The sequence below is a fragment of the Paenibacillus sp. FSL K6-4396 genome (assembly GCF_038002525.1).
Taxonomy (GTDB): domain Bacteria; phylum Bacillota; class Bacilli; order Paenibacillales; family Paenibacillaceae; genus Paenibacillus; species Paenibacillus amylolyticus_B.
The window spans coordinates 3748653-3806323 of the sequence record NZ_JBBOCR010000001.1; the positions used below are offsets into that span (position 1 = coordinate 3748653).

Consider the following 57671-nt stretch of genomic DNA (forward strand, 5'->3'; position numbering starts at 1 on the left):
TTTCTTCCTGAGATCGTCGCGGAATCTGAAGTTGAACGTGGAGAACTTGTTGTCCTCCCCTGGCAAATTCCGGACTTGCAGGTATATACACAGATGTTGTGGCATAAAGACAAATGGATTTCACCAATGATGTTATCTTTTATAAAAGCAACCAGGGAAGTTTTTGGTTCACAGAGTGAGAATAAAACCGTATAGCTTATGTACCAGACATCAAACTGTTGAGCACAGTAAAACGCTGTTGAAAGTGGGGAAATATTATTTATGATTCCATTAGTATATGACCAGATTAACCATTGGGGAAAAGACGATGAATTTTTCCTTGCATTGTTAAAGAGACAAAAAGTAGAATTTATAGCTGACCTGGGCTGTGGAACAGGAAGATGGACTACTCATCTTGTTCAGTGCGGTTATAAAATTACCGCTATAGATCCCAATGAAGAAGCGATTGAAATGGCGCGAAGTAAAGATAATTCTGGAAATGTGAATTGGATTATAGGCGATAGTGCGGATTTACAAACCAATACCTATGATGCGGTGATTATGACAGCCAATGTTGCACAGGTATTTCTTACAGATGATAGTTGGAAGCGAGTGATCTCAGACATATTCCGATCCCTAAAAATGGGGGGGCACTTTATTTTTGATACAAGAAACCCTTTGGTAAAAGTATGGGAAGAATGGGAGAAGGACAAAACTCCTGACTTCGCTAAAGATAGACTAAGCGGAGATCCTTTAGAAATTCATACAGAATATGAAGGGTTTGAGGGAGATATTTACACTTTTTATGAAATTGTAAAAAATACTAAAACAGACAAAGTGTTAGTTCATGAAAAAATGCAGCTGAGGTTTCGAAATCAAGAAGAATTCAATGAGTCGCTGAAACAAATCGGTTTTTCAAAAATCAAAACATATGGTGATTGGGAATTTAAACAAGCAAATTCTGAGAATAGATCGTTTATTTTTCATTGTGTAAAATAGCAGTTAGTGAAGAAAATATTGAGGGACAAGTACCCATTGAACACAATTCTTATTCCTAAAATAACTACAGACAAATTTCATTCAAATCCATTCAATGGAATTTGTTCATATATGATGAACTGGAGTATGATGGGGGAAGGCGATGCTGATAATTATCATATAATCAATACCAAGTATAGCGTGTAATTTTATATAGGTCTAAAGCTTTTGGACCCGGCTACACAACACCATACTTCCTTGAAGGGGGACATCTGTTTTGGATGAGCAGTTTCTAGATTTATTGGCCGAGAAATATGATACGGAAGAAAAAATCATAACAGAGATCATCAACCTTGAAGCGATCTCCAATCTCCCGAAGGGAACCGAGCATTTTGTCAGTGATTTGCATGGGGAGTTTCAGGCTTTTCAGCATGTACTACGAAACGGTTCGGGTACCGTCAAAGAGAAGATCAAAGAATTATTCCGGGAAGCTTGGACGGATCAAGAAATCCATGATTTTGCGGCATTGGTTTATTACCCGGAAGAAAAAATACAGCTGGTTATAGGGGAACTGAGCAATAAACAGGCTTTGAACCAGTGGTATAGACTAACAATTGAACACATGCTTAAGCTTATTTCTTATGCCTCTTCCAAGTATACACGCTCAAAATTGCGTAAAGCTCTGCCGGAGCAATATGTATATATTGTAGAAGAGCTTTTATACAAGACGGATTCGACCAACAATAAGGATCCTTATTACGAGGAAATATATCGGCAAATTATATCCTTGGGCCAGGCGGACAATCTCATTATCGGCCTTGCTTATACGACACAACGCCTGGTGGTTGACCATCTTCATGTGGTTGGAGATATCTATGACCGGGGGCCGTACCCCGATAAAATTATGGATACGTTGATCAACTATCATTCTGTAGACATACAGTGGGGGAACCATGATGTCCTCTGGATCGGAGCCTACGCAGGTTCTCTGGTCTGCCTTGCGAATATTATTCGGATCTGCGCCAGATATGACAATCTGGACATCATTGAAGATGTATACGGAATCAATCTGCGCCCACTGCTAAATCTGGCGGAGAAATATTATGAAGACAATCCGTCCTTCAGACCTAAGTTACAGGCTGGCCATAATGTATCGGAGCAGGAAATTCTGCAGATCACCAAAATTCACCAAGCCATTGCCATGATTCAGTTTAAACTTGAAATTCCGATTATCAAGAGACGCCCATACTTTAATATGTCTGAAAGACTTTTGCTGGAGCAGATTGATTACGACAACAATGAAATCAACATCTGCGGAAAAACGTACCTGCTGGAAAACACCTGTTTTACCACTGTTAATCCGCAGAAGCCTGAAGAATTGCTGGAGGAAGAACGCCAGGTGATGGAAAAACTGCTGTTCTCCGTTCAGCATTCCGAAAAGATGGCCAGACATATGAATTTCCTCATGAAAAAGGGTAGTCTTTATTTAAAATACAATGGGAATTTGTTAATCCACGGCTGTATTCCTTTGGATGAAGAAGGAAATATGGAAGAATTGCAGATTGAAGACAAGACATATGCGGGCCGTCAATTGCTTGATGTTTTTGAGGATTATTTACGTTACGCCTTTGCACATCCGGAAGAAACAGAAGATCTGGCGACGGATATGGTATGGTACATCTGGACAGGGGAATGTTCCTCACTCTTTGGCAAGAGAGAAATGACCACTTTTGAACGTTATTTTATTCAAGAAAAAGAAGCACATAAGGAGAAAAAAAATCCTTACTACCATTTACGTGAAAATGAAGAGATCTGTCGAAGAATCTTGCAGGAGTTTGATTTGAATCCGGATCATGGACATGTCATTAACGGGCACACGCCAGTCAAAGAAATAAGTGGAGAGAGCCCTGTTAAAGCAAACGGAAAAATGATCGTGATTGACGGCGGTTTTTCCAAAGCCTATCAATCCACCACAGGCATTGCCGGATATACCTTGCTGTACAATTCTTTTGGCATGCAGCTCGTCGCCCACCAGAAATTTAAATCAAAAGAAGATGTGTTATGCAACGGAACGGACGTATTGTCTGTGAAAAGACTGGTGGACAAAGAACTGGAACGGAAACTGGTGAAGGAAACCAATGTTGGGGAGAAGCTGCTGCAGAAAATCTCGAATTTGAAGGACCTTCTGGAGTATCGTAACCCTGTTCAATAGGAATTGCGGTTAGATCGTTAAAATCACTTTCAAGCATATGTTATAGCATGTACTTGAAAGTGATTAATTTTCTAATCGACATCAGATATTATTAATTTCATTGTATGAACAATCAATTCAATACGAGTAAATTTTGGATTGGTGGTATCCTTTGAAAGGAAGTTAGTGTACTTTAAATATCTCTTAAAGGTTGACAAATTGAATCATATCACACAAAATACATGCTATAGCATATATTAATCCTATATGTACAACTTAATGAAAGAAGGATAGCTATGTTCATTTTTATTACCGTTTTACAGATTCTTTTAGGTCTCTTTTTCCTATTCACAGGAAGCAAAATTATTTCGGGTAAAATGGCCGACGAATTCAAACGATTTGGATTGCCCTCTTACTTTAATGTTCTGACCGGTTCGTTTGAGATTGTGGGAGCCATTGGTATGATCATTGGCATATGGATACCTATTTTTGCACTTTTGGCGGGTGTGCTTCTAGGTGGAACGATGCTTGCTGGGGCGTTTACCTTGATTGTTTTAGCCAAAGACCCCATACAAAAGGCCATTCCTGCACTCATTTTGTTTGTTCTTAGCTTGATGGTGTCGATGTATCATTTCTTTTAAACGACTTATTTAAGCATGATGGCGATATAAAGTAGTTTGTAACAATCGTTCAGATCACCTATAATTGGTGTAAGAACATGATGAATGAGGGTACAACAATGGACTTATACGATGTGACTGGTTTTTTAATTCACCGTACTGATCTTAAGCTTACAAATTATTTTATCAAACAATTGAAACCTTATAAGGTCACGCCTGAACAATGGAGTATTATTTTTTATATGGATATTGATAAAGCTACGACTCAAAAAGAGCTGGCAGAGGCAATCGATCGGGATCAAACAACTGTCGTGAGGATGATACATTCGTTAGAACGTAAAGAAATGGTTCGACGTATGATTAATGATCAAGATAAGCGTTCACATCATTTATATTTGTCTCCTAAAGGAGAAGAAGTAAAGCAACAGTTGTTGTTAACGGTCAAAGACGCTCATAATTACGTCACACGAGGGTTAGAGCCGGAGGAACTAAAACAGTTAAAAGTAATATTAGAAAAACTGTACATGAATGTGCAAGAGGATTAACCGAATTGACACGCTAGGTATTAAAGCCCCCCAAATACATGCTGTAGCATATATTTGGGGGGCTTTAAGCGACTCTGCTTTCTTCTTGCAATTTGCAAAGTAGGTGCAGTCCTGGGAACTTGAAGAAAATGAACAGGCGAATGTTAGGTGAATATCTAATTGAATTTACTTTCAGGCTCTTCACCATTTTCTACACGTTTTATATTATTTATAAAGAAATCATATCTTATTTTATGAAATTTCCGACCATCAGGCATTCCGGCTGTATGGGAATGCATTTTTGTTGATGAGCTGCTTGATTTGCTGATTCAAGGGAATATGTACACTGACGATGTCCGATGTGCTTATAAGTGTATCGAAATCCGTCATTTTCACCACGTCCTCAGATTGTACAACAGCTTTTCTTGCATAAGCCTGCACATTCATATCAAAAACCCTGCAAAACGAAGCCACTTCTTGCCCAATAGCGCCCAAACCGATAATCCCAATCGTTTTCCCCTTTAACTCACTCCCTGTATAGTCCAATTGATTCTCATCCATCAATCAATGCCAACGTTCCAGTCTTGCGGAAAATACGCTGTAATATTTGATTTTGCAGTTTCGTTAAAATAACCAACGATGAGAATTTTCATATCTATACCACCTTTCATAATCTATCCCATGCTAATCGTATGGAAAAGATTCTAGAATAACAATATAGCTCCTGATTTCAGTGAGTGGGGGAGTATGTCAATGTTTGATTACTCTAATAGTGGAGCTAAAGCCAAGAAAATATTAATGGATTAAATTTACGAATAGACTTGATTCTAGAAGTTACACCTGAGACTGAAGTTCTTCTACGTACTGCTGATGTATCAGATAAGCAAGCTGTTCAAAAATATGTAGATGATACGGTTCAAAAGACGTTTTGGTAAACCTGAAGAAGTAGGCTGTCTTGTTGCCTTCCTGTTATCTTAGGCAATGTCCTGATGAGGATACCTACAATGAAGAAAAAGAGCAGGTCATCCAGAAGATGGCTTGCTCTTTTCTTGCGCTGATTTTTTGATATCTACACTTCACTTCTAACGCGATCGCTCCTACTTACCTCGACTCTGGATAATCTCCACCATCTGTTTAAGCGCCTTTTTGGCTTCGGGTATAGGAAAAACGGGGAAGACATGATTCATTTTGGGATACTCGAAATAGTTGATATCAACCGATTGCCGGATAGCTTTTTCTTTGAATTTTCGGGCATCCGGAAGGAATAATTCATGTGTTCCTATAAACAGTGAAATTTTACCCAAATTTTTAATTTCCCCATGAATCGGACTGAGCAAGTAGTGTGAGCGAGGAGTTTCACCTGCATACCTTCTCCCAGACTCAACCAGCATGTCCCAGTTCAACATCGGCTCTTTATCCATCATGGCGATTACTTCAGGGTTGCTTAATGTAATATCAAGCCATGGAGACAGCAGAATAATGTCCTTGGGCTGTGGCAATCCTTGTTCTAATAAATATTGTGCAAAAGCCAAGGAAAGACCACCACCAGCAGAATCGCCCATTATGACGATGTTTTCCGGTTCAGTTATTTTTAATACATGCTTATATACCCTAAGAACACTCTCAATTGCATCCATGTACTGGTAATTCGGTGCTTTCGGGTAAATTGGCGCATATACCGTGCAATGTAGTTGCTCCGTTAAGTTGTGTAAAAAATGCCAGTGCCATGTCAGTGGTTGCTCAACATATCCTCCACCAGGCAAATACAGAACAACTCGTTCGTCCGAACGAGATTTGGATTTCAACATATACGTGTCTACCGGGAGACTGTGTGCTTGGGTAATATTATACTTCTGCTTAAGTTTGGCAGGTAATTCATAGGGCATGCTGTTACTCTTTTCGCGTTCCTCCATAAACTCATTCACATCAAGCTTCTTTTTGGTCATTCTCAGCAACAATTCGACTAAGAAACTTCGTATACTCCGCATCATATCGACCTCCTATATAAAGAATACTTGAATACAATCATAAAATATATTTAAATATAATTTAGTATCATAAATATTATTTTAAGGATAAGAGGGATGAAATGAATATTTCACAGTTGCAATATTTATTATCTGCTGCACAGTGGGGTTCATTCACGAAGGCCGCGAGCGTGCATCATCTCACCGTGCCAACGATTAGTCAGTCCGTCAAACAATTGGAAGAAGAGATGGATACCGTTATTTTTTACCGTACTAAAAAAGGAGTCGTACCAACAGCAGAAGGAGAACTTATTCTGCAGCATGCGGCAGCCGTCCTCAAAAATATTGAACACATGCAGAGTGCATTGCTCAGTTTCAAGGAAGAATCCTCAGTGTGCATCACGATTTCCACCATTCCTGGATTTGTTCCTCAAGTGGTGCAGACCATGTTGGAACTGATGAATACATATCCGACACTCAAAGTTCAGATGATCGAAGGAGATACACTAACGGTGATGAAACATGTTCAAGAGGGTTATGCGCACATGGGATTACTCTCATATAATAAAAGCCAACAGGACGATTTGTTCAAATGGGTTCCTATCGTTGAAGGCAACGCAGTGTTGATCATGAACAACCGGTCGTCATTACGCTTTTTTAAAACAATATCACCTGAAGACTTGCACAATGAAGTATTTGTTTTATACAAAGATGAACATATTGAAAATATCGCTCATACGTTAATTTCCACTAATCTTACCAACCGTATCGCCTTGATCACGAATAACATCGATGCATTGTGCCAAATGATTGTTTACGGCAATGCTATAACGATTGCTCCAGATTTTATATTAAATGCGTTGTCTTCCACCTATCGTGAACAATTCGTAACAGTTCCTTTACAACAATTCAGCTCTGAGAAAGCCATCTTGGGGAGAATCACACGAACAGATGAACCACTTTCTAACATGGTCGAAGAATTTACAACCAAGCTGGCTAACCTCGTGCAAAACCCAAAAGGCTCTTCGTTGGATCACCCGTAGTTCTTGAAGCTGGAGGAGATATCCCCGATGCGATTTCTAAGTAATAACGGTAGTAGACATTCTGATGCAGCATAGTTTATGACGCTCTACATAGCAGATGATAACATTTTGTTTTTTTGAAGATGGTACACTTCAGGGATGGACTGCACGGGTTGGTGCGGAAAACCTCACAGTAACAGAAAAGGAAGCACATGAAGGGAAGTCAAGCATGTTGGTTACCAACCGTGAACGCTCCTATCATGGACCCATGTTCTCGATGAAAGAGCTGCTTCAGCTGCCGAAAGCTGGAATTCGATCGGCAGCTTGCAGATCCCTAAAGCGCAATGGAATACTTGGCATAAGGTCACTGGAACATTCCAGTACAGCGATGACCCTGCTGAGCTGAAACTATTCATTGAAACGCCTTACATCTCTGAGGATAGCGTATGGCATTCTCTCTTTTGTAGGAAAAGACAAACATTAAATCTTCGTTAGTTATCACTGTAAAGTCAGAACCCTCGTACTTGTGGAGAGAACGATCCATATGTACGGGGGTTCTTTTCGTGCAAACAACAAGTCATATTAACAATTTGTTATCGAAGCTATGGTTTTATCATGTTGACTTGGAGGGAGCCAATCTATACTTAAACCTACGGAGATTAAACAGAACCTTGGCTGACGTCTCTGAAACCAATAGAGAAAGAGGGGGAGCACACGAATGAGTAATGCCAAAGCCACCACACCCACCCAAGTCGATGTGATTCGTCCGAGTCCCCGGCGTACCAAACGCAATAAAGGCTCCAGGCGAACGCTGGCACTGGATCTGATGTTATTGCCAGCAGTTATTTTGACGTTCATATTTGCGTACATACCGATGGGCGGATTGGTCATTGCTTTTCAGGATTATAAGCCCTGGCTCGGGTTTGCAAAGTCTTCCTGGATCGGACTGGAGCATTTCCAATTCCTGTTCAGTATGCCGGAGAATGTGCAGGTGATCTGGAACACCCTGATTATTGCAGGTTTGAAACTGATTGGAGGTCTGATTGCACCGCTGATCTTTGCCTTACTCCTTAACGAAGTACGAAAGGAAACCTTCAAGAAGAGTATACAAACGTTCGTTTATCTGCCGCACTTTCTGTCATGGGTCATACTAGGCGGAATTTTGCTGGACATGCTTGCAACGAAAGGTATGATCAATCAGTTTCTTGGGGCGTTGTTTGGTCTTGAACCGATCTTTTTCCTTGGGGATGGCACTTGGTTTAGAATTGTCGTTGTTACAAGTGATATTTGGAAGGAATTCGGCTTTGGTGCCATTATCTTTCTTGCCTCGCTGGCAGGCATTAATCCAGCACTGTACGAGGCAGCTGAGGTGGACGGAGCAAGTCGCTGGCAGCAGACCTGGTCCATTACGATTCCGGCTCTCATTCCCATCATGATTGTTGTAGGAACGTTGTCCCTCGGTAATATCCTGAACGGAGGATTCGATCAGATTTTCAATCTGTATAATCCCGTTGATTCACATTCTCGCAGTCTCCTTCAGCGGTAAAGCAGCTGCCAATGCGAATCTGGTTGGACTCTTTCCGGTGGAATTTACACTTGATGCTTATGAGAAAACATTGGCCAATGAGAACTTCCTTCGTTCCCTATGGATTGCAATACAGCGAACCGTGCTGGGTACAATCCTGAGTATGGTTATTGTCACGCTGGCGGCCTACCCTTTATCCCGGGAGAATCGCAGCTTCAAACGACGTAACATCTACACCTGGTATTTTGTATTTACGATGCTGTTCAGCGGAGGATTAATTCCATTCTACATTCTTATCCAGAAACTCAATTTACTCAACACGATGTGGGTGCTTATCCTTCCTGGAGCGGTATCTGTCTGGAACATGATTCTTTTATTGAATTTCTTCCGCAACGTTCCCAAAGAGCTGGAGGAGGCTGCCTTCATCGATGGTGCGGGTTACTTTCGAACATTGATCTCTGTCTTTTTGCCCGTGTCGATGCCAGCCATCGCTACACTCTCCCTGTTCTCCATGGTAGGGCACTGGAACGCCTGGTTCGATGGGTTGATTTTCCTGACGGATCACGAAAAGTATCCATTAGCCACCTTCCTCCAGACGATCATCGTACAGCAGGACTTCAGTAAAGTTTCCGTGCGGCCCGAAGACCTGGAGAACATCTCACAACGGACGATCAAGGCAGCTCAGATATTCATTGGCATGGCACCGATTTTGGTTGTATACCCCTTACTGCAACGCTTTTTTGTTAAAGGGATTGTACTTGGTGCTGTTAAAGAGTAAGACGGATTGAGATCTAACCAATTTAGAATGATATGGGGGAGACAACATGTTTAAAACATGGCAAAAACCGCTTCGCATATTGATGGCTGCCACAATGTTATCTGGTGTGCTCGCAGCGTGCAGCAATGAATCGACATCAGAGAACAAGCCTAGCGACAGTAATGAATTTTATTCCGCTCCGTTTGAAAATGGTAAATATGTTGAACCGGTTACCATTTCGACTGTATTTCCGATCACCAGCAGCTTGAAGTTCAAAAATGGGGAAAACATTGAAAATAACGTTCATACGAAGTGGGCTCACGATACACTGGGGATCGATATTAAATACTTATGGACGGTGAGTGAACAAAATAATGCGTACCAGACCAAACTTCGTCTCATGTTAACCTCGGGTCAGAAAATGCCGGATATTATCTCTTTCCGTGGTGACTCTACGCTAATCAGTGATTTGATCGAATCGGGTCAATTCACGGATGCGGGGGAATTATTTGATAAATATGCCTCCGATGTATACAAAAAAGCGATGGCGGAAGATCCAAACGTATGGAACCCGTATATGCGTGATGGCAAACGTATGGCTATTCCTATTCTGGAGAACGCTTACAATAATGATCCCGTCATGTACATTCGGGAAGATTGGCTCAAGAAGTTAAACTTGAAAGCACCAACCAATTTAGCCGAGTTGGAAACGGTAATGGATGCCTTCGTCAATCAAGATCCGGATGGCAACGGCAAGAAGGATACGATGGCTCTGTCTGTAGGTTTCAAGAATGATCTGAACACCTGGATGTCGGAATCCGGCTGGATTTTTGGCATGTTTGGAGCGATGCCTAATCAGTGGAACAAAGCCGCAGACGGTTCACTTGCCTACGGCTCCATCCAGCCAGAGATGAAACCCGCACTGACGAAAATGAAAGAATGGATGGAAAAAGGATACATTGATAAGGAAGCGGGACTTTATGATGAGCCCAAAGCAACGGAGGCGTTTACTGCAGGCAAGTCCGGTATAATCGTTGGCCCTTACTGGATGACAGGCTGGCCGCTCCCGGATCTGCAAAAAAACGTGCCTGATGCTGAGTATAAAGCATATCCACTTCCGGCCGGCCCTGACGGGAAGATGGGACGACATGGAACGCCAATAAGTACAGGAGCCGTTCTCATTAATAAGGATATGGAACATAAAGATGCATTCTTTGTATATCAGAACTATTTGTTTGATCACTGGGCTAATCCGGACAGCACAACGTTCGTGCACGGATTTGCTAAAGGTTATGATTATGACATCGCTCCAGACGGAACCGTCTATAAAGAACTGCAAAGCGACAAAATTCCTGGCGGCTGGATTGATGCGATCCGTTATACGTTGACGTTTGACGGCGCGATTATCCCTAACCTGATGATGAATACCCTGGCAGAACTTGCAGGGGGCAAAGAACCAACCACTCAGTATGAGAAAAACCTGGCAGACCGTATCCCTGAACAGATTAAGGCCGTCAAGATTGTCATTGACCAAAAAGATATTATCATGCCTGAGATGTTCACGAGTGTACCCACGAAAACACAAGTTTCCCGAGGCGATATGCTGAGCAAGCTGGAAAAAGAAGTGTTGAATAAAATCATTTATGGCCAAGCACCCATTGATGATTTTGATGCATTTGTGCAACAGTACATGTCTTCTGGCGGTAAACAGATCACGGAAGAAGTAAACGCATGGTATGACACGATAAAATAAAAAACGAACCGCACTTCATGTACAAGGAGTTTCATTTACCTGTGTACGTGAAGTGCGGTTTTTTAACTTTATTGCTCACGGTAATCCTGGGGCGTCATACCGAATTTATCGCGAAACACCTTGATGAAGTATTGGGAGTTGGCGTAGCCCAGTTTATCGGAAATCTCATATACCTTATCCTGCGAATGATTAAGCAGGTAGAGGGCAAGATCCATCTTGACACTTAGAATGTACTCACTCAAGCTGATGCCTTGAATTTGTTTGAACAGCTTGGAGACATAAACCGGATGCAAGGATACATGATCCGCGATCGATTGGAGACTGAGGGAGTGCAGATTGGCAGAAACAAACGTCTTGATCTGATGTATGACATCATGTTGCTCATCTAAAGACTGTTCCTCCAGCTTCGTTCGCAGCCGATCAAGCATGTTTTCAGCCCAATCTGTAAGTTGGGATACAGACCGAAAAGGCATACGCGGAACCCATTCGTTTCCGACCAAATCGGATAACAGCGCATGATTTTTGTGGGCAATGTAATGAAAAGCCGATAACAATATAATCTGAATCTCATCCAGATGTTCTTCAGTTTGTTCAGGCAGCGTGCTATACCCAGTCTCAATTCGGTGGAGACGTTCTTTGAATACTTCCCATTGTCCCGTTTCAAGCAAATAATTGAAGGTTGGTGGTTCATATAATATATGCAAGGAACGAATGGACACAGGACGATAGCTTTCCTGAAGGGAAAGGAAGTACCCTGTACCGTTACCTACCTGCTTTTTCAGAGCGGACTGGGCTTGCTCATACATGTCCCGGATATCATGCTGGAGTTTACCCTTCTGGCTCAGGATGACGGAAATGCCACCTTTCAGATATTCATTGACATTATGATGCAGCTGTAGGGAGGAGATATGCGTGAGACCCTGATTCTGATCCTCCAGCTGATCCTGCTCCGGCAATTGCTTACTGTGACTTAACTTTAACAAGAAAACCAGATAATCGTAATGATCACGACAATGCCAGGTATGAAAAGCTGTGTTGTATAACTCACATGCGATGTTGGTCACGGCATACTCAAACAACTGCAAGCTGCTCGTTGTATGCCTGGTAAAATGTTCTTCCAGGCGTACCAGAACGAGTTGAACTTCATCTTCGGCATGGAAGGGCAGATGATAGTGTGCCAACTTGTCGTTCAAAGCATCTTCTGCATAACGATTACCTTCAATCAACTGATTCAGCAGCCTGTCCTTCAACGAAGGCAGGTGCTCGCGAAACGAGTTCATCGCCTGTTCATAGGACAAGGCTCTACGGATTTGCTGCTCAATGGACAGCACCGTCTTTTCCAGACATGCCGCCAGTTTTTCGACATCAAGCGGTTTTAGCAAATATTCAACAACCCCGTGTCTGGTCGCTTCTTTCGCATACTCGAACTCGGCATAACCGGTGAGCAAAATACAGGGCAGGTTGGGTTTAGCCGCCTTGATCTGCCGAATCAGCTCAAGTCCGTTCATCACCGGCATTGAAATATCGGTAATCACGATATCTACGGTCTGTTCATCCAGAATGGATAAAGCCTGCATTCCGGAATATGCTTTGTGAATACGCTCGATCCGATATTCATCCCATGGAAATGAGATCTCAAGATCGTCAATCACATAGGATTCATCGTCAACTAACAGAATCTGATGCATCTGCAATATCCTCCTTATGTATAGTAATGATGCACAGGGTACCTTCATATAAGCTGGATTGAACGGACAAGCCCGATCGTTTACCATATGTGAGTCTGATTCGCTGATTGACATTTCGAACTCCTGTTCCGATCTGTTCCTCTGGGCGGGTTAGTTCATTCATGTGTTTGCAGCTCAGTGACAGTCGCTCTTCCGGCATGCCCACACCATTATCTGCAACGATGATACGGATGACCTCATGGTCCTGCTCCGCGCGAATCGTAATTTTCCCTGAACCCATGGAGGGTTCAATCCCATGTTTGACCCCATTTTCAACGAGTGGCTGCAAAATCATACGAGGGATACGGACCGAGAGAAGCTCTTTGGGTACATCGATATCAAAAGTGATCGTTTTTTTTCGCATATGAATAATGGACATGTAATGATTCACAAAACGAAGCTCTTCACCCAGCGTCGAATCCATATCTTCAATACGATGAATATAACGGCAGTAGGAAGCCAGCTCCAAGGTCATGGCTGTGACCGATTCATAATCCTTTACACTCGATTTGCTCTGGATATAGTTGAGACAGTTGTATAGGAAATGGGGATTGATCTGAGCCTGATACTGCTTGAGTCTGGCCTCTTTGACGGAAAGTTCTCCAATAAGGACCTGCTCAATTAATGTCTGCGTATTCTCAGCCATTCGGTTGAACGATCGACCCAGGATTTTAAATTCCATAATTTGAGTTTCGTCGACACGGCTGGAGAAATCTCCCCGGTCAAACCGGTCGATCGCTTTACGCAACCGAATAATGGGTTGTTGAATCTGATTACGCAGAGCCAAGATGTACAAAAGCGAAAGAAGCAGCAGGGCTACAAGTGCCAGCACAAACAGCGTATTGTTACGTGAAATTGATTGCTGAAGCTGATTGGTTGGATGATAGTCGATAAAGTACAAATCCAGAATACTTGCTTTCATATAAGTGATGAAGTAATTCCTGTCCTGAAAGGAGATTTCAAAGAAACCTCTGTCATTTCTGAGCTGTGGAACAACCTGAGCATCAGCCTGGGCAAGTTCAAGGGAGCCTGAACCTCGAATGGCTGTTTTAAAATGGGAATCATACAGCATCGGTGTTCCGGATGTATAATCAGACATCATTTTCTGCAAAACATCTAATGAGATCCTGATCTCGATATACATCGGCCCTCGATGTCCCTTGGTGAGATGTGAATAATAACCTGTACCATCCTTGTTCATATGTAATATCCATTGATCGAGCGGATCTTTGGACATGGAGAATGATCGAAATGAAAACTGGGGATCAGAAGATACCGTGTCCTTTTGATCCGGATAATACAAAATAATGGTATTGTTCCATGAGGTGGAAGCACTGTTTAATGCCAGCTTCTCAATGAGCTCCAGCTTGGCCTTGTATTTAGCAAAATCATTTCCGTAATGAAGAACATATGTATAACCTCTGACGGATTGATCCTCTGATAATGTTAGCGCATTCATTAATACCTGCTCAAATTGATTCGATAGCTGGGAGGACATGAATCGCACTTCGCCCAATTTATTCTTTTCTAACTCTCGTTGAATATCTCCCACATTTAATCGATAGATCCACCAGAAGATCAGTACAATCAGCATAAACATCAAAACTAGACCGAGTGCCAGCTTTGAAAAAATAGAGCCGTTCTCTGTGGGACACTTTTCCTTCAACATGTCATTTCCTCCTGTAGAATAAGAACGATCATCTCTAGCTTTATTCTACAATATCTAGCTTTATAAGGGGAGGGAACATGAGGACAAGGGGCTTACAGAAGACACCACTTAAAGGTGGATGTCAACGATCTGAACCCTGGAGCTGCGTAATTCTATAGTAAATGGGGTTTGTATAAATCGGACGCTCCGAATTCGATGGTCCTATGCCAAATATAAATATTTACCTCTTGCATAAAGAACACATGTTCGGTTTATAATATATAGAAACATACGTTCTTAAATGTACAGGAGTGATTTCAGTGTGGACTAAGCAGCGAACCATTATGCTCATTGATATGCAGAGTTTTTATGCTTCAGTCGAAAAGGCAAAAATGCCCCAATACAAAAATAAACCACTCGCCGTTGCAGGCGATCCAGCAAGACGTTCTGGCATTATCCTTGCCGCTTGTCCGTTGGCCAAAGCTAAAGGTGTATCTACCGCGGAACCACTCTGGCAGTCTCTTCAGAAATGCCCTGAACTGATCATTGTAAAACCTCACATGCAAGAATATATCGAAGTTTCCACTCAGATCATGTCCATTATTGAGGAATTCACCGATCTGGTCGAGCCATACAGTATAGACGAATTATTTGCTGATGTTACAGGGTCTATGCATCTATTTGGTAATGATCCAGTCGATCTGGCCAAACAAATTCAAGACAAAATCTATAATGAAACAGGGGTTTATGCAAGAGCAGGAATTGGTGAAAACAAAATTATCAGTAAATTGTGCTGCGATATGATTGCTAAAAAAGCGGAGGGTGGCATTTTTCACTTAAAGAAAGAGGAGTTGCATCTTCACATTGGAGATAAGCCCATCCGCGATATGTGGGGGATTGGCTCAAGAATGGAAAAACATCTGTGGAAGATGGGTATCCGAACCATTAAAGACCTGGCGAATACGCCTCTTTCCAAATTAAGAAGCAAGTGGGGTGTTAATGGAGAAGTCATCTGGAGAGTCGCCAATGGACTCGACAATTCGCCGGTAACCGTCAACACACACAGCACACAAAAGGATATCGGAAACGGAATGACCCTGCCTAGGGATTTCACAGAAGCATGGGAGATCGAAGTGGTTATTCTCGATATCTGTACAGAAGTGTGCAGAAGAGCCCGTAAAAAAGGGCTGATGGGTAGTGTCATATCTGTGAGTGTATCGGGAGCAGATTTTGATCACCCCACTGGTTTTCACAGGCAAGTTAAACTGTCTGATCCTACAAACATAACCGTTGATTTGTGCAAGATCGCCAAACGCATATTCCATCAACATTGGGATGGGCAACCTGTGCGCCGTGTAGGCGTATCCCTGTCTCAATTATCCAACGCGGATACATATCAACTATCTTTCTTTGATGATCAAGAGCAGAAACGAGCCATTGATCAGGTGATGGACAACATTAAGGATCGATATGGCGACATTGCCATTCTTCGAGCGAGCTCCATTACGGCTGCGGGTCAAGCGATTGATAGAGCATCTAAAATTGGGGGGCATTACAAATGAGCAAAAAACTGGAGGCCAATGGATTATGGGAATCGAGCCGCATGATGCTTCCACAACATAAAGAACGAATTATACAGCATCGTACTCAAATTCATCATCAAGCGAAACCACTGATTCATGAAGATGAGTGGGAGATTATTGCTCAACATATAGATATGTCCCTCAACTATACGTTGCAAGCCACCTTTGAAGTGTTTAATGAGTCAGGCAATCGGTATATACACGGAATCGTCACTTCAGTCAGCGCCTTTGGAAAAAAAATAAAAATTGAAATGGATAATGGATTTGAATGGGTCGATTTTGATCAATTGGTCACTGTAAAGTTTGAAGAAGGAGGAGGTGTGTACGGTGAGACAAACTTCTGAGGAACTTGCACTCGTAAAGAGGCTGGTAGAGCTTCCGTATCTTTTAGGTGCTCTGGAGGTAGATAAGCATAAAATATACGCTTCAAACTTTAAAATGAAATCGGTGTATATTGATTACCTGGACGGTACCCAAAAGAAAATTGCTTTAGAGATGTACAAATCAAAACAAAGTTTAAAGGAACATCATATAAAAATCATTGAAGAGGAGAGATCCGAGCTGAGTTTAACAGTAAATTATTCGGTAAGAGGTTACCTTCACAAAATGACATTATTGTGGAGCAAAGTGAAAGTGGATGTGACCTTAATGCTTACGGAACATATGAGCGTTGATATTACTGATATGCCAACATAAACATAGAGTTTGAGCAGAATACAGTATATAACGTCATGGGGCGGATATAATACAGCTATAACCATTGTTTTCTTCTCCCGATTTGGGTAAACCGACCTTTGAAATTGAAGGGTCGGTATTTTTGTCTCAAAATTTTGCATTGGCATATTAAACATATAAAATGAGAGAAATCACGCGGCAGATACATTTATCCATATAAAACAAGGATGAATCCTTCAGAAGGGTGATACCAACATACCTGGATTAGTACGGCGAGGTTCCGTTATCTTGACAGCCAAGATTATTACATACAACGTTGAATAAGAGTAATATGTTGATGTCCTCTTGAGCATGTTTTCTGTGAAAGATATGAACGCAAAACGTTATGACTTACCGTTGAACAATGGAGGAGTTTAATTTTTAAAGGGGAGAATGATATGGACTACAATTCAAGGAAGGAAGCAGTGTTTGAGACGAAACGGCTCCGTAACTGTACCATAGCGGCGGGTCGTCGTCATACCGTTGCTCTTAAATCTGACGGAACAGTAACAGCTGCGGGTGATAATAAATATGGTCAATGTAAGGTAAGCGATTGGTGCCATATTGTCGCAGTTGCGGCTGGTAATGTTCATATGGCTACGAACACCGGTAATGCACATACCGTTGGTCTTAAATCTGATGGTACGGTAACAGCTATAGGTTGGAATAAGCATGACCAATGCAATGTAAGCGAATGGCGCGATATCGTAACCGTTTCGGCAGGTTGGTGCCGTACGGTTGGGGTTAAATCAGATGGCACCGTGGTTGCGATGGGGCGAAATAATGAAGGGGAATGCAACGTGAGCAGCTGGCATGATATTGTATCGGTCACGACGGGTGACTGGCATACAGTCGGTCTAAAAATAGACGGAACGCTAACAGCGGTTGGTAACAATAAGTATAACCAATGTAACGTACACGACTGGGGCGACATATTAGCTGTTTCGGCGGGGTATCTTCATACGGTTGGGCTCAAATCGGATGGCACGGTAGTGGCTGTGGGAAGAAATAATGAAGGTGAATGCGGCGTAAGCGGTTGGCGCGATATTGTAGCAGTAGCAGCGGGGAGTTATCATACCGTTGGTCTTAAGTCTGATGGTACGATGGTTGCTGTGGGTTCGAATAAACATCACCAATGTGATGTAAGTGGCTGGCATGACATTAGAGCTGTTTCGGCGGGCTGTGCCCATACGATTGGACTAAAATCGGATGGTACGATGGTTGCTGTGGGTGATAATGATTATGGACAATGTGATGTAAGCGGATGGAGTATCATTCAACAATAAATAAAGGAATTTCATATCGAGGGACTAGATCATGGTCCCATTGAAGTCGCTATTTTAGCGGCTTTTTTGTTTTATCGGTACAAGTTTTATTCCCAAATCAAGGACAAGAACATGGTCCGATTACCAATCAGCGTATAAATAATCGGTTCTTCTCTCCATAAATTCATTGATCTAACGAGAAAGATAGTCCATATAGGGTAGGGGGGGGATGGTAATGTGTTAATAAAGGAGTTGATCTACTTGGATGATACGATACTTGAGGCCGCCTCATGTGACCATACATCTTCAAACGAGCGGAAAAGCCATCATTCGGAGAGTACAAAGCGAAAGTTAATTAGCCGGTTGAATCGGATTGAAGGGCAAGTGCGTGGAGTAAAAGGAATGATTGAGAAGGACACGTATTGTGATGACGTATTGCACCAAATTGCCTCCATTCAATCCGCGTTGAATGGAGTAGGAAAGCAGCTTTTGGAACATCATATGAAAAGCTGTGTCATTGAACGGATTTCAGAGGGCGATCACAAAGTTTTGGATGAACTGATGATCACTGTAAATAAGTTAATTAAATAAGCTAGAATATTACAGGTACCTCTTGTTGTATTCAGGCAAAAAGAATGTCAGGAACAAGAATATGCTCCCGTTGAGTCGCTATTATAGCGGCTTTTTTGTTTTATGGCTTTAGCCCATTGAGTGCGTATAACGCGCGAAACAAAAAACCACCCGCTATGCGGGTGGAGGAACCTGAGGTTTGATCACCAAGACCGTTCCGATAAAATTAGATGTTCAGGCTGGGTGAAGGAATGGTCTAGGGTGGCAAACAAGAGCTGCAGCCTAGCTCACACAAAAGTGGATGTGTAAATCCCACATTGTATTCACCCCGAAGTATAGACGGAAAGAAATCTATAGATACTATGTAAGAACAGTTATAGAAAGTACTCTAAATGACTATATTAACAAAATTAACGCCTTCCACTAAGGAGCTGGTAGCAGAAGGGGATCTAATTGCAACTCATTTTCGCTGGGCATCGTTCAAAAAAATTAGTAGATGGATAAATAGATTAAAGTCGAAGAGGGACTGCATTTTGCACTCCCTCTTCTTAGTGATTTTACAATTAGGAAATATAAACTACTAGTTTTAGCCTAGTTTTTGCGAACCATTGAACCACACAGATTTGATTGACAAGGTATCTGAAATATTAGTGATCGGATCACCGTTAATGAGAATAAGATCAGCACGTGCACCTTCGGTAATCCGGCCACGATCATGTAGACCAAAGCAACTGGCCGGTTTGGAAGTAGCTGACTGAAGAGCTTCGATCGGAGTTAACCCAGCCTTCACCAGCAGCTGCATTTCGTGGTGAACACTGGCCCCATGAGCAAGGCCCCCAAGGTTCGGAACGGGAACCGGTGCGACATCCGTCCCTACAAGAATATCAACTCCGGCACGGTGAAGATCCATCACATTTTTAAAGCTGTTCTCCATATTGCCTTGTGGGAACGTATTGAAGCTTGAGTTCAAGATATCGATCCAATCTGGACTTAATTTGGAATGAACTCGTGGATCATTAGCCAATTCTGATGCCGGATTACCTATAATCGATGAATTCAACACCAAGCACGGTGTAACAAAAGCTCCAGAATCAGCTATGGATTTGACCAATTCGGACGTGTTCTCGGGTCTGTCGATAAACAAGTGGCCCAAACCGTCGACTCCAAAATCGATGGCTGCTTTCGATGAAAGAGCCGTCAAGACGTGGGCAATAACCAACTTATCAAATTTGTGGGCTTCAGTAACAGCTGTTTTTAGAATCTCGTCACTTAGAACAGGCAGGCCAGGTGCACCCATGACCGTTCCCTCTTCAATCATGATCTTAATATAGTCAGATCCATTCTCCACTTGGGTATGCACATGTTTGATCGCTTCTTCAACCGTCGTCACTTGAGGTATTTCGTCGTGATCGTGAGCGTAGGCGGCCAACATTGCTTCCCGGTCTTCCTCCGATAACTTCTCTAGTTCCTTTAATACGAATTCAGGTATTTCATCTCCATCAGGCAGTAATTCATCTGGGTGCCCACCAGGAGCGGTAATCGCTGTACCAGCAGATCGGACGTCTGCGATGTCATCCACATTTTTAAGCTGAATTTCGCGCCCTCTTTTAGTAAAATCGCCGTTCATTTCAAGTTCTGTTGTAACACCGAATTTTAAGGCATCTCGTAATCCGCCAATTGAGGTATGAACATGTGCATCAATGAGACCAGGTATTAATGTCGCATTTTCTCCATCGATAATTGTTGCATCGCTCGGGATGTCTCCGCCCACTGAGATAATGGACACCCCTTTTATGACAATATGTCTGGGAGCAATAATTTGATATCCATCAAAGATCCGTACATTTGTAATCGCCGTAATTTCTTCTAACCCAGCATTTTGATTTAATTTCTCCATCATAAAAAATCCTCCTAATGTGTTTGTGATTCAACACTTCGGAGTATAACTGTTAGGTATCTAACAGTCAATAGTCTAATGTTTATTTGACAAGCCTATTGGGATCACTGTATATTTTAGCTACTTACAATTAGATTCCTAACAATTACGGAGGGGACGATGGACGGTCATGCATTCCCGAGAAGATACGCCTTTTATGGAATTGTTTCAAATTATCGGTCTTAAGTTAAAGAAAAGAGCGGATGAGAGTATAAAAGAGTTAGGATTAAGTTCTCAACAAGGAAAAGTAATTGATTATATTTATGAGAATCAAGATAATCATATTATTCAAAAGGATCTTGCAGATCGGTTCCATCTGCGTGGGGCAAGCGTTACAAGCATGCTTCAAGGTCTAGAGCAAAAAGGTTTCATCGAACGTAAAATCCCGACCAATAATGAACGGCAAAAAAATATTTATGTATTACCAAAAGCGGTTGACTTGATTGAAGACTTCAATAACTCATTTCAAAAAGTGGAGGATGAAATCGTTCAAGCCCTTAATGACGAGGAGAAGCAAATCTTAAAGAAATTATTGATCAGAATTAATGAACGCATATAACAGAAGGGCAGGCAGAGGTAACTGGTGGCCAGAACACTGATTTAATATTGTCTAGAAAAAATTGTATAAGGACAAGAACATTAGTTCAGTGAAAGTCACTATTTATGGTCATAATCCTGTCAAGTAGACAAAAAGACGAAATTTACGCTACGACCGTTTCTCGGTATTCCACCGGGGGATGGTCGTTTGGATTATGAGACATACAAAAACTGCAATATTTAAAAATAAAAGTGAGAGGAGCATCATTAATGTTTGATGACATTGATTTCTCACCAAGAATTATTGCTTACACCTCGAATAATTTACATAACTTGGTCCAAGAGTGCTCTAAATATGTAAGGGAAATAATAGGATGAAGATAGTTGACACTTAATAGAGTAAATACTTCATCGTTTGAAAATCTTTCTATTTAAGGAGGTATATTAATGAAAAAACTTGAAATTAAAGTATCTAACTATGATCCCAAGTATGCTGAACATACAGTGAAAATGTGGAGAGATAGTAAGGAACGGGCAATTCGTCAGGCTGAAAACCATAGCTTCGAAAACCATCTATATTTTTTAAATCATATACTATCTAAACAGTATCAAATAGATTTAGCCTTAATTGATGAAAAAGTAGTTGGAATGATTGCCTATAGTGAAACTGAGATAAGCCAACTTTATATTCATATTGATTATCAAGGGAATGGAATAGGGCGAACCTTGCTTAATAAAGCAAAAGCACAAGCAAATGGAAAATTAACTTTATATACATTTGAAGTTAATAAAAATGCCCAAAGATTTTATGAGAATAATGGTTTTGAAATCACTGGTAGAGGACAAGAAAATGAAGAGAATTTACCTGATATACGATATGAATTGAAGTTGTAAAAATCGAATATAAAGTTACATTCAAAAAAGTGAACAGTCTGCAGGTTAGCTGGATGCTTGACCACCCAACCATATTCACTGGAACTGTAATCCCATGTATTTATTATCTTGACAGTAATTGAGTCTGACTCGTAATATTTGAAGTGGAGATGTAGGAAAGGGGACTCGCTGGACAATGTGGAATTCCTTGTAATGATTATCTAAACTGGATCGCTCGACTTGGTGTTTTGGTTATTACCACACGCCTCGTTTGTGATGCCGATCTGCAATCATTCAAGGGACGCGAGGAACCGTTTGATCAAACCCGGGCGCGGATACTTGATGTATCCGTTTTTGTTATACCTAGGATAATTCCATCTCCAATGAAAAATGGATTTCTCCCTCCCTTATTAAACGGAGGAAATAAAATGACCAAACTACATGGAAAAACCGCTATCGTGACAGGCACAAGCCGCCCTGGAGGGATCGGAACTGCCGTCTGCCGCACGTTGGCACACGAAGGCGCTAATGTGTTCTATACCCATCTGTACGATTACGATAAGACAGAGAATCCGGGAGATGCCGACAAGAACTGGCCGGATCTCTTCGCTGAAGAACTTCGCTCTTATGGCATTAAGGCAGCGCATATGGAGGTCGATCTTACCGATCCCACTTCTCCAGCGCGAGTGCTTGATGCGTGCCGGTCGGCTGTCGGGCTGCCGACCATTCTCGTCAACAACGCTACGTACAGCGTATCAGCTGATTTCCGTCAATTGACTGCATCACTGATCGATGCGCACTGTGCCATGAACATTCGAGGTACGTTCATGCTATCGGCCGAATTTGCGCGTATGCTGGAGGTTGAACTGGCCGGCCATCAGGCCCTTAACAGCGGCCGGATCATCAACCTTACGTCCGGTCAGGGTAAGGGGCCGATGCCTGGCAATCTCGCTTATGCCGCAACAAAAGGCGCCGTCTCCACCTTTACCGAATGTCTGTCTGCTGAACTAGCTCCTTTTCACATTACTGTGAATGCTGTTGATCCCGGTCCTACCGATACGGGTTGGATGTCAGAAGAAGTGAAAAAAGCCTTGCTACCGGGATTTCCGATGGGCAGGATCGGTCTTCCTGAAGATGTATCCCGTCTGATTGCTTTTCTGGCAAGCGACGATTCCCAATGGATCACCGGACAAATCATCCATTCTAGAGGTGGGTTTTAATTAGGAAAACAGTTCATTAACGCACGGGATACAATAGTTCCATAAAACCAAATAAAGCCGCCGATCAACAGGATCGGCGGCTTTATTCAATTACTGAGCAGTAAAGTTTAGTTATAATCAACTTTTATCACCAGAAAATAAAGTCTGCTTGGTAGAATTGTGAAGTAAAAATCACACTAACTGGAGTGGATACTATGCTTTCTGAGGAAGATTATGCGAAGGTAGCGAAAGAAGCTTTACATCAATACCCAATCATTTGGGAAAAACTTGTGTATCTCGGAATGAGTGATAATGTTACATTTCAAGTTCAGACCAACGATGATAATCAAAAGTATCTTATCAAATTCCATATCTCAACGATTTCCATTCACTCAAAAGGGAATGTCGCATCAGAGCTTATCTGGCTTGAAGCTTTGGTTAAAGATACAAATCTCGTCGTACCTGCCCCTGTCAGAAATTTTCAAGATGATCTGGTACTCCGCCTGTTAACGTCTTCGGAACGCTCCACCGCGTGCCAGCGCATAGAAAATCAAGAGAGCAATGATTGACCCCACGATCGCGGGTATGATATGAAATCCACCCACTACCGGCCCCCTCGGACCCAACAGTTCATATCCTAACCATGATCCAATAAAACCAGCAATGATATTTCCGAGTACGCCTCCCGGCACGTCCCGTCCAATCAGATTTCCACTTAACCAGCCAATCAGCCCACCGACAATAAGTATCCAGATTAGATACACGAATTGGCCTCCCTTCCATTGATTTATTACAAGTTATGTTTCGTTAGGGGGAATGTTGCGGATGATCTGAGAATTGACCACGAAACCATTTCCATTTTAATCCAAGGGTAGTAAAATCGGTTGTACCACCACTCGTATGAATGCTGGTTCAGATGGGGATTGGAGATGGCGAGTATAGAAAGGAGGCGCTTAGGTGTTCATGTTTCGAAGTCCTTTTATTTTAGCCTTGTTGATGATGTGTCTGATGTCAGGCTTGGCTGCTTGTTCTGAGTCAGAGCAATCGGAAGATAAGGGTGCTTCGACAAAGGCTGACTTCACAGAAGAAATGCAGAGCCTCAATCTGAATCTGGAAGAACCGTCATGGAAGCTGGATACCACACCCGTCAATCTAACGTGGTTCGTTGGGGCCGAATGGTACGGGCACACTTGGGGTGAAAGCCTGGCTTCCAAATATGTCACCCAAAAAACAGGGGTCAATATCGAATTTGAAGTACCTACTGGTGAACCAAGCGAGATGTTATCACGGATGTTGACGACCGGTAGTCTGCCGGATTTGATAACCATCGGCTCTTGGGAGAGTGCGGTTAACAAACTTCGAGAGAGTAATCTCATCTATGCCCTGGATGAGCTCGCCAACCAGTATGATCCTTACTTTTACAAGGTAGCAGGTGATGGTGCTCTACAGTGGTATCGGCAGGAAGACGGGCATACCTATGTCATTCCTAATGATGCATACAGTCCCGAACAGATGCGTTCAACCGGCTTGACGGGAGCGAACCAAACCTTTCTCGTACGTAAAGATCTGTATGAATCGATGGGCAAACCGGACCTTAGCACGCCGAAAGGTTTTCTAAATGCACTACAGTTGCTAAAGACTCAATATTCAGTTTATAAAGGACAGCTGATCAGTCCATTTTGGGCACAGGGGAATGCATCCTATGGGATGACCGAATATTTGCAAAATCTGCTTGTAATCCCCCATGAGCAGAACGGTAAAGTATATGATCGAATGACAGATCCCGATTATATCGAGTGGCTGAAAACATTTCGTACCGCTTACGAGCAGGGCCTGATTAATGTTGATTTTCTGGTCGACTCCAGTGCACAGGTGCAGGATAAAACCAACCATGCCCAATATTTTATGATGATTCGGGAATGGACAGACATATCGGACCTCAATTCGAAATTGGAAGTCCTTACGAATCAGAGTTCAACCTATATTGCTGTAGATGGACCCCGGAGCAGCAGGGGAGAATCCGCCAAACTGTTCCCCGGCAGCATGGATGGCTGGATGGTTACGATGATTAGCAGGTCCACGAAAAACCCTGAACGTGCCATCCGTTTTTTGACCTATCTGGCCAGCGAAGAAGGCCAAAGGGATTTATTTTTGGGCAAAGAAGGTGAAACCTGGACGATGGAGAACGGCAAACCCCGGTTGACGGCGGCAATGGTCCAGTTGCATGACACGGATCGGGAGCGGCTGGAAAAGGAATATGGCATTATGGATACCTACTGGATGCTGCGAAACCCTGCTTTCGTTAACCCGTGGAGACCAGAGCATACTCCGTCCATTAAGCAAATGGAGGCGTTCGCTAACCAACACGCCGATCTGGACAGCGGCATCTATAAGGGACTCGATCCTGTAGGAGATTCCGATATAGCGTTAGCCTGGTCACGTATTTCTCAGAATTGGGAAGAAGTGCTGCCAGAACTGATTACAGCGAAGGATGAAGCTGCCTTTGACAAAATTTTCGAAAATTTTCTGATACGTCGTGTGAACTACGGCTTTAACCAGGTGATGGAATATCGCCAGGCTGAACTGGAGCTGCGAAAATCCAAGATAGCCAGATAACCATTCCCTAATACATCGTTATCTACGAGATAACTAGTAATATAGGGTATGACAAAGGTGGTGAATACATCATAATGAAATACCTGCTGACGAGATTGAGGAAGCATTATCGCAATGCCCGTATATCCCAAAAGCTGTTTCTGGCATTTAGCCTGATGATTGCGATACCTGTTATTTTGATATCCTTTGTGTATATCCGTATGCAAGAAAACCAGTTATATAAGGACGCTATGGCAACGGGCAACAGCCACGTTTCATGGCTGAATGAACAATTACGCAGAAGAATGGACATGATTGAGAACGTTTCCAATACAGCCCTCACTCAAAAGTCATTTGTGGATTTTATTCATTCCAATATGATTGTGGATGGACTGCGTCTGGTAAAGTTCAAGCAAAACCAGTATGAGCAAATGCTCAATATCATTCAAAGCAATGCGATGATCAGTGAGCTTAGCTTTTACGTTGATAACCCAAACTTGTATGAAATCTGGCCTGAAATCTATCATTACAAGAAATTTTCGCCGCAGGATTATTGGGTAAAGCTTCGGGATGAAGGTGGCGCGGCTTACCGCTTATTTTCTTTTAGAGATGGCGAACACACCTTATCCTACTATCGTCTGGTTCGCCTTCAAGGGCAGGAACAAAAACGCCCTAGCATTATGGAAGTGCGCGTTCCCCACAGCATGTTTTTCAGCGACCTGCTACAGGAGAACAAGGGGGACTTCTTTTCGGTGTTGATGAACGAAAGTAATCCTCCCCAGTATGTTTACAATCCCCAGCATGAGTTTTCTGAGAAGTACGGGCTGGGGATGGAGGAGATCCTTGGCAGTATTCATCGCCAGCTGGATATATCGCCGCAGGAAAGCCCACTTCAGGTCAGGGTGGGAGATCAGAGTTACTATGTATTGTATCGATACATCGCTCCGTTGAACACTTATGCAGTCGATATTGCTTCCCATCAGGCATTGATGAAGGGACCGCGCAGTTGGTATGCATTTGTGGTAACGATTACATTATGTGTATTGCTGCTATTTATGCTACTCGTATCCCAAACGACGCGGCGTATTTTCCGGCGATTGGACAGCGTACTCGTTTCAATGCGTCAGGTACGGAAAGGCGAGTTGGATGCAATAATTGATACAGGCCTTGATGAGAACGAAAGAGGAGATGAAATCGATGAGGTGGCGGTGAATTACAATAAAATGTTACATGAGGTCAAACGTTTAATGACACAGGTCGTGGATAAGCAGTTAATTGCCAAAAACGCACAGTTACACTCCCTGCATTCGCAGATTAACTCCCATTTTTTATATAACGCCCTGGAATCGATCCGGATGGTGGCAGAGGTACAGAGGCAGCCTGCTATAGCCAATTCATTGGTGTCGTTGGGCTCGCAGCTGCGCTACAGCATGCAGTGGCGTAGTGATACCGTTGCTGTTCGTGAGGAGCTTGCCAATATCCAAAGTTATATTGAATTTATCAACTTCATGGAAGGCGGCAATATCGTTATGACGGCAGATCTTCCGCAGGAGATACTTCGCTACGCCATTCCCAAGATGTGTATGCAACCCATCGTTGAAAATGTTGTTCATCACGGGGCACCTTCAGGCGGTAGCGTATCTATAGATATTACCTTTTCTGTGGAGAATGACAGTCTGCTATTCATTAACATAAGAGACGACGGAGAGGGGTTAGAGCCTGAGATGTTACACCGTCTTCAGGCAGTACTGCGAAGCGAATCGGATACGCCGATGGTTACTAGCAGAAGTGGACTTGGTTTGGAAAACGTGAATAAGCGGTTGCAGCTTCATTATGGCAAGAATTGCGGTCTTTGGATTGATAGTGTGCAAGGTGCATACACCTCTGTAACGATACGCTTGCCTTGGGAAAATGTAAATCTTGGAGGGTGGTAGAGCATGATTAATATCCTCATTGTGGACGATCAAAAACACATTCGTGACGGCCTGCAGGCCATGCTGCATCAATTTCCTCTGGAACTGAACAACATATATTGTGCCGCGAGCGGGATTGAGGCGCTGTGCCTATTGCGGCAGCATTGCATTCACATCGTTATTACCGATATCAGGATGCCGGATATGGATGGGTTGGCACTCATGGCTCAAAGCAAAGAGGAATACATGGATGTGGAATACCTCATTATCAGCGGTTATAGTGATTTTACATATGCCCAAAAAGCGATCGGGCTTGGGGCAAAGGGCTACTTGCTAAAACCTTTGAAGCGAGAGGATCTGCAAAATTCCCTGGAGCATGTATGGCAAGAGATTCAGACACGGCAGGCACTTACGCATAATATGCAGCATGTATCCCGTCTCGCCCAAGAGACCGAGAGTAAAGAATTAAGAATGTTTATGCAAGGTGCGTTAAGTGATGACGCATGGATTCTTCAGATTGAGGAACAAAATGATGCATTATGGTGTAATTATCGCCTAGCCCTGCTGAGGGAAGAAGTTGGCATTAACCAGCCCGGAGCCAGCAGCACCCATAGTATGGAATCCATTGCTTATCGTGTGTTTGGCAGACAAGGTTGTATTTGCCTGCAACATCGCCCATACCTGATCCTTGCGGTGGATGCGTCCATAGATCCAAGTGTTTATCCTACAGCGCTAAAGGAAGGAAATATCAATGCCATAACGGCCATGACTAATCCGATTCAGGGATTAAAAGAACTACCAGACAGCTATAACCAAGTACTTGAACTCTATCGCCACAGTTACTTGTTTCCTGATCAGTGCAGTATCTTCCCAGCACATATTGAGCACATGGAGCAGCAGTGGCAACTTCCCTATGAAGACTTGTATGGACTCTTCCAATCAGTTGGAACAGATAACAGTGGAATAATTACTCAGGGTATTTCTGCACTATTTCACAAAAAGGTGCTGCAACGCTATCCTATTCGCTATACCCAACAGCTCTGCGCCGCCACCGTTCAGATGATGGAGGAATACGAACGAGTTATCCGTCCTTATATGGGGGAAGACGAGCTGGACCTTGAATCATTGCGTAATCTCTTTGATTATCAAGGGATCCGTGATTATATACAAGCATTGCAACAGCAGCTGCTCCGGCTGAATCAATTCTATTATGACTATAAGTGCAGCTATCGCCATTCGCAGGATCTAAATGAAGCCATTCGTTATATACACGAGAGTTACCATAAACCGCTGGACCTTGCGATGGTATCCAATCATGTATCGCTTAATTATGCTTATTTTTCAAATCTGTTTAAGAAGAATATGGGTAAAGGTTTTGCTGAATACCTACGAGATGTGCGTCTGGATAAAGCACGGCGGCTTCTCGCCGAAACTGATCATAAAATTGTTGAGGTGGCTGCTATGGTTGGATATGAAAGCTACAAAAGCTTTACACGGGCGTTCCGACATGTGATGCAGATCCAACCCACAGAGTACCGACAGATGATGCGGCAGAAGGCAGATTGAATCAAAAGCCAAAAAAATGGGATACCACAAAAACAATTGTACCTTTTCAGCGAATTAACCTATTCGATAGAATAAAGATATCCCTTCATGTAAGCGATTTCCTTAATGCGCATGGATTGGGAGAAGTTATTATTCTATTAAAGGAGGGCAATTATGAATCCATCTCACTTTAGGGAGAAACGGTTTATGAAAAAGGTACTCGGTATGTTGCTTGTGGTTGTGATGCTGACTAGTGTTGGCATACTGCCAGCTTCAAAGGTTCAGGCAGCGGGAACTACCGTAACCTCAATGGAGTACTTCTCACCCGCAGACGGGCCTGTTATTTCAAAATCAGGGGTTGGCAAGGCCAGCTACGGATTTGTTATGCCTAAGTTCAATGGGGGCTCCGCGACATGGAATGATGTTTACAGTGATGTAGGCGTTAATGTAAAAGTGGGCAACAACTGGGTTGATATCGACCAGGCAGGCGGTTATATCTATAACCAAAACTGGGGGCACTGGAACGATGGCGGCTTCACTGGCTATTGGTTCACCCTCTCCGCAACAACCGAGATTCAACTGTACTCCAAAGCGAATGGTGTTAAGCTGGAGTATCAACTTGTATTCCAAAACATCAACAAAACAACCATTACAGCGATGAATGCAACACAAGGTCCACAGATCACAGCAAGTTTCACAGGCGGTGCAGGCTTTACATATCCAACGTTCAACAACAATCCTGCGGTCACTTATGAAGCTGTTGCGGATGATTTGAAGGTGTATGTCAAACCTGTAAACAGCAGCACCTGGATTGATATTGAAAATAACGCAGCCAGCGGCTGGATCTACGATCAAAATTTTGGCCAATTCACGGATGGCGGCGGTGGGTACTGGTTTAACGTAACGGAGTCGATCAATGTCAAATTGGAATCAAAGACTTCTTCGGTTAACCTTGTTTATACCATTACGTTTAATGAACCTACAAGAAATTCATATGTCATTACGCCATACGAAGGAACAACCTTCACAGCAGATGCGAATGGTTCCATTGGGGTTCCGCTTCCGAAAATTGATGGGGGGGCACCAATCGCCAAGGAACTGGGCAATTTTGTATACCAAATTAACATCAATGGACAATGGCTTGATATGAGTAACTCCAGCCAGAGCAAATTTGCATACTCCGGTAATGGGTACAACAATATGTCCGATGCCAACCAGTGGGGATACTGGGCCGATTACGTCTATGGCCTTTGGTTCCAGCCAATCCAGGAAAATATGCAGATTCGTATCGGCTATCCACTGAACGGTCAGGCGGGCGGAAATATTGGCAACAACTTCGTCAACTATACCTTTATCGGCAATCCCAATGCTCCGCGTCCGGATGTATCCGATCAAGAGGATATCTCCATCGGAACGCCAACCAACCCGGCTATCGCGGGCATGAACCTCATCTGGCAGGATGAGTTTAACGGAACTACGCTGGATACAAGTAAATGGAACTATGAAACAGGATATTATCTCAACAACGATCCCGGTACATGGGGGTGGGGTAATGCAGAGCTACAGCACTACACGAACAGCACCCAAAATGTATATGTACAGGACGGAAAGCTGAATATCAAAGCCATGAACGACAGCAAATCTTTCCTGCAAGACCCTAATCGATATGCACAGTATTCTTCTGGAAAGATTAACACCAAGGATAAACTGTCCTTGAAGTACGGCAGAGTCGATTTTCGTGCCAAGCTTCCTACAGGTGACGGTGTATGGCCAGCACTGTGGATGCTTCCACAAGACTCGGTATACGGCACTTGGGCTGCATCAGGTGAAATTGATGTTATGGAAGCGAGAGGCCGTCTGCCTGGATCAGTAAGCGGTACCATACACTTTGGTGGACAATGGCCCGGGAACCAGTATTCGGGCGGCGATTATCACTTCCCGGCAGGGCAAACTATTGCCAACGATTATCATGTATACTCGGTAGTCTGGGAAGAGGACAACATTAAATGGTATGTAGACGGCAAGTTTTTCTATAAAGTCACTAACGAGCAGTGGTATTCCGCAGCTGCACCGAATAATCCGAATGCACCTTTCGATGAGCCGTTCTACCTCATTATGAACCTGGCAGTCGGCGGAAACTTTGACGGCGGCCGTATCCCGAACGCCTCCGATATCCCGGCGACTATGCAAGTGGATTATGTACGCGTGTATAAAGAACAGTAATAAAACAGCTGTTTCCATAATTAAAAAAACCGTTGATCTGATTCAGATGATCAACGGTTTTTTATTGTTCATTAGTCTGCGCGAGCTTGAGCATATGGATTAATATGGTCAGAATGAGGACAGAGTACAGTTCTCTGTCCTGAATTGTAAAGTGATGTTGTAATGTCAAAGAATGAAGTTGATAATAATTATCATTCATGCTATTTTGTTCACCAGTAAATTAAGGAGCGATCACAAGATGACTTCAAAAGATCGAACAAAACAGTTGCTTCATGACCAATTTATTCGTCTTTTACATGTATATGAGAACCACAAGAATACAGAAATTGAGCATTTCCTAAGTATCGCCCAGCGAGAAAGCATCGAGAAAATCCCTCAGCATTTGAGTCTGGCGGAATTGATCAGGGAGCGCAGAAGCATTCGTAAATGTAACTCTACGCCGGTGGACCAGAAGTTAGTTGTTGATTACTACGTAAGGCTAATCGGCTTCAACCATTTGGTGAGGCTCGCTCGTGGGGTGTGGTATATGTCGGAACTTCAGAAGCACGCATACGGTTTGGTGGACTGCATGCTCGAACAGATGTCGCAGAGCAAGCTCGGCAAACTGATTCCTGTTCTTGGATCAAGAAGATATTTTTCAAGTCAGGTATAATTGTGGAACAAATATTATTATTGATGTTGGGTGGTATGGGAAGGAGTTTGCTGTGATGGTAATTAAAGATTATGATTGGGATAACCCACTGATGGAAAAACGATGTGTAGACTTGAATAAGTTACATGAATTCGTCCAGAAGTGCTCTGAATATGTAAGGAATATGATAGGCTGAAAATAGTTGACGCTTAATAGAGTGAATACTGCATCTTAGAGAGATTAATAATTCCCAAGTGATCTCAGCTCCAATTAAAGTATTGAAATAAATACACAGAATCATGATACTTGGCAGCGAGTGTGGATGGACAAGATTAAAGCGACTTACATAAATACGTAGGAAAAGAGGGATATAAATGACTACGCTAGGATTGATCCGACATGGAGTCACGGATTGGAACGATGAATATCGAACACAAGGCCATTCCGATATTCCGCTTAATGAGAGAGGTCGAAACCAAGCTGAACTATTGTCCAAAAGAATTGGCATGGAACATTGGGACTATATTTATTCTAGTGATTTGTCCAGAGCACTTGAAACAGCGGAAATCATCGGTAAGATCAAGAATATTGAAGTGAGAACAGACCCGCGCTTAAGAGAAATGAACTGTGGACTTATAGAAGGAACGACAGAACAGGAACGCGTCAAACGGTGGGGATATGGATGGTTCAGACTAGATCTTGGTATCGAATCAAACGATGAGATTGTAAAAAGAGGAAAGCAGTGCCTTACCGACATATCATTAAGACACCCAGACCAGAAAATATTAATTGTGAGTCACGGTGCATTCCTTGGAATGACTCTGAAGAGACTCGTACCCCATGTCGACATGACAGAAAGTCTCTTGAATACATCGATTACCCTGCTTAATACAGGGCAATCGCGATGGAACTGTTCGCTGTATAATTGCACTAAACATTTATAAATCTTTAGCTGTTATTGAAAACAGCATAGGCCAAGCAATGCATCGTTAAAGATGAGCTCCTAGAAGAAGTCTCGAAAACAAGAATATGTTCCCATTGCCGATTAGTTGATTAACTAAGTAAGGGCGATGGGTCTTTTTTTATAACTGAAATACTAAAAAGCTGATTTGTCGTCGCCAGAACCTACCTTGAGCGACGGGAAGACGAGAGCACGGGCTCGAGCCTGTTCTAGATCCGAATCTTCTTGGCGCACATCCTTCATTTCAGATCGACCGCAACTTCGTTGCCTCTTCCAGGGGCTGTGTGCAAAGAGGTGAAGATCAATTGTGATAACGCTTGAGTTGAGTTAAATCGCGTCATGTATCGGAAGATTGTTGCATGGAAACTACTCTATTCGGTCTTTATAATGAGGGCAGACTTGGGCAGGAGAGACATAACCGGCTCCGCTCAGGGCACAGCATGCAACAATAAGGAGGCACATAATGCTAACTAGCGATACAGCCGTACAAGTGCAGCAACAGGATAATAATCTTGTAAGCGTTACAAATGGGCACGTGAGCCTGGAGATTAATCTTGAAAATGGTGAAGTGTCATGCATCGGCAATCATTCTTCCCATGTGAAGGGCATTCGTAGTGCTTTTCGCTGGCAGGGCCGGGAATATAGCACGGATCATTATCAGAACCATGAGCTAACGACACAGGGAGATATTGTTCGAGAAGGTTTTGGAAAAGGCATCCGTTTGATTGTTCTGCATACAGCCTCGTTGCTGCCGCAACTGGAGCAGCATTTCTATATGTATGAATCCTCACCGTATGTACTGGTGCAGACCGCTGTAGCAGGTGATGAAGAGCTTAAGGCGAATCGCATGGCTGTCATCCAATCCAAAACCATATCCCTTGGCGGAGAATCCGGCCAAGATGAACCAAGCATTCTATGCGTTCCGTTTGATAATGATAAATGGGTCAGATATACGGTGGTCAAGCCGCCGCTTGATGTGGAAAGCTACGAAGCGACAGCCTTGTTCGCGCCCCAGAGCCGCCGGGGAATTGTGATGGGTTCACTTACGCATAAAGTATGGAAAACAGGGATTCGTATGCAAAGCGAAAAAAGTGGACAGCTTGAGGGACTTGATCTGTACGGTGGTGCCGTGAGTGAACTGACTCGCGATTCCCAGCCTCATGGTTATGTGAAGGGAAAAAGAGTGGAATCTCCCCTGGTATTCGTCGGGTTCTATGAAGACTACCGTGAAGGTCTTGAAGCTTACGGTCAGGCGAATACCTGGATTGAGGCTCAATTGCCTTGGGAGGGCGGTGTTCCGATCGGATGGAACAGCTGGTCTGCGGCCATGAGTGATCTGGACTATGATCTGTATACAGCGACCAGCGATTTTCTAAAAAATGAAGTACAGCCGCTTGGATTCGAGAATGAGAATACGTTATACATCAACTTTGATGCGTTCTGGGACAATTTTACGCCGGAAGAAATGAAGAGTGCGTTGGACCGGGTACGGCAAAACGGACATAGAGCAGGCACCTACTGGACCCCATTTGCCTTCTGGGGAGGGCCTGATCAGTTCGGTCAGACAGTCGAAGGAACGAACGGAAAATACACCTATGCTGATATCCTGCTGCGTGACGGTGAGGGCGAGATCCTGCCGGATGTAGACGGTGGTCTGGCTATTGACCCGACACATCCTGGAAACCTGCAAAGGATTGACTGGTTCACGGACAAATTCATCTCGGAAGGTTTCGAATATATCAAATTGGATTTCTTGGCGCATGGCGCACTGGAAGGGCAGCACCACAACCCGGATATTACAACAGGAATCGCGGCTTATCATTATGGCATGTCTTATTTGCAGCATAAGCTCTCACCAGACGTAATCGGACGACCGTTTTTCATTAACTTGTCCATCGCTCCATTATTTCCTTATGCTTTTGCCCACAGCCGCCGTATCTCCTGTGATGTCTTCGGTACACTTGCAGATACGGAATACCTGCTGAACTCATTGACACATGGCTGGTGGATGAGCAATACGCTCTATCGCTACAATGATCCTGATCATTCGGTGTTGTACAGAAGCTTCAACCAGGAAGCTACCGGCTGGCATGAAGGACGCAGTCGTCTGACCGCTTCAGTTATTGCCGGTACGGTGCTCTTGCTTGGGGATGACTTCCGCAAAGAGGAAGCAGCCGAACGAGCAAAAGAATGGCTTGGCAACAAGGATATTTTGAACGTTGCTCGTATGGGCAAAACCTTCCGTCCAGTTGAAGGTGATTATGGGAAGCTGTCTTCTGACGTGTTTGTCCTGGAATCGCCGGAAGAGAAGTGTTTCTTTCTTGCCGTCTTCAATTTTGATGCTGCACAGGCTGCGGAGAAATCCATCTCGCTGAAACGGGCAGGGCTAAACGCCAATGCCCTATACAATGTGCAAGATCTGTGGGAAGGCTCACAAGGGGAAACGTCTGGAGAGCTCACGGTCTCACTGGAACCGGCGGAATCCAAAATCTTTAGATTGACTGTGAAGGGAAACTGACTGGGCGAGGTGACCATTCAAAGCCGTGATTCCATTTTAAAATAAAAACAAAGTCAAACGCGCGCTTATGTATCTCACAGATCGCGCGTTTGTCTATTTTGGGAACGAGTCTATTTCTAAAGATAATCATTATTGGACTGGAGGACATGATATGAACGATTTTACTTTATGGTATTCAACTCCTGCTACGGATTGGTCTCAAGGCCTGCCGCTGGGCAATGGTAGGATAGGAGCAGTAGTTATGGCGTCTTCGCATCGAGAGGTATGGAGTATGAGCGAGGTTACCTTCTGGTCGGGTCGGATTGAACAAGAACAGCCTTCCGAAGGAGGCAAGGCCGCACTGGAAGAGATGCGTAGCTATTTCTTCTCCGGCGATTATGATGAAGGAGATCGTCTTGCCAAACAACATTTGCAGCCAAAGAAAGGTAATTTTGGTACCCATCTTGGATTATGTGAAGTTGTTATTGATATGGAGAAGAAGAATTCGAATTCGGATGAAGGGGGAAATTTCCAACGTGAGCTGGATCTGACTCAAGCGCTTGTCGGAGCGTTCTGGAAGGATGACGACAGCATGATTCGACGTGAAGTTTTCGCTTCCAATGTCGATGATCTAGTGGTCTCCAGAGTCTGGAGCGAAGCTCCGGGTGGGGTAGCCTTTACACTCGGCTTACAGGCAGGCACGGAATCATTCAAGGTTGTAGCCTTAGATGACAATACGCTTGCATTCCAAGGACAGGCAACGGAAAATGTACATAGCGATGGGACTTGTGGCGTATGGTCCAAGGGTTTGGTCAAGTTGGTTATTTCCGGGGGAACCATCACAAGTAGAGATGGTCAATTGATCGTGACCGGAGCGGATGAGGCATGGATTTATTTTGTTGTCAGTACGGATTATCGCCATACTGATCAGGATTGGGAAACAGAGAGCGAGTCTACGCTGTTGAAGGCTTTAAATAAAGGTTATACCTCACTGAGGGAGGATCATATCCGCGATTACTGTGAGCAATTTGACAAGGTAGCTATTCAGCTCGGGGTCAAGGGGTTATCCGATCTCACTACAGATCAGCGTATTCGTTTGTTGGAACAGCGTGGTGGGGATGAAGATCCGCAGTTGTTCGCCTTGTTTTTTCAATATGGACGGTATCTGACCATTGCGGGTTCTCGCAAGAACTCTCCGCTGCCACTCCATCTCCAGGGAATCTGGAATGATGGTGAAGCGTGCCGGATGGGCTGGAGCTGTGACTATCACCTGGACGTGAATACCCAGATGAATTATTACCCCACAGAGATTGTGAATCTGGGAGAGAGCCATCTTCCGCTGTTGCGCTACGTTGAAGATCTGGCACTGGCAGGCAGAGAAACGGCACGTAACGTATATGGATGCGACGGATGGGTCGCTCATGTGTTCTCCAATGTATGGGGTTTTACGCTGCCTGGATGGGAGACCTCGTGGGGATTGAATGTTACAGGCGGATTATGGCTGGCTACACACCTGATTGAGCATTATGAGTACAGTCAGGATCGTGTTTTCCTTGAGAATGTGGCCTATCCCGTACTTAAAGAATCGGTGGCTTTCTATCTGGACTATATGTGTGAGCATCCTCGGAACGGTTGGCTGGTGACGGGTCCTTCGAATTCGCCGGAAAATCATTTCTATCCTGGTAATTCGAGAGAGGGGGCACAACAGCTGTCCATGGGAACGACAATGGACCAGATGCTGGTGCGCAGGCTCTTTGAGTTTTGTCTTCGTTCAGTTAAACTTCTGAACAAAGACGAGGAAATTGGACGCAAGCTGTATGAAGCAATTGGCAAGCTTCCACCTCTACAGATCGGCAAGAAAGGCCAGTTACAAGAGTGGCTGGAGGATTATGAGGAGGCGCAGCCGGAGCATCGGCATTTGTCTCATATGTATGCGCTGTATCCGGACAGTCGGATTACACCTGACCATACACCGGAACTCAGTGCGGCAGTAAGGATAACGTTGGAGAACCGCATGGTCCAGGAAGAGTTGGAGGATGTTGAATTTACAGCTGCTTTGTTTGGACTGGGTTTTGCGAGATTGCATGATGGGGAGACGGCATATAAACACCTCTCACATTTGATTGGCGGCCTGTGCTTCGATAATCTGTTCACCTATTCCAAATCCGGAATTGCTGGAGCAGAGAGTAATATTTTTGTCATTGATGGAAATTTCGGCGGTACAGCTGTCTTAGCGGAGATGCTGCTGCAAAGTTATGCGGGCGAGATTCACCTTCTCCCAGCGCTGCCACAGGCATGGAGCACAGGATCTATCTCCGGTCTGCGGGCAAAAGGGAATGCTGAGGTTGACATCGTCTGGGAGAATGGAAAGCTGACCTCTGCGAACATTCACACTTGCTCGTCAGGAACGTTCACCATTTGTTGGGGAAAACAAAGAACGATCCTGCATGCCGAAGCAGGCGAAAGGTACTATTTCAATAGTGAGCTGGAGTTGGTAAAATAACGATCTATACTTGAAAATGACTTTCATTGATATGAACCATGGTCCCACGGAGGGAAAAACATATAATAGAGACAGAAAGATACAAAGGGAGGGGACATGGATGTACAGTATTTTTTTGGTAGACGATGAAGAACTGGGACTTGAGATGATGAGGGATTATATCCGTTGGGAAGAGATGGGTATCTATATCATGGGAACGGCGAGTAACGGCAGGGAGGCCTTGGAGAAGATTGAGGCCACCCAGCCTGATATCGTTCTTACCGATGTTCAGATGCCGATCATGAACGGTATTGATCTGGCGAGAAAGATACATGAGAGCTACGACTCGATCCAGGTGATGTTTCTGACCGGACACGATGAATTTCAATATGTAAAATCGGCTATCAACGTAGGGGCCGTGGGATATATGCTAAAACCTTTGGATATGAACGAAATTGAAAGCGTTATCAGTAAAGTTAAACAGCGTTGTGAAGAGGTTGCAATGAAGAACCGTTCCATGGAGGCGGCCAAAGCCAATATCCTGAAAGAGTTATCTTACGAAAAAAATGAGGCTCGTGCTAATGATCTTGCTTGTAGTTACAGCCGTCTAACCCGACAACCGGAGACCGCCCAATATGCAATGGCCTTGTTCAGTATCGATCCCAAGGAGGCTGAAGAGGAACAGCAAAGTCTGGAGGAATGTACAGGTCGGCTGGTGGCTTTTCTCGACCATTTCTTCAAGGCAAAAAACATGAAAGCGATCTTTGTGGATTACAAGGAAGGAGAGACAGGTGTATTTATGGAAGCGGCACAGCAGCCGGGACATTATGCGTGGGAAGACTTGGCTGAGGCTATTCGTAGTGCACTGGATTTCACGGTGACGGCTGCTGTAGGCAGACAAGAGACCGCGTTATCCCATATTCACTGTCTGTACGAACAGACGCGAACCATCTTGAATGAGCGTTTCTATGAAGGTTCAGGCACAATTATTCATGGGGGGAAGCTTTCGAACCAGTTTTATACAGAACATATGCCCCCTTTTGAACAAAAGGAATGGTTTGAGGCCATTAACCGACTGGATTTTGAATGGGCGGCACAGAAGCTGCACGGGTATATTGAGGGATTGGCAACACTGAGAGTCAAGAAAAAAATCATCTGTGACTGGTCGATAGATCTCGTGAATGAACTGTTGGAGCAGCTTCATAAACCTGTTCCGAAGCGGGCTGAGCTATATCACTCCATCTATAATGCACTGACTCTGCATGAGATCGAGGATCTGATTCTCGGTACTGCGGAAGATGCGGTGAGCATGCTGGGCGAGCGGTTTATGGACAAAAATGCAAAATTGATTCACAAGGTACGTACCTTCATCGATCAGAATTACAATCAGCCGATTACCATCAACAGCCTGTCTGATCAGGTCTATTTGTCACCGAACTATTTGAGATCCATTTTCAAGGACAAAACAGGGATGACAATTCACGATTATCTGACACGCATCAGACTGGATAAAGCCAGGGAACTGCTGGCAGACGGCTCGCTCAAGATTCACGATATCGCGCAGACCGTAGGCTATGAGAGTACATCCTATTTTATTTCTCTATTCCTGAAGACACAGGGCGTAACACCCAACGAATACAGGAAAAGTATATGACGATAGAGGCTGTCTGGTAATGATGGTATTGATATGGCAAATGAAAGAGGCTTTCCTGTATGAATAGTAACATTGTGGTATGGAACATCCCCCTCCTCCTTTTTACAATTAGGCATATAGGAAAGGAAGGAGGAGAGAGGGGATTTGATTTGACAGCTCTTTATGAAAGCGATTACAAAAATGGCTGTGAACCACTGCAGGAATAGGCATAGGGAGACCTAACTCAATCATTAGATAATGGAGGCATGTTATGTTGGGACGGATGATGAAAAAAGGATTTGTGTTCTTTATCATTTTTTGCTTGGTAGTTGGCGGGGGCCAGTTCGCCCGAACAGTTCACGCCGATGATATGAATACCTATGAAGCCGAAGCGGAAGGGAATACTTTGCTAGGTAACGCGATGATCTCTGATAGCCCGACGGCTTCAGGCGGCAAGAAGGTCGGAGGCATGTATCAGGGCAGTTCCCTGCAATTTAATAATATTGCTGTAAGTGAGACAGGAAATTATAAGATTTCCGTTTACTACATTTCAGGTGATTCGCGGCCATTCAATATTAGTGCGAATGGCGGGGAGAAGCAATATGAAGAACCGTCCAAGACATTCGACTGGGATACGGTGGGAACATATGATGTGACCCTTCCGTTGAACGCTGGGACCAACACCATCCTGATTGATGACAACAACTGGTATTCTCCCGACATCGACAAGATCGTGATCCGCGGTTTGGACAGTGGCCACCCGGGAGAAGGGGACGGAGACGACTGGAAGAAAAATTTGCATGGTGCAATTATCGAGGCAGAAGCGGCCGACAACATTTTGAAAGGCAATGCCAAGGTGGTAGACAGCAGCATTAGTTCGGGTGGGAAGAAAGTAACCGATCTGAACAAAAACAGTTCACTGCAATTTACGAATATCAACGTACCGGCAGATGGTACATATTTGATCCGAATATCTTATATTTCCGGTGATCAGCGACCTGTTTATATGCAGGTGAACAATGACACGGACGAGATGATTGATCTGCCCAAAACGGCAAGCTGGGACACGATTGGCATGTATGATGTGGAGGTATCTCTTCATAAGGGTGTCAATACCATCACGTTCTCGGATCATGACTGGTACTCCCCTGATTTGGACCGAATTGAAGTGATTCCGTATACAATTAGTTATGAAGCCGAAGATTCGGACAATACGCTGACTGGTGAAGCGCGTGTAACGGACAGCCCCTCAGCATCAGGTGGCAAAAAGGTTGGATATCTGAATGGCAGGAGCTCCTTAACGTTCAATAAGATTATAGCCCCGATGACAGGTAATTACCGCGTTACGGTCGCTTATTTTTCCGGTGATCCGCGCAGTTTCTATGTCCGTGCAAATAACGGGGAAGAGCAGTTCCATGACCTGCCCAAAACATCGGATTGGGATACGGTAGGTACGTATGATCTTACACTCCCATTAACTGAAGGCGAGAATACGATTACCTTTTCAGACAACAATGGCTATTCTCCCGATCTGGACCGGATTATCGTAGAGCCTGCGATAGAGACAGAACCCGAGAATCCCGGTGAAGGAGATGACGATCTGGGAACACCGGGTGACTCGCAACGATACGGGGATATTACGGTGACTGATTACACGTATGGCCTTCTGGTATCGAACGGACAATACGAAGTGTCTTATAATACCCAGACTGGATTCGTCGGTTATAGCTGGGCAGACGGACAGAAGATGCGGGGTATCTTCAGTAGCATTAAAATTGGTGAGAGTCTTGTGGAAACCAAAGGGTATGAGAGTCATACGAGCAGTGGAGCACCGCTGGAGATTCAGGATGGATTCGGCAAAGGCATCGAGTTGAGCTTTGTTCATACGTCAACTGGTAAACCAACCATGAAGCAGATTTATCGGTTTTATGAAGATCAATCGTATTTCCTCAACCGTCTGGACGCCATCAGTGATACAGAAATCCAGAGTAATTACATGTCACCAATTACTGTGAAAAATACGGGTGCTGTGGATATTGGCGTCAGCTCGGATAACCGCGTGCTTACGGTGCCTTTTGACAACGATGCATGGATTCGCTATAAATCTCAAACGATGAACCGGGCGGATACCAGCTATGAGATGACAACGGTATTCAATAACTCGACACGTAACGGTCTGGTGATCGGTTCAGTAACCCATGACACCTGGAAGACCGGTATTGACTGGAAAGGCTCAGCTAATCGTCTGAATGAATTTACTGTGTATGGCGGGGCAGCGAGTGACGTTACCCGCGATTCCCAGCCACATGGCAGCCTGTCCGGTACTGAACTGTCCTCACCGCTGATTATGGTAGGTGGTTTCAGTGACTACCGCACAGGGCTTGAAGAATACGGTAAAGCCAATGCGATTATCACACCTCCGCTGGCGTTGAATCCAGAGCTGCCACAAGGTGTTCCAGTTGGATGGAATAGTTGGGGAGCCTATGACAGCGGGCTGTCTTATCAGAACGTAGTGGATGTGTCCAATTATTTCAAGAACAGCCTGAAGAAGTTCAATAATAGCGGCAATGTATTCATTAATATGGATTCCTACTGGGATAATCTGAGTGATGCTGAGCTTGCCCAAGCTGTATCTGTCATTAAGGACAATGGTCAGCATGCAGGCATCTATTGGGGACCATTTGTGTATTGGGGCAACGATATGAGCCAAAAAGTAGATGGTACCAACGGGCAATATACGTATGGTGATATTGTGCTCAAGGATGCTAAGGGGGAACCTCTGCCGACACTGGACGGAGCATATGCACTGGATGTGACACATCCGGGGAGTCAAATGCGCATGAATTATTTTCTGGATAAGTTCAAATCACTTGGATTCACATTCATCAAACTGGATTTCCTAACCCATGGCTCGCTGGAAGGCCAACACTTTGACACTAATGTGACGACAGGGATCCAGGCTTACAATGAAGGGATGCATTATGTCGAAGAGCGATTGGATGGGAAAATGTTTATTAGTGCGTCCATTGCACCGATCTTTCCAAGTCAATATGCGCATAGCAGACGGATCTCTTGTGACACCTATGGCAAAATCAATGAGACGGAGTACATGCTCAATTCATTGACATATGGATTCTGGCAAAATGGGACGATTTATTCCTATACAGACCCTGATCATCTGGCATTAAGCAGAGCATCAAGCTTGGAGGAAGCCCGCAGCCGGGTAAATTCCGGTGTAATTGCCGGCACTGTGATGATGGATTCCGATGATGTGAACGATCCCAAGGCACAGGAATACATGACATCATTGTACAATAACACGGATGTTCTTCAGGTGGCGCTGAAAGGCAAAGTATTCAAGCCGCTTGAAGGAAATACGAATGCAAATGCCGCAGATTCGTTTGTTCTGAAGGAAGGCAATGATTATTACCTTGCTGTATTTAATTACAACGGCAACAGTTCAGCAAACAAAACGATCGATCTGGGCCGCGCCGGACTGAATGATTCCAAAACCTATACTTTAAAAGACTTGTGGACAGGTGAATCTTCGTCAGCCACAGGTTCATGGTCCATCTCGCTGGGGCCGGCTGAATCAAAGTTGGTTAAATTGACCGAAAAAGCAGTCACCCCGGAAAATCCAGGCAACCCAAATAACCCAGGGAATCCAGGAAATTCAGACACTCCTGGCAACAATGGCAATAACAACAATAATATTAGCGGAAACTCCGGCAGCACCGCTGCTGAAGGGAAAGATACAGCAACACTGGTCATCAAAGCCGATATGCTGAAAGTGGACAGTGAGGCAGGGAAAGTCGTCATAGACATCAAGGCTGGTACTCAGGAGCTGCAACTGTCATCTCCTGTCTTACGCCAGCTCGGCAACCATACACTGGAAGTGAAATCTGGCAAGCTAACCCTGCAAATCCCTGCGAGTTTGTTCCAGCAGCTATTGAGCAAGCTACCAGCAGGGCAACAGGAAGAAAGTGCGATTTCCTTGAAAATGGTTCCGCTTGGCAGCAAGGCCAAGGAGGTCGTTGCAGCAGTTGAATCATCATCTCGGGCAACTGTTGCTCTTAAGGGAGAAATCTATGAATTCAGTCTTTCGGCAACAACCAAATCAGGTACAACCGAAACACTATCTGTGTTTGATCACCCGGTTACGCTGAGTCTGGCAGCGGAAGAAGGTTTCGACCCTTCACAGGGAGGAATGTATTATATTAACGAAAATGGAGAACTGGAATTTTTAAAATCGGATTATGCGAATGGTGTATTAACGACTAAAGTGAGCCACTTTAGCAAGTATGCTGTTCTGGAACTGAATCGGACGTTCGCTGATGTTCCGGCCAATCATTGGGCTAGCTCTGTCATCAAGGAGTTAGCGGCTAAGCTGTTTGTTGATGGCACAAACGAGGAACAATTTGAGCCAGGACGTGCAATCACCCGCGCGGAATTCACCACCATGCTCGTTCATTCTCTGGGGCTGACCGTAGCAGGGGAAGTACACTTTACAGATGTAGCGACAGATGACTGGTACGCGGAACCCATCTCGATTGCGACCCAAGCCGGTATTGTGAAGGGACGAAGCGCAGTCAGCTTCCAGCCGGATTCAAAGATTACCCGGGAGGAAATCACGGTGATGCTGATGAAGGCATATGAACTGAATGTTGGAAACGTGCCTGTTGGTTCTACCGATATCTTGTTTACCGATATGGATCAGGTTTCTTCATGGGCAGCTGATTCGGTAAAGGATGCAGCCCGACTAGGACTGGTCCAAGGCCAAAGACAGGGACAGTTTGTGCCTAAAGGGATTGCTTCCCGGGCAGAAGCGGCTCAGGTCATCTATAACCTGATTTTGAAGTAAGCTTTAAGGCTGCGAATTATATCGCAGCCTTATTTTCATAATTTTGAGATGACAGACGATTTCCCCTATGGATTGTAAGAATGCGATATGGCTAATCCGCCTGCTGCTTCCTACAATAATATGTATGTTCACAACACACAGCATATAGGTACCAAAACACGGGACCTGAAAGGGGTAAACATGACGATTCAATATCATGAACAATTGCGTATATTTGCAATACAGACACAACATTCATCCTATATTTTCGGAATTAATGAGAGAGAACACCTACAGCATCTGTATTGGGGAGATCCAGTGAGTATCGAGGACAGCGCTCCGTTGCTCCCACTACAATCCCATAGCTCTTTTGACGCGGAAGTGGAGAGAGAGGTGGAGGAGTACAGCTTCTGGGGAGGTGCATCTTATACAGAGCCATCTCTGAAACTGCGGATGCCTGATGGTGTCCGCGATCTTCAGGTTAGGTATGACCGTCACGAGATCATAGAACAGGATGGCAGACAGACGCTGATTATTACGTTGAAGGATCAGGCATATGCACTTGAAACACAGCTGGTATATCGGGTTATCCCGGAGTTCGACCTGGTGGAGCGTTACGCCAATATCGTCAATAGGGGACAGGGGGATATTGTGCTGGAAAGCATGCAATCCGCAGCCTGGACTTTGCCATATTTCCAGGATTACCGTCTGACGCATGTTACGGGGAAATGGTCGGGTGAGTTCCAACTGCGCAATACCATTTTGACAGAGGGAAAAAAGGTACTTGAATCGCGGAGAGGTTTCACAGACGGCCATGCCAACCCATGGTTTGCCATAGATGACGGCCTTTCGACTGAAACAGGAGGCGGGGTATGGTTTGGTGCTCTCGCCTGGAGCGGCAACTGGAAGATTGTCGCTGAGAAGACGCCATTCATGCATGTGCGGGTCACAGGTGGCATCCATGATTTTGACAATGAATGGTTGCTGGGTGCGGGCGAAACGTTTGAGACGCCTGTCTTTGTCGGCGGATTCAGCCCAGAAGGCTTTGGCGGCATGAGCCATCGCTTGCATAAGTACCAATACAATTACATACTGCCGCGCAGTGAAATCGGTAAAGTGCTGTACAACTCCTGGGAAGCTACCTATTTCGATGTTAATGCCCAGGACCAAATGGCACTTGCCGAAAGGGCAGCCAAAATGGGTGTGGAACTATTCGTTGTGGATGACGGCTGGTTTGGGCAGCGGCATTCCGACCATGCGGGGGTGGGCGACTGGAACGTGAACAAAGAGAAGTTCCCGAACGGACTTGTTGAGCTGATTGACCGGGTTCACGAACTAGGGATGGCATTCGGCATATGGGTGGAGCCGGAGTCGGTTAACCCGGATAGTGATCTCTATAGAGCACATCCGGACTGGGTATATCATTTTGAGACGCGGGGACGTACGGAGCTTCGCAATCAGCTGCTGCTGAACATTTCCAAGCCGGAGGTCAAGCAATACATTATCAATTTTATGACCGAACTGCTTGGCAATCATAAGATTAAGTTCATTAAATGGGACATGAACCGGACGATCACGGAGCCGGGCATGAAGGGTCACCCCATTAACCGCCAGAAAGAAGTATGGGTAAGGCATGTCCAGAGTCTCTATGATATATGGGCACAGCTGCGAGCCAAGTTCCCGGATGTCGAGTTTGAGACTTGCGCAGGAGGTGGCTCGCGGATTGATCTGGGCATCTTCCGTTATGCCGATCAGTCCTGGCCGAGTGACAATACGGATGCGTTCGACCGCCTGAGCATTCAGGAAGGCTTCTCGTATACGTACGCACCACGTATGATGACCTGTTGGGTAACCGAGTCACCTACAGGAATGAACGGCCGAAACGTCTCTCTGAAGTATCGCTTCCACAGTGCAATGATGGGCACACTTGGTATTGGTTCCAATCTGAACGAGTGGAGTGATGAGTGGATTGGGCAGTCCGGGGAATTCATCGATCAGTACAAAGCCATTCGCCACCTAGTGCAATTCGGCAGACAATTCCGCCTGGCTGCGCTTCGTCATAAGGGAGTTACCGCTGTCCAGTACAGCGATGCAGCCGGAAGTGACCATGTGCTGTTCGCCTTTCTTCACTCGCAGAAGCTGGGTGAACCGTTGCCAAGACTCCGTTTGGCAGGTCTTCAGGCTGACAAGACCTATCTCATTGAAGAGCTGGGGTTATCGGTTAGTGGACGTGCACTGATGAACATTGGGGTGGAATTGCCTCTACGCGGTGATTTCGACAGCCTGGTGTATCGCATCCGTGAGCAAGTATAACGTTCTGGAAGAACTGTTTAAAAGGAGTGCTTTGCAAGCCACTAGTGGCTGCATTGCACTCCTTTTTTATTGGATCTCTTTTTGCGGCAGACGGATCTGTACGGTAGTTCCCATACCAATTTTGCTATACACTTTAACACCGTAGTATTCACCAAATTTCAGCTTAATCCGCCGATCCACATTTGAAATCCCATAACCCCGTCCTTCTTTCTCTTCAAACAAAGCCTCAAGCTTCTCTCGCCGCATGCCCATTCCGTCGTCTATAACCGATAAGATGATACTATTGTTCTCGATGACACCCTTGATATGGATATTTAGAGGCCGATCCTGATTCCAAAGAGCGTGAATGACTGCATTCTCCACAAAAGGCTGTAAGGCAAGCTTCACGGTCGAGTAGGGCAGGATCGATTGATCTATCGTGTAGATGATGTTCAGCTTGCCCTTAAACCGGATCAGTTGAATGGCATTATAACTCTGGGTCAGTTTCAGCTCCTCATTGATGGTCAGGATACTCTTTCCTTTATTCAGGGATATCCGATAAAACTTGGCCAGATGAAGGACCATATCCTGAATCTGTGGATCCTGATGCTTTACGGCCAGAGAGGAGATCGAGCCCAGTGTATTATACAGAAAATGAGGATTGATCTGAGCTTGAAGCAGGTCAAGCTCGGCTTCCTTGCTCTGCAGCTCCTTTTGGTAGACCTCCGTCACCAGGCTTTTCAACCGGGTTGTCATCTGTTCGAATGCAAAGTGAAGCTGGCCGATCTCATCACTGCCCATTTGTTCCTCATGGGTAGGGTTGAAATCTCCCCGTTCAATGCGCCGAATCATCCGTATTAACGTCCTGATGCGTTTGCTGAATAGCGATGCGGTAATATAAATGAGCAGCAGCGCCACGCCGATGAAGCCTAGTGAAATTTTGATAATAAGCTGAGAGAGAGCTTTGGCATCCTTGATAATACTGTCATAAGGGAAAATGGATACCGTTTTCCAGCCGTTTTTGAGCGTGTTATAGACCGCTAGGGCCTTTACGCCTTGATACGTTGTATCAAATCTCCCTGAAGCCGCATCGTCAAAATGTTGATGAAGCAGTTCGGGCAGGCTTGTATTAATTAACTGTTTGTCGGCGGAGGACAGAATCATACCTTTGTCATTTATGATGAAAATATCTTTGCCGCCTGCTTCCTTTTCCATTAAGGAATAGATGACCGACTCGGAGATTTGAAAGACCAGCATCCCGTAAGGATACTGATTACTATTGTTGTTCAGCAGCCGGGCGAGTGTAAACATGGCAGGACCGTTCTCTGTCTGCGGCGTGGAGAGATGAATAATGTTCCCATAGGATTGCTGCAGCTTGTGAAACAGTTCCGTGGTCTGGACTTCGGATGTGATCGGCCGGATATAAAAATTGTCTTTGGGCAGCGACGGATTATCCGAATAAATGAATGCGCTATCAAAATCAGGGTAGGCAGCCATCACGGTGTCAATTCGATTGCCAATGTAATTATAGACGTCCAGATAGGATGGGTCATCCTGATACTCGTTCGTCAGGTAATTGGCAAGGCGGTTATCCAAATAAATGGAGGCGGAAATGTGTTCGTAGCTATCCAGTTTGTTCTCCAGATTTTTAGTGATCTGAGCTGTTGAGTTCGTCATATTGATGTAGATCTGCTCAGTAAGTTTGTTTTTGGTAAGTTCATAGGAAAAATAAACCAATAGCATCATTGGAATGATGGTGACCAGAACAAATACCATGAACAATTTGGAACGAAAGCTCAGGTTAACAAAAGGCATGTATATGTATTTTCGATAGAATTGGCGCATCCGGAAGCCCTCTCTTGACTGAATATTCGTTGCACAGTTCATCATAGCAGAGTGAATATGGAAATCCAATCCTCACTTTGCACAAAAACATCTTTAAAAAGCGGTATCTTTCGGAGAATTCAACTATGGCGAGTAATCCGTGTCAAATTTATGATTAATAGGAGAGAAGTTGAATCAAGATATGGCCGACCATGCTGCTGTATAGAAAAAGGGAGGGTACTTAATGCATAAGGTAAGCGCTATCAAAACAGTCAGGAGCAATAATCTGATAAGCAGACTAAAAGAGCAAAAATGGTTATTCGTGCTTATGCTTCCTGCCTTCATTGCGACATTGTTATTTTCCTATGGTCCGATGTTTGGACTATATATGGCGTTTACAAATTATCAGCCGGGTGGGGGATCGTTCTTACATCAGTTCTTCCATGCCGAATTTGTAGGTTTCCAATGGTTTGAGTATTTCTTTACTACGGGGGATTTCTACCGGGTTATGCGTAATACGCTTGCGACAAGCTTGCTGACACTGTTCTTCGGATTTCCTGCGCCAATCATCCTCGCGCTTGTGCTGAATGAAGCGAGACAGGGATTTTTCAAACGTTTTGTGCAGACGGTTTCTTATCTGCCGCATTTTATCTCATGGGTTATTGCAGCCAACATTGTGATTACGCTGCTGGCTTCGGATGGAATGCTTAACAACATTCTGGTTCTGCTGGGCATTGTCAAAGAACCCGTTGCATTTTTGCAAAACGGTCCTCTGTTCTGGTGGATTATCGCATTGTCGAACATGTGGAAAGAGATGGGGTTCAGTGCCATTATGTATCTGGCTGCAATCGCTTCCATTAATCCGGAGCTCTACGAAGCGGCCAGAGTGGACGGAGCCAGCCGGTTTAAGCAAATGTGGCATATAACGCTGCCATCCATGCGCCCTACCATTGTCATATTGGCTATTCTCGCGGTCGGAGGCATTTTGAATGCGGGATTTGAACAGCAATACCTGCTACAAAATAATACCGTGCTTGAATACTCCGAAGTTATTGATATTTATGCTTACAAATACGGACTACAAAACAGCATGTTCTCTTATGGTGCTGCTGTGGGGATGTTCAAATCCGTTGTCGCCTTCATTCTTGTCCTTATCGTGAACCGGATTTCCAGAAAAGTGAACGACCAGGCGTTGTTCTAACTACAGAAGACAGAGGGGAGCGCTTGTAATGATTCTGAACCGATTCGGGGATCGTATTTTCAAAATAATTGTATATTTCATTCTTATTCTCGTATTACTGGTTACATTTCTTCCGTTTTGGAATATACTCGTTCTTTCATTGAACAGCGCGGAGGATACGGTGCGAGGCGGCGTTTATCTTTGGCCCAGAGATCTGACCTTGGACAGCTATCAGCAGATTCTGAAAGATAGCGAAATATTGAACGGGCTGTGGGTAACCGTCAAACGAACGCTGATTGGTGCACCGCTGTCGGTTCTGGTCATTACGATGCTTGCGTATCCGCTAAGTCGGCGGAATCTGATTGGTCGCAAAGGCTGGAACCTGTACTTTATCTTTACCATGTATTTCAGTGGCGGACTGATTCCGTTCTACATGGTGCTTAAAGCGCTGAATATGATCGATACCTTTTCGGTGTTCATTTTGCCAAGTTTGATGAATGTCTTCTATATGATCATTGTCCGTACTTTCATGGAACAGCTACCCCATGAGATTGAAGAATCGGCGAGGGTAGACGGGGCTAACGATCTGACAATTTTCTTCCGAATTGTGATGCCGCTGACAACACCTGTACTTGCAACGGTGGGCCTTTTCCAAGCCATTGGACATTGGAATTCCTGGTTTGACTCCTATGCGTTTACCTACAGCTCAGACCTGAAGACTCTGCAGGCCGTGCTTGTCAAAATATTGAATCAATTTCAGACCGGTGGCATGATTTCCCAAACGCAAATGTTGGCTAATTCCGCCAAACGAAACGCCGTTTCCAGCGATACCATTCGAATGGCTGCTACGATGGTAGCCACCTTACCAATCGTTATGGTGTACCCGTTCCTGCAAAAATACTTTGTTAAAGGCATGACTTTGGGAGCGGTGAAAAGTTAATCTGTTCCATAATCCGGTTACAGGGAAGGCTTGTCCGGTGGTCTCTCCCTGAAAGGGGGTGGGCAAAGATCGTTTTGGAAATGCTCAATCTAGCACAACAGGAATTTATTCATTGGGAGGAATTAGGGTGTCAATGACAAAGACTAAAAAATGGATGACCATGGGAATTACAGCTGCATTAGCGGTTGGTTTGCTGGCGGGTTGCTCCTCCAATGATGGGGAGAACAATACAGCAGGTAAAGACGGGGAACAAGGGCCGATTACGCTGACTTGGTTTGATGGCAATACCAAAGGAGAACCATTTACCGATGCAGTTGCCCAGGAAATCACCAAAAAGACTGGCATAGAGATCTCCATCCAGCAGCCAACAGGTAACCCAACGGAAAAACTGAGCCTGATGCTCGCCAGTGGTGACTATCCGGATGTGGTAGTCATGAGCCGAGGAGATGCTTCCCTCGACAAATACATTTCAAGTGGGGCATTCATTCCACTGGATGAGTTAATTGAGAAATATGGTTCTGATCTGAAAGAAATGTACGGAGATACCTTGACCAAAACACGTAATACAGACGGCAAGAACTACTATCTGGCAAACTGGTATGGACTCGACAGTGATCCGGTTTTTGGTATGCTGATGAGACAGAGCCTGTTGGAAGAGTTTCTTCCGGACAAAGCAGATGGTTCACAGCCCCTCACAACAGACGAATTCGAAGCACTCCTGAAAAATTTTAAAGAGAAATACAATACGATTGATGGCAAAGAGTCCATTCCGATGACGATGAACGGGGAGAACATGGGTGCGAATCTGGGCACATTCAAAGGCATGTGGGGCTTAAAAACGTATTATGACAACAACGGACGTCTGCAATATGATGTCAAGGACCCCAAATATCGCGAGATGCTGTTATACATGAATCGCTTATATAGAGAAGGTCTGATCGAAAAGGAATTTGCGATTAGCAAAACACAGACCTGGATTCAAAAGCTGACGACTGGTGCGGTATTTGCTACCCCAGGTGCATATTGGGACCCGGGGAACGGCAATGCGGCCTTGAAGAAGGATGGCGGGGAAAAGAATCAACTCTTTGCTTACAAAGTTGTTGCTCCAGGTGTAGATCCGACTCAAACGACGTTTGGCCCAAGAAGTTCGCTTGGATGGGATGCAATCGCCATTACCAAAAACAACAAACACCCGGAAGAAACGATAAAGCTGTTTAATTATCTGGCGAGTGATGAAGGACAGCATTTGCTGCTGTGGGGCAGGGAAGGCGAACAGTACACCATGGTGGATGGCAAGCGACAACCAAAACCTGAATTCCTGCAAAGCTTCAAGGATAATTGGGATGATACGGTGAAGAAAAGCGGCGTTCGCAAATGGTTATGGTTTATCAAAAATGGTCTGGACCCGAACGGACAGCCGTATGACATGGCAGTTAAATTCCAGCGCAGTGAAGTGGATGAACTGGCCATTAAGAGTCTGGGCGATTCCGTATGGGATACTGCGCAGTATGACAACCTGAATCCGGATGGGGGAACACCCCAAGCTCTGACGGCACAGAAAGTGAAGGATATTATGGATCAGAGTATTACGAGAGCCATTATTGCCCCAAGTGAGGCCGAAGCCAATTCGGTATTCAACAAGATGCTGGAGGATATGAAAAAGGCTGGCGATGAGAAAGTGGAAGATATCATCAACGAAAAATATGCTCAGCGTATGGAACTTTGGTCTTCCAAATAATTGGATATCAACTTATAAATAAATACTTATGTCAAAAACCTATTTTTTTAAAAACCCGTTAATCTGTATGAGATTAACGGGTTTTTGTTGGGATAAAAATGATGGGGGGCGGCAGATATTTTAAAAATACATCAGAGAATTATCTAAGGGAAATCTCTCTTTTCGGTTTATCTTCATGCAATAGTAATATTGCAGAAACTGGTGTTCAAAGATCAACTTTCTCTTACAAATCAATGGAGGGCACATGAGTCCTCCATTGATTTTACTTGGAGATGAAAATACATGATTTGTGATTCCTTGGGAGTAATAGAAGAGTTTATCCTATTTTGAAATGACCGTAAGTACCCTTTGACCTCATTCACTCTACTGAGTATCGTTTGGAAGTTCCTCATTGAGTTTCTGGTACCCAAGTCCCCATGTTTCCATAGAGAATATAATTGGCTTAAGCGAATTTCCTAATTCACTTAAGCTGTATTCAACTCTCGGAGGAACTTCCGCAAAAACAGTACGAATGACAATTCCATCTTCCATTGAACGTAAATTTTCAGTGAGTACCTTTTGACTGATTTCCGGGATACTTTTACGAAGTTCTCCGAATCGTTGAGTTCCCTTCAAGAGATCCCTCATAACCAATAACTTCCACTTCTCGGTTTTCCACCAACACGAAAAAAAATCGAAGTAAATGCAATGAATTTTTATCGGATCTCTAATGGCCAGATTAGTGAAGAGTATGGTCAACCCGATATGCCTGGCTTGCTTCAACAAATAGGGGCAATTCCAAAAGCATAGAAACCGACCTTATTCCAACTTAAGTAGGATTTAAGGTCGGTTTGTTCGTTTAAGTGAAGGGACACTACTAATAATGTAATAAGAAAACTCAATATTTCGTGGCCAGACATTGGTTTTAACAAATCCTTACTAATCCTAATTGTCAATTATGCTTTTTATATTTTTAATTGTTGCAAAGTGCATTGCTTCATGGTAAATCAGAAAACCCAGTAGTTGTTCTACATTTGTAAAGATAAGTCCTGTAGAAGACTTGTAATGAGGATTGATTTCTTCTTTCAATTTGCTTAAAAGTAGCGATTCAACCCTTTCAATTTGTTCAATTAACAAGTCGATTATTTGAGACAACGTTGGAGGCTCTATATTCCAGTCAGATGGTTTAGTTCCTGAATCAAACAACTTATTAAAATTAGCAGGATAATTGGTTTCTTGCCCAGTAAGTTGAAAAGCGAACTTCTCATGTATAACATACATGTGGCCTAGATTCCATTTTATATTGTTTTTCAAACCTGTTGGAATTATTTCCGAGGCAGAGTCATTTATATTCCTCACATAATCAATTGCCTGACGGCGAACAAATCCCAATTGTTTTGCGACAAAATTGTTCATAATATTGACCTCCGATAAAGTCGCTAATGAAATCGTTAAGAAAAAATCACTTGTTTTTTTGGGGTGAAGAAATTCCGCCAGTTTTACTAAAATACACTTTTGTGTCAATGACCAGACTTGCTTTTAGAAACATAAGTTGAGACTCGTTGTGACAGATTTGCCAACGTACGTTCAAAATAGGATTCATCATGAAGAGCTCTACTCAGAATTAATCCCCCTTGAATACTAGCAATTGTTTCCTCTGAAATTTGGTCAGCAGTCTCTTTAGAGATCCCTGTTTGAACTAGTGCCGCGCTTAGGGCTTCAATCCATCTCACAAAATATTGCCGAATAACAGCAGCGAATCGATCTCTGGTTTCGTCCAAAGCGAATGCACCAATAAGGCATATACGCTGACCGGATTGAAAATAAGTATCGACCTCTTGCCACATATGATCAATGGCTGACCGGGGTTCATTCTTTTCGAGCGGTTCAAAAATGTTCTTGATAAACCATTGATCAATATGTGCAAGAATTTCAGCAGCCATCTCATCTTTTCCACCCGGAAAGAAATAATACAAGCTTCCTTTAGATAGACGCGTACGGGCTGTAATTTTACTCAAAGATGCGCCCTCATAACCTAATTCACGAAATACCTCAGCAACGAGAGGGATGACATCAGCTTTTTCAAAAACAGTACGAGTCATAGGTTTAACTCACTTAGGCTTGGATGATCAGCGGGGCGCGTGCCGAGAGGCCAATGAAATTTACGTTCCTCTTCCTTAATCGGCATGTCATTAATCGAAGCAAATCTGCGCTGCATCAAGCCGTCCTCAGCAAATTCCCAATTCTCGTTTCCATACGATCTGAACCAATTGCCACTATCATCACGCCATTCATATGCAAATCTAACGGCAATACGGTTATCCGTAAATGACCAAAGCTCCTTGATCAGGCGGTATTCCAGTTCTTTGGCCCATTTCCGAGTTAGTAAAGATACAATTTCTTGGCGGCCTGTTATAAATTCGCTCCGATTTCTCCAATAACAATCCTCAGTATACACAAGTGAGACGCGCTGAGGGTCTCGGCTATTCCAGCTGTCTTCAGCCATACGCGTTTTTTGGATTGCTGTCTCAAGAGTAAATGGGGGAGTTAAATTATTCATTAGATTTCCTCGCTTTCTAAACTGTTTGTATCAATATAAACCGATCGGTTTATAAATGCAAGTTTACATCCGAAATTCAATACAAATTTCGAAACGGTTCAGATTCATAATGTACCAAGTAGCCATCAATCATATGCATATCCTATACAATAATGAAGAAGCAGGACGTCCCCTCTATAGGAGACGTTCTACTTTTCTCTCATTTTGTTCTTTTGGTTAAAATCATCAGTCGAACTTAATTTAACCCTGTAAAAATTCGATCAATGCTGCATTAAATTGTTCAGAATGGGTTGCATTAAATCCGTGTGGTCCACCTTCGACAACGACCAGACGACTGCCAGGGATGGATTCATGAGTACGTTGTCCACTCACCTCCAAAGGCACAATGGCATCTGAATCACCATGGATAACCAGTGTTGGAATGTTGAACTTCTCCAGATCCTGACGGAAATCCGTAAGGGCAAAGGCAGCAATACAATCCAATGTGCCTTTAGGTGAAGCCAGAGCTGCAATATCACGGTTATAAATACGGAATGGTTCGCTCACAAGGTCTGTACGATCTCCAGCAGCGAAAAAGTTGCTTGTAAAACCATCCAAAAATGCTAGCCGATCCGCTTTAACCCCGTTTTGGAATTCGGCAATCGTTGCATCATCCAACCCACCTTGAGGATTGTTTTCGGTTATATAGAGATATGGAGGAACCGCTCCCGCGAATACGGCTTTGGAAACACGCTCTGTTCCGTAGGTTCCCACATAACGTGCAACTTCGCCGCCACCCATGGAGAATCCGACTAATGTGGCATCGTGCAGATCAAGGTGCAGTATCAATTTATGCAAATCCGAAGCGAAAGTATCATAGTCATAACCATCCCAAGGTTGGGAAGACTGACCAAATCCACGACGGTCATATGTGATAACACGGTGGCCTGCTTCAATTAGGGCAGGAACTTGCTTCTCCCAGGAGCGCCCACTCAAAGGCCAGCCATGAATCAGAATAATTGGTTTTCCCTCACCATGATCTTCATAATACAGTTCAATTGGTTGTTCATTCTCAGCGCCTACATTTACTTTAGACATAGAAAATACCTCCATGAGTTATTATATTTTTGTTCATACAGAAGCTATAAGCTCAGAAACATGAATGGGGGCTTGTTCATGGATCGCCTCACTCTCTATACTGTTTGTATTAGTATAAACCGATTGGTTTATACTTGCAAGTTTATATCTTAGCGTGGGTACTCAGTTAATCATCAACATATTCCTTTGAGAAGCGCGAAAGGTCGATGACGAATCCCACCCAAGATTATCAGCATTGTCAGCCTACTTCACAAGATGAACAAAAGAGAATTTAAAATGAGAAAACTTGTTTAATTTTTGCACGCATCGCTTGACGGTTTTGCAGGAGGGCCGAAAGGTGAAATGGGAGTTTGGCTGGTTTCCTACGATGCTGATTTGGAGAAGCATGCGAAAGGAATTCTGAGTTCTGCCGACAATGTCATTAATCTGGCGCAATTGATCAGGGAGCGAAGGAGTATTCGTAAATGTAACTCTACGCCAGTGGACCGGGAGTTAGTTGTTGAATTACTTCGTAAGGCTATTCAGCTTCAACCATTTGTTGAGGCTGGCTCGTGGCGTGTGGTATATACCGGAACTCCTGAATCATCTAAACGGCTGGTGGACTTTATGATGCAACAGATATCACAGAGCAAGCTGGGGAATCTGATCCCTGGAAAACTAATGGAGGTTTTTAAAAAGAGATTTACCGATATTCCCGCGCATGTCATTGTTATATCCAATGTCGGTACTGATCGACTGACCAATGACCGCAATTATGCGGCTGCCTGCGGGGTGATGCAGAGCTTCCAGTTGTTGGTCTAAGAACGAGGGTTAGGCGTGTTGTGGGATACAGAGTCCATGATTCAGCATGAAGGGTTCTTCATTGGAATTGGCTTACGTGAGCATGAAAGATTTGTTGGTATTCTTCTACATATAGGATATTTCGAAAAAGCGCCAAGAAGTAGGAAAAGAACGCCAGCCCAGCAGAAGTGGACCATATTGCGTGGGCAGAATACATAGGAGAGGAGGATGTGAAAATTAAATTGTCGATCTGGAAGGTCATGGACGGTCCCAGTGAGTTTTTGGATCGAACGGTATCGCAGGATCTAATCCTTGAATTGCTCAATCATGCCGTATTGGCTCCAAATAAGTAACGAGCGCATTGCTGCGGTTCTAGAATTGGGATACGGTGCAATGAGTCAATAGGGAATACTGAGTTACCAGAGACTCAACTTCATTTTGAACTGTTGTAGCAGGATTTGAACGTTTTCCCTATTAAAAGAAGGATTAAACTGAATGAGCAGAGTTATCATGTACATTCTTCTTTTCCGTTCATTTGATATAATTGATTCAAAACACTAGTTAAGAAATACGCTTAATTAAAAAATAGAGGAGTACTTATGAAAGAAGAAAT

Annotated in this window: 47 protein-coding genes and 2 pseudogenes (2 of these 49 cut by a window edge); 37 read left to right on the top strand and 12 right to left on the bottom strand. The window is 44.0% G+C overall.

Annotated features, from left to right (window positions below; all coding sequences use genetic code 11):
* The 5 genes from MHB85_RS16220 to MHB85_RS16240 form a co-directional block, all read left to right on the top strand.
* On the top strand, window positions 1-195 hold the final stretch of the coding sequence (locus MHB85_RS16220; protein WP_341073229.1) for a LysR family transcriptional regulator. Its footprint begins 714 nt before the window's first position; only the last 195 of its 909 coding nucleotides appear in the window; its start codon lies beyond the left edge, outside the window; its stop codon occupies window positions 193-195.
* A 66-nt stretch (window positions 196-261) separates the two neighbouring features.
* Window positions 262-978: a class I SAM-dependent methyltransferase gene (locus tag MHB85_RS16225; RefSeq protein ID WP_341073230.1), complete on the top strand. Its 717-nt coding sequence runs from the start codon at window positions 262-264 to the stop codon at window positions 976-978.
* A gap of 256 nt (window positions 979-1234) precedes the next feature.
* On the top strand, window positions 1235-3169 hold the full coding sequence (locus MHB85_RS16230; protein WP_341073231.1) for a fructose-1,6-bisphosphatase: 1935 nt from the start codon (window positions 1235-1237) through the stop codon (window positions 3167-3169).
* Between the two features lie 269 nt (window positions 3170-3438).
* A complete protein-coding gene (locus MHB85_RS16235) occupies window positions 3439-3789 on the top strand; it encodes a DoxX family protein (RefSeq protein WP_341074235.1) in 351 nt (116 codons plus the stop codon).
* 98 nt (window positions 3790-3887) lie between these two features.
* Window positions 3888-4313: a MarR family winged helix-turn-helix transcriptional regulator gene (locus MHB85_RS16240; protein WP_091020165.1), complete on the top strand. Its 426-nt coding sequence runs from the start codon at window positions 3888-3890 to the stop codon at window positions 4311-4313.
* 249 nt (window positions 4314-4562) lie between these two features.
* On the opposite strand, the gene MHB85_RS16245 is transcribed toward MHB85_RS16240, so the two are convergent.
* Both MHB85_RS16245 and MHB85_RS16250 read right to left on the bottom strand, forming a co-directional pair.
* Complete coding sequence (locus tag MHB85_RS16245) at window positions 4563-4853, bottom strand: NAD(P)-dependent oxidoreductase (RefSeq protein WP_341073232.1); 291 nt, start codon at window positions 4851-4853, stop codon at window positions 4563-4565.
* A gap of 536 nt (window positions 4854-5389) precedes the next feature.
* A complete protein-coding gene (locus tag MHB85_RS16250) occupies window positions 5390-6280 on the bottom strand; it encodes an alpha/beta hydrolase (protein ID WP_341073233.1) in 891 nt (296 codons plus the stop codon).
* Window positions 6281-6381: 101 nt separating this feature from the next.
* Between MHB85_RS16250 and MHB85_RS16255 the strand changes: the two genes are divergently transcribed.
* The 5 genes and pseudogenes from MHB85_RS16255 (at window position 6382) to MHB85_RS16275 (ending at window position 11316) form a co-directional block, all read left to right on the top strand.
* Window positions 6382-7302, top strand: coding sequence for a LysR family transcriptional regulator (locus MHB85_RS16255; protein ID WP_341073234.1), 921 nt, complete (start codon window positions 6382-6384; stop codon window positions 7300-7302).
* A gap of 97 nt (window positions 7303-7399) precedes the next feature.
* On the top strand, window positions 7400-7687 hold the full coding sequence (locus MHB85_RS16260; protein ID WP_341073235.1) for a carbohydrate binding domain-containing protein: 288 nt from the start codon (window positions 7400-7402) through the stop codon (window positions 7685-7687).
* A gap of 420 nt (window positions 7688-8107) precedes the next feature.
* Complete coding sequence (locus MHB85_RS16265) at window positions 8108-8827, top strand: ABC transporter permease (RefSeq protein WP_341074236.1); 720 nt, start codon at window positions 8108-8110, stop codon at window positions 8825-8827.
* Window positions 8778-9584, top strand: a pseudogene (locus tag MHB85_RS16270) (carbohydrate ABC transporter permease); the annotation flags it as partial. The gene MHB85_RS16265 and the pseudogene MHB85_RS16270, both read left to right, overlap by 50 nt.
* A 46-nt stretch (window positions 9585-9630) precedes the next feature.
* Complete coding sequence (locus MHB85_RS16275) at window positions 9631-11316, top strand: extracellular solute-binding protein (protein WP_341073236.1); 1686 nt, start codon at window positions 9631-9633, stop codon at window positions 11314-11316.
* 68 nt (window positions 11317-11384) lie between these two features.
* On the opposite strand, the gene MHB85_RS16280 is transcribed toward MHB85_RS16275, so the two are convergent.
* Both MHB85_RS16280 and MHB85_RS16285 read right to left on the bottom strand, forming a co-directional pair.
* The gene (locus MHB85_RS16280) at window positions 11385-13004 is read right to left on the bottom strand and encodes a response regulator (protein WP_341073237.1); all 1620 of its coding nucleotides are present in this window, start codon (window positions 13002-13004) and stop codon (window positions 11385-11387) included.
* Window positions 12982-14712, bottom strand: coding sequence for a sensor histidine kinase (locus tag MHB85_RS16285; RefSeq protein WP_341073238.1), 1731 nt, complete (start codon window positions 14710-14712; stop codon window positions 12982-12984). The genes MHB85_RS16280 and MHB85_RS16285 overlap by 23 nt, the downstream gene beginning before the upstream one ends.
* A gap of 323 nt (window positions 14713-15035) precedes the next feature.
* Between MHB85_RS16285 and MHB85_RS16290 the strand changes: the two genes are divergently transcribed.
* From MHB85_RS16290 to MHB85_RS16315, 6 genes and pseudogenes are all read left to right on the top strand, one after another.
* A complete protein-coding gene (locus MHB85_RS16290) occupies window positions 15036-16253 on the top strand; it encodes a DNA polymerase IV (protein WP_341074237.1) in 1218 nt (405 codons plus the stop codon).
* Entirely contained in the window at window positions 16250-16618 is a 369-nt protein-coding gene (locus MHB85_RS16295; RefSeq protein ID WP_091020148.1) for a YolD-like family protein, read from the top strand. Before MHB85_RS16290 ends, MHB85_RS16295 begins: the two co-directional genes overlap by 4 nt.
* The gene (locus MHB85_RS16300) at window positions 16602-16970 is read left to right on the top strand and encodes a hypothetical protein (protein WP_091020147.1); all 369 of its coding nucleotides are present in this window, start codon (window positions 16602-16604) and stop codon (window positions 16968-16970) included. The genes MHB85_RS16295 and MHB85_RS16300 overlap by 17 nt, the downstream gene beginning before the upstream one ends.
* A 416-nt stretch (window positions 16971-17386) precedes the next feature.
* The gene (locus MHB85_RS16305) at window positions 17387-18274 is read left to right on the top strand and encodes an RCC1 domain-containing protein (RefSeq protein WP_341073239.1); all 888 of its coding nucleotides are present in this window, start codon (window positions 17387-17389) and stop codon (window positions 18272-18274) included.
* A 240-nt stretch (window positions 18275-18514) separates the two neighbouring features.
* Window positions 18515-18844: a metal-sensitive transcriptional regulator gene (locus MHB85_RS16310; RefSeq protein ID WP_047843212.1), complete on the top strand. Its 330-nt coding sequence runs from the start codon at window positions 18515-18517 to the stop codon at window positions 18842-18844.
* A gap of 240 nt (window positions 18845-19084) precedes the next feature.
* Window positions 19085-19181 (top strand): annotated as a pseudogene (locus MHB85_RS16315) (IS200/IS605 family transposase); the annotation flags it as partial.
* A gap of 228 nt (window positions 19182-19409) precedes the next feature.
* On the opposite strand, the gene MHB85_RS16320 reads toward MHB85_RS16315, so the two are convergent.
* A complete protein-coding gene (locus MHB85_RS16320; protein WP_341074240.1) occupies window positions 19410-20720 on the bottom strand; it encodes an amidohydrolase family protein in 1311 nt (436 codons plus the stop codon).
* 169 nt (window positions 20721-20889) lie between these two features.
* On the opposite strand from MHB85_RS16320, the gene MHB85_RS16325 reads away from it, so the two are divergent.
* From MHB85_RS16325 to MHB85_RS16335, 3 genes are all read left to right on the top strand, one after another.
* Complete coding sequence (locus MHB85_RS16325) at window positions 20890-21318, top strand: MarR family winged helix-turn-helix transcriptional regulator (protein WP_091020144.1); 429 nt, start codon at window positions 20890-20892, stop codon at window positions 21316-21318.
* Window positions 21319-21743: 425 nt separating this feature from the next.
* Window positions 21744-22190, top strand: a complete 447-nt coding sequence (locus MHB85_RS16330; RefSeq protein WP_091020142.1) for a GNAT family N-acetyltransferase — start codon at window positions 21744-21746, stop codon at window positions 22188-22190.
* A 407-nt stretch (window positions 22191-22597) separates the two neighbouring features.
* The gene (locus tag MHB85_RS16335) at window positions 22598-23389 is read left to right on the top strand and encodes an SDR family oxidoreductase (protein ID WP_091020140.1); all 792 of its coding nucleotides are present in this window, start codon (window positions 22598-22600) and stop codon (window positions 23387-23389) included.
* Window positions 23390-23874: 485 nt separating this feature from the next.
* Here MHB85_RS16335 and MHB85_RS16340 read toward each other — a convergent pair whose 3' ends face one another.
* A complete protein-coding gene (locus tag MHB85_RS16340) occupies window positions 23875-24132 on the bottom strand; it encodes a GlsB/YeaQ/YmgE family stress response membrane protein (protein ID WP_091020138.1) in 258 nt (85 codons plus the stop codon).
* 199 nt (window positions 24133-24331) lie between these two features.
* On the opposite strand from MHB85_RS16340, the gene MHB85_RS16345 reads away from it, so the two are divergent.
* The 11 genes from MHB85_RS16345 (at window position 24332) to MHB85_RS16395 (ending at window position 47001) form a co-directional block, all read left to right on the top strand.
* Window positions 24332-25984 (top strand): extracellular solute-binding protein, encoded by a 1653-nt coding sequence (locus MHB85_RS16345; protein WP_341074241.1) that lies wholly within the window; start codon window positions 24332-24334, stop codon window positions 25982-25984.
* A gap of 74 nt (window positions 25985-26058) precedes the next feature.
* The gene (locus tag MHB85_RS16350) at window positions 26059-27897 is read left to right on the top strand and encodes a sensor histidine kinase (RefSeq protein ID WP_341073240.1); all 1839 of its coding nucleotides are present in this window, start codon (window positions 26059-26061) and stop codon (window positions 27895-27897) included.
* 3 nt (window positions 27898-27900) lie between these two features.
* Window positions 27901-29442: a response regulator gene (locus tag MHB85_RS16355; RefSeq protein WP_341073242.1), complete on the top strand. Its 1542-nt coding sequence runs from the start codon at window positions 27901-27903 to the stop codon at window positions 29440-29442.
* A gap of 153 nt (window positions 29443-29595) precedes the next feature.
* The gene (locus tag MHB85_RS16360; protein ID WP_341073243.1) at window positions 29596-31644 is read left to right on the top strand and encodes a glycoside hydrolase family 16 protein; all 2049 of its coding nucleotides are present in this window, start codon (window positions 29596-29598) and stop codon (window positions 31642-31644) included.
* A gap of 238 nt (window positions 31645-31882) precedes the next feature.
* A complete protein-coding gene (locus tag MHB85_RS16365; RefSeq protein WP_181155434.1) occupies window positions 31883-32296 on the top strand; it encodes a hypothetical protein in 414 nt (137 codons plus the stop codon).
* Window positions 32297-32649: 353 nt separating this feature from the next.
* Window positions 32650-33219 carry a histidine phosphatase family protein gene (locus MHB85_RS16370; protein WP_341073244.1) on the top strand — a complete coding sequence of 190 codons (570 nt, stop codon included), beginning with the start codon at window positions 32650-32652 and terminating at the stop codon, window positions 33217-33219.
* 480 nt (window positions 33220-33699) lie between these two features.
* A complete protein-coding gene (locus MHB85_RS16375; RefSeq protein WP_341073245.1) occupies window positions 33700-35754 on the top strand; it encodes an alpha-galactosidase in 2055 nt (684 codons plus the stop codon).
* 151 nt (window positions 35755-35905) lie between these two features.
* The gene (locus tag MHB85_RS16380; protein WP_341073246.1) at window positions 35906-38236 is read left to right on the top strand and encodes a glycoside hydrolase family 95 protein; all 2331 of its coding nucleotides are present in this window, start codon (window positions 35906-35908) and stop codon (window positions 38234-38236) included.
* Window positions 38237-38336: 100 nt separating this feature from the next.
* Entirely contained in the window at window positions 38337-39869 is a 1533-nt protein-coding gene (locus tag MHB85_RS16385; protein ID WP_341073247.1) for a response regulator, read from the top strand.
* A 250-nt stretch (window positions 39870-40119) separates the two neighbouring features.
* Window positions 40120-44709 (top strand): S-layer homology domain-containing protein, encoded by a 4590-nt coding sequence (locus MHB85_RS16390; RefSeq protein ID WP_341073249.1) that lies wholly within the window; start codon window positions 40120-40122, stop codon window positions 44707-44709.
* Between the two features lie 180 nt (window positions 44710-44889).
* Window positions 44890-47001: an alpha-galactosidase gene (locus MHB85_RS16395; protein WP_341074242.1), complete on the top strand. Its 2112-nt coding sequence runs from the start codon at window positions 44890-44892 to the stop codon at window positions 46999-47001.
* Between the two features lie 66 nt (window positions 47002-47067).
* Here the strand turns inward: MHB85_RS16395 and MHB85_RS16400 are convergent, their stop codons facing one another.
* Complete coding sequence (locus MHB85_RS16400; RefSeq protein WP_341073251.1) at window positions 47068-48825, bottom strand: cache domain-containing sensor histidine kinase; 1758 nt, start codon at window positions 48823-48825, stop codon at window positions 47068-47070.
* 223 nt (window positions 48826-49048) lie between these two features.
* Between MHB85_RS16400 and MHB85_RS16405 the strand changes: the two genes are divergently transcribed.
* The 3 genes from MHB85_RS16405 (at window position 49049) to MHB85_RS16415 (ending at window position 52662) form a co-directional block, all read left to right on the top strand.
* Complete coding sequence (locus tag MHB85_RS16405) at window positions 49049-50005, top strand: ABC transporter permease (RefSeq protein WP_062322050.1); 957 nt, start codon at window positions 49049-49051, stop codon at window positions 50003-50005.
* A 28-nt stretch (window positions 50006-50033) separates the two neighbouring features.
* The gene (locus MHB85_RS16410) at window positions 50034-50924 is read left to right on the top strand and encodes a carbohydrate ABC transporter permease (protein WP_341073252.1); all 891 of its coding nucleotides are present in this window, start codon (window positions 50034-50036) and stop codon (window positions 50922-50924) included.
* A gap of 133 nt (window positions 50925-51057) precedes the next feature.
* Window positions 51058-52662, top strand: a complete 1605-nt coding sequence (locus MHB85_RS16415; RefSeq protein WP_341073253.1) for an extracellular solute-binding protein — start codon at window positions 51058-51060, stop codon at window positions 52660-52662.
* A 363-nt stretch (window positions 52663-53025) separates the two neighbouring features.
* On the opposite strand, the gene MHB85_RS16420 is transcribed toward MHB85_RS16415, so the two are convergent.
* Window positions 53026-53277 carry a winged helix-turn-helix transcriptional regulator gene (locus MHB85_RS16420; protein ID WP_341073254.1) on the bottom strand — a complete coding sequence of 84 codons (252 nt, stop codon included), beginning with the start codon at window positions 53275-53277 and terminating at the stop codon, window positions 53026-53028.
* Between the two features lie 72 nt (window positions 53278-53349).
* On the opposite strand from MHB85_RS16420, the gene MHB85_RS16425 reads away from it, so the two are divergent.
* Window positions 53350-53451 carry a hypothetical protein gene (locus MHB85_RS16425; RefSeq protein ID WP_341073255.1) on the top strand — a complete coding sequence of 34 codons (102 nt, stop codon included), beginning with the start codon at window positions 53350-53352 and terminating at the stop codon, window positions 53449-53451.
* Window positions 53452-53586: 135 nt separating this feature from the next.
* Here the strand turns inward: MHB85_RS16425 and MHB85_RS16430 are convergent, their stop codons facing one another.
* The 4 genes from MHB85_RS16430 to MHB85_RS16445 form a co-directional block, all read right to left on the bottom strand.
* Window positions 53587-54057: a DinB family protein gene (locus MHB85_RS16430; RefSeq protein WP_341073256.1), complete on the bottom strand. Its 471-nt coding sequence runs from the start codon at window positions 54055-54057 to the stop codon at window positions 53587-53589.
* Between the two features lie 104 nt (window positions 54058-54161).
* Entirely contained in the window at window positions 54162-54743 is a 582-nt protein-coding gene (locus MHB85_RS16435; RefSeq protein WP_341073257.1) for a TetR/AcrR family transcriptional regulator, read from the bottom strand.
* A complete protein-coding gene (locus tag MHB85_RS16440) occupies window positions 54740-55201 on the bottom strand; it encodes a nuclear transport factor 2 family protein (protein WP_091020113.1) in 462 nt (153 codons plus the stop codon). The genes MHB85_RS16435 and MHB85_RS16440 overlap by 4 nt, the downstream gene beginning before the upstream one ends.
* Window positions 55202-55441: 240 nt before the next feature.
* Window positions 55442-56278: an alpha/beta fold hydrolase gene (locus MHB85_RS16445; RefSeq protein WP_105598927.1), complete on the bottom strand. Its 837-nt coding sequence runs from the start codon at window positions 56276-56278 to the stop codon at window positions 55442-55444.
* A 342-nt stretch (window positions 56279-56620) separates the two neighbouring features.
* On the opposite strand from MHB85_RS16445, the gene MHB85_RS16450 reads away from it, so the two are divergent.
* The 3 genes from MHB85_RS16450 to MHB85_RS16460 form a co-directional block, all read left to right on the top strand.
* Entirely contained in the window at window positions 56621-57079 is a 459-nt protein-coding gene (locus tag MHB85_RS16450) for a nitroreductase family protein (protein WP_341073258.1), read from the top strand.
* 209 nt (window positions 57080-57288) lie between these two features.
* Window positions 57289-57411 (top strand): hypothetical protein, encoded by a 123-nt coding sequence (locus MHB85_RS16455; protein ID WP_274599247.1) that lies wholly within the window; start codon window positions 57289-57291, stop codon window positions 57409-57411.
* Between the two features lie 246 nt (window positions 57412-57657).
* Window positions 57658-57671, top strand: partial view of a nuclear transport factor 2 family protein gene (locus MHB85_RS16460; RefSeq protein WP_091020109.1) — the 5' portion only. The gene runs 355 nt beyond the window's last position; only the first 14 of its 369 coding nucleotides appear in the window; it begins with the start codon at window positions 57658-57660; its stop codon lies off the right edge, out of view.

Coding starts and splice junctions, on each gene's coding strand:
- MHB85_RS16225 (WP_341073230.1), top strand. CDS start 262: ATGATTCCATTAGTATATGACCAGATTAACCATTGGGGAAAAGACGAT.
- MHB85_RS16240 (WP_091020165.1), top strand. CDS start 3,888: ATGGACTTATACGATGTGACTGGTTTTTTAATTCACCGTACTGATCTT.
- MHB85_RS16245 (WP_341073232.1), bottom strand. CDS start 4,853: ATGGATGAGAATCAATTGGACTATACAGGGAGTGAGTTAAAGGGGAAA.
- MHB85_RS16250 (WP_341073233.1), bottom strand. CDS start 6,280: ATGCGGAGTATACGAAGTTTCTTAGTCGAATTGTTGCTGAGAATGACC.
- MHB85_RS16255 (WP_341073234.1), top strand. CDS start 6,382: ATGAATATTTCACAGTTGCAATATTTATTATCTGCTGCACAGTGGGGT.
- MHB85_RS16260 (WP_341073235.1), top strand. CDS start 7,400: ATGATAACATTTTGTTTTTTTGAAGATGGTACACTTCAGGGATGGACT.
- MHB85_RS16265 (WP_341074236.1), top strand. CDS start 8,108: ATGTTATTGCCAGCAGTTATTTTGACGTTCATATTTGCGTACATACCG.
- MHB85_RS16275 (WP_341073236.1), top strand. CDS start 9,631: ATGTTTAAAACATGGCAAAAACCGCTTCGCATATTGATGGCTGCCACA.
- MHB85_RS16280 (WP_341073237.1), bottom strand. CDS start 13,004: ATGCATCAGATTCTGTTAGTTGACGATGAATCCTATGTGATTGACGAT.
- MHB85_RS16285 (WP_341073238.1), bottom strand. CDS start 14,712: ATGTTGAAGGAAAAGTGTCCCACAGAGAACGGCTCTATTTTTTCAAAG.
- MHB85_RS16290 (WP_341074237.1), top strand. CDS start 15,036: ATGCTCATTGATATGCAGAGTTTTTATGCTTCAGTCGAAAAGGCAAAA.
- MHB85_RS16295 (WP_091020148.1), top strand. CDS start 16,250: ATGAGCAAAAAACTGGAGGCCAATGGATTATGGGAATCGAGCCGCATG.
- MHB85_RS16305 (WP_341073239.1), top strand. CDS start 17,387: ATGGACTACAATTCAAGGAAGGAAGCAGTGTTTGAGACGAAACGGCTC.
- MHB85_RS16320 (WP_341074240.1), bottom strand. CDS start 20,720: ATGGAGAAATTAAATCAAAATGCTGGGTTAGAAGAAATTACGGCGATT.
- MHB85_RS16325 (WP_091020144.1), top strand. CDS start 20,890: ATGCATTCCCGAGAAGATACGCCTTTTATGGAATTGTTTCAAATTATC.
- MHB85_RS16330 (WP_091020142.1), top strand. CDS start 21,744: ATGAAAAAACTTGAAATTAAAGTATCTAACTATGATCCCAAGTATGCT.
- MHB85_RS16335 (WP_091020140.1), top strand. CDS start 22,598: ATGACCAAACTACATGGAAAAACCGCTATCGTGACAGGCACAAGCCGC.
- MHB85_RS16345 (WP_341074241.1), top strand. CDS start 24,332: ATGTTTCGAAGTCCTTTTATTTTAGCCTTGTTGATGATGTGTCTGATG.
- MHB85_RS16350 (WP_341073240.1), top strand. CDS start 26,059: ATGAAATACCTGCTGACGAGATTGAGGAAGCATTATCGCAATGCCCGT.
- MHB85_RS16355 (WP_341073242.1), top strand. CDS start 27,901: ATGATTAATATCCTCATTGTGGACGATCAAAAACACATTCGTGACGGC.
- MHB85_RS16360 (WP_341073243.1), top strand. CDS start 29,596: ATGAATCCATCTCACTTTAGGGAGAAACGGTTTATGAAAAAGGTACTC.
- MHB85_RS16365 (WP_181155434.1), top strand. CDS start 31,883: ATGACTTCAAAAGATCGAACAAAACAGTTGCTTCATGACCAATTTATT.
- MHB85_RS16370 (WP_341073244.1), top strand. CDS start 32,650: ATGACTACGCTAGGATTGATCCGACATGGAGTCACGGATTGGAACGAT.
- MHB85_RS16375 (WP_341073245.1), top strand. CDS start 33,700: ATGCTAACTAGCGATACAGCCGTACAAGTGCAGCAACAGGATAATAAT.
- MHB85_RS16380 (WP_341073246.1), top strand. CDS start 35,906: ATGAACGATTTTACTTTATGGTATTCAACTCCTGCTACGGATTGGTCT.
- MHB85_RS16385 (WP_341073247.1), top strand. CDS start 38,337: ATGTACAGTATTTTTTTGGTAGACGATGAAGAACTGGGACTTGAGATG.
- MHB85_RS16390 (WP_341073249.1), top strand. CDS start 40,120: ATGTTGGGACGGATGATGAAAAAAGGATTTGTGTTCTTTATCATTTTT.
- MHB85_RS16395 (WP_341074242.1), top strand. CDS start 44,890: ATGACGATTCAATATCATGAACAATTGCGTATATTTGCAATACAGACA.
- MHB85_RS16400 (WP_341073251.1), bottom strand. CDS start 48,825: ATGCGCCAATTCTATCGAAAATACATATACATGCCTTTTGTTAACCTG.
- MHB85_RS16405 (WP_062322050.1), top strand. CDS start 49,049: ATGCATAAGGTAAGCGCTATCAAAACAGTCAGGAGCAATAATCTGATA.
- MHB85_RS16410 (WP_341073252.1), top strand. CDS start 50,034: ATGATTCTGAACCGATTCGGGGATCGTATTTTCAAAATAATTGTATAT.
- MHB85_RS16415 (WP_341073253.1), top strand. CDS start 51,058: ATGACAAAGACTAAAAAATGGATGACCATGGGAATTACAGCTGCATTA.
- MHB85_RS16425 (WP_341073255.1), top strand. CDS start 53,350: ATGAATTTTTATCGGATCTCTAATGGCCAGATTAGTGAAGAGTATGGT.
- MHB85_RS16430 (WP_341073256.1), bottom strand. CDS start 54,057: ATGAACAATTTTGTCGCAAAACAATTGGGATTTGTTCGCCGTCAGGCA.
- MHB85_RS16435 (WP_341073257.1), bottom strand. CDS start 54,743: ATGACTCGTACTGTTTTTGAAAAAGCTGATGTCATCCCTCTCGTTGCT.
- MHB85_RS16440 (WP_091020113.1), bottom strand. CDS start 55,201: ATGAATAATTTAACTCCCCCATTTACTCTTGAGACAGCAATCCAAAAA.
- MHB85_RS16445 (WP_105598927.1), bottom strand. CDS start 56,278: ATGTCTAAAGTAAATGTAGGCGCTGAGAATGAACAACCAATTGAACTG.
- MHB85_RS16450 (WP_341073258.1), top strand. CDS start 56,621: ATGGGAGTTTGGCTGGTTTCCTACGATGCTGATTTGGAGAAGCATGCG.